The sequence below is a fragment of the Nocardia salmonicida genome, assembly GCF_036142455.1.
Taxonomy (GTDB): Bacteria; Actinomycetota; Actinomycetes; order Mycobacteriales; family Mycobacteriaceae; genus Nocardia; species Nocardia salmonicida.
Genome location: NZ_CP108014.1, coordinates 7,233,891 through 7,289,801 on the forward strand (window position 1 = coordinate 7,233,891; position 55,911 = coordinate 7,289,801).

The following is a 55,911-nucleotide window of genomic DNA, read 5'->3' on the forward strand; positions in this document are numbered from 1 at the left end:
GGGACAGGTATCCACGACGCCCGACGGTGAAATCCTGTGCGAGACATTGAGTCTCGGTGTCCGGCAGTGGGGCACCGATCCCGATGGCGAGACGCTGATGGTCACCGGGACCTACGAATCGGCGGGTGCGGTGAGCAGGCGCTTGCTGCGCGCGCTGCCGCAGGTCGCGGTGCTGCCGCGCGGCGAGCTCGATTCTCGACTGCTCGACCTGCTCGTCGACGAGGCGACCAAGGACCTGCCCGCGCAAACCGTCGTCCTGGACCGGCTGCTCGACCTGCTGCTCATCGCCGCCTTGCGCGCCTGGTTCGCCCGCGACGACGCCCCCGCCTGGTACCACGCCTACAGCGACCCGCTGGTCGGCAAGGCCCTGCGGCTGCTGCAGCACAATCCGGCGCATCCGTGGACGGTGGTGGCCCTGGCCGAGGCCGTCGGCATGTCCCGCGCCGCGCTGGCCCGCCGGTTCACCGAGCTGGTCGGGGAACCGCCGATGAGCTTCCTGACCGAATGGCGGCTCTCGCTCGCGGCCGATCTGCTCGCCGAATCCGATGCGACGGTGGAGTCCATCGCCCACCAGGTGGGGTACGGCAGCGCATTCGCGCTCAGCACCGCCTTCAAGCGGCACTTCGGGGTGAGTCCGCGCGACCATCGACAGGGTCGCGCGGCATGATGGCCCGATGAGCTATCCCGTCCTGTGGCCGATGCCGACCCGGTGGGCCGACAACGACCAGTACGGCCACGTGAACAACGTGACCTACTACTCCTACTTCGACACGGCCGTGAACGCCTGGCTGATGCGCGCCACCGGCGCCGACATCACCGCGCTGCCCGCGCTCGGCGTCGTCGCGCAGACTTCGTGCCGGTTCCACGGATCGGTCAGCTTCCCCGACCAGTTGCAGGTGGGGCTGCGGATCGCCCGCCTCGGCAACTCGAGCATCACCTACGATCTGGCGATCTTCCGCGAGGGCGACGCCGGTCTGGAGCTCGCCGCGTCCGGCGAATTCGTCCACGTCTATGTCGACGCCGACACCCGCAAACCGGTCGCGATACCCGAGGTAGTGCGGGCAGCGGCGGCAGAACTCGTCACCGAGGAGTAACTCCTACCTGGCGCTCAGGACGCTATGACCCCCACGTCGGGGCGTCGACTGGTCTGGAGCCCGTCGCGGTATGCGCTCAGGATGCGATGACCCCCACCTCGGGCCATTCGCTGCCGCGGCGGGCGCGCAGGATGATCTGGCCCGCCGGCGAGTAGCCCGGCGGTCCGGGTAGTGCGGCGAAGGTGGTTTTGTCGATCACCACCGACGAGTCGAGTTGTTCTCGGCTCGGTCCCCAGTGGTACTCGACCTCGGTGCGTTCGTCGCGAACCTTCTTGAAATACATCAGGTGTGCCATCGCCGGATCTCCGCGTAGACCTCCGCCGGGCAGCGGATCGTGACCGGCGGCTACCGACCATCGTGGCAGGAATCGAGCGATCTCGCCGCTACCTCGCCGAAATTTTTCTCGCGGACCGACCGGTTCTCATGCTCCGAGCATGGACTGGAATCGGCGCATACCGGAAATCCACCGGTCGTAGTCGGAACCTTTGTTGCGGTACATCTGCAATACCTCGGGGTGCGGCAGGATCAGGAAGTGTTCCGCGGCCATCGCTTCGACGACGGTGTCGGCGACCTCCTCGGGCGAGAGCACCGCGCCCGCCGTCTTCACGGCCTTGATCGCCAGCGCGCCCGCCTCCGGGGCGTCGGGGATGAGGCCACCGGTGAGCAGCTGGGTGTCCACGCCCATCGGACACAGGCAACTCACGCGAATGCCCTTGTCGCCGTAGGTGACCGAGAGCCATTCCGCGAAGCCGACGGCGGCGTGTTTGGTCACCGAGTAAGGGGCGGAACCGATTTGCGTGAGCAGGCCCGCCGCCGACGCGGTGGAGACGAAATAACCGCTGCCGCGCTCGAGCCAGCCGGGAACGAGCAGCTTGGCGGCCCGAACGTGGGCCATCACATTCACCTCGATGGTGCTCGCCCACTGGGCCTCGGTGCTGTCGAGACCGGGTCCGCCGCCGATGCCCGCGTTCGCGAAATACAGGTCCACCGGTCCGAATTCGCGTTCAGCGGTGGCGATCAACTCCGCGACGACCAGCTCATCGGCCACATCGCCACCGACCGCGATCGCCTTGTCGCCGAGTTCGGCCGCTACCTTCGCCGCGCTGTCCGCATCGAGATCGGCGACGACAACCCGCGCGTCACCGGCGACTAGACGATAAGCGAGAGCGGTGCCTATGCCCGCGCCCGCGCCGGTGACGATCGCGACCTTGCCTGCTATCTCCATGCCCACACAGTAGTTTTTGGAGCGCTGGCGCGCTCGAGTTCGCGCCCCCGGCGGTCCCGCCGATCAGGCACCGTTGCTTGCTCCTTCGTCGCAACGGCACCTGATCGACGGGACGGGCGCGAACCGCCGACTGCGTCGGCGGACCCTCCTCGAGGTCGGGTCGTTCGGGGCTGGGAATGACGTCGTGGCAGGGAGTGGATACGGTCGGGACTCGTTCTTTCGGCTCGATCAGGCGGTGACGGCGGGTTTCGGGGTGCTGGGCAGGGGTGGCGGTGGCGGTGGTGTGGTCGTGGCGCGAGCGAGGGTGCCCAGACGGGTGTGGTTGAAGACCAGGTTGAGCAGGAACGCGGTGGCCGCGCCGAGGGTGACGCCACTGTCGAGAAGGATCTGGGCCGAGGTGGGGAACTTGTCGAACATGTCCTTGGTGAACACCGGTAGCAGGCCGATGCCGATGGCGGTCGCCGCGACGGTGGCGTTGACCCGGTCCGTCAAGTCGGCTTTGAGCAGCGTGGTGACGCCGACAACGGCGACCGTCGCGAACAGCACCAGACCGACCCCGCCGACCACCGGTTTCGGAATCACCGCGACCACCTCGCCGATGCGTGGCACCAGCCCGAGCACCACCAGGATCGCACCGCTCACCGCGGTGACATACCGGCTGAAGACCCTGGTCGTGGAGACCGCGCCGACGTTCTGGTTGAAGATGGTGTCGACGAACGCGGTGAAGATACCGCCGAGCACGCCCGACAGGCCGTCACCGACCAGGCCGCGCGCGAGATCGCCTCTGCTGAGCGGTTTGCCGGTGATCTCGCTGATCGCCAGCATGCTCGCGGTCGACTCGGCGAACACCACGGCCATCACGATGCTCATCGCCACCACCGCGGTCACCGGGAACTGCGGTGACCCGAAGTGGAACGGCTGCGGGATGCCGATCCAGTCGGCGGTACCGACTCCGGCGGTGTTGATCAGACCCATCGGCAGCGCGATCACGATGCCCGCGACCAGCGCGATCAGCACGCCGAGCTGCGACCACACGCCGCGTCCGAGGCACACGAAACCGACCGCGATCAGTACGACCACGGCGGCCAGTCCGATATTCGACGGCGAGGCGAAGCTCGACGACTTCGGATCGGTCCCGATGATGAGGCCACCGGCGACCCCGATCAGCGATACCCCGACCACGGTGAGCACGGTCCCGGTGACCAGCGGCGGGAAGAACCGCACCACCCGCGCGAACGGCCACGCCAGTGCGACACCGACCACACCGCCGATCAGCATCGACCCGTACACAGCGTCGAGCCCGTATTCCTTGGCGATCAGGATCATCGGGTTGAGCCCGACGAACGTGGCGCCACACACGATCGGCAGTCGCGCACCGGCCAGCTTGCCCACGCCGAGGCTCTGCACCAGCGTGATGATGCCCGCGACCAGCAGATCAGCACTGATCAACAGCGCGATCGTCGCCCGGTCCAGCCCGGCGGCCGCACCGAAGACCAACGGTACGGTGATGCAGCCGGTGTACATGATCAGGACGTGCTGAATGCCGAAAGCCAGTTGCCGAGCGAACGGCAGCCGGGTGTCGACGGGATGTGCCTCACTCATGTAACAGGTTGTAGTCCCCGTTTTTTACCGTGAGTGAGCACCGTGTTTCGTCGGCGTTGCGGGTCGGATATATCACCCGGTGGGTTCAATACTGCTGGTAACCGCCCTGCGGGTAGCTCGGTCGCTGCTGTGCCGCCCGGATCCAACGCCCGGTCGAGCCGGCTGCGGCGAGGCAAAGGATCAGCGTCGCGACCCCGGCTTGGATCAGGCCGATGGTCACACCCGCGACCGAGCTCACCGCGGATCCGAGAGTGAATACGAGGGAGACGAGACCGCCGAGCGCGGTGAGTGACGCCAGGATGATGATGATCACTCGGCCGGCCGATTTGCGGAGGAACAGCAGGATCGCGCCGATGAACCACAGCGCGGCGACGATGGCTCCGATCGCGAAGTAGGTCATCACCAACGAGGAGAGGGGCACGGACTCACGCGTGAAGCTACCGTCCGACGTCTGCACCAGCGGGCCGGCGCTGTTATCCCCCAGAATCCCGTAGCCGATCGCCAACCCTGCCCCGCCTATCAACGAAAGCAGCAGGGCGAGAACAGCTGCGGTGATCGCGGTGCCCCCGGTAGCGGGTGGTTGGGGATAGCCGTAGCCGGGTGCGCCGGGGCCGGGCGTTCCGTATCCGGGGGCGCCGTAGCCCGGCACAGGAGCTCCGTACCCGGGAACGCCAGGGCCCGGTGCGCCGTACCCGGGAGCTGCTTGGCCATACGGGTTGTAGCCCTGCTGACCGACCGGCGGATAGCCCTGACCTTGTTGCGGCCCATACGGATACCCCATGACGTCCCCCCAGTTCTCGGCTGCGTCTGCCGACAGTCGTTCGAGCGGTGGCCAGTCAGGTCGGACACGCACCGCCCCGCACTATACGGTGATTTCCGGCGCTCTCAGATGCGGCTGAGCAGGGTCAGCGGGTCCTCCAGGAAGCCCGCGGTGGTGGCGAGGAAGCGGGCGCCGAGTTCGCCGTCGACCATGCGGTGGTCGAAGCTGAGGCCGAGGGTGGTGACCCAGCGGACAGCCAGCTCGTCACGGAAAACCCAGGGGCGCTTGCGGATCGCGCCGATGCACAGGATCGCGGCTTCACCCGGATTCACCAGGGGGACGCCGCTGTCGACGCCGAAGACCCCGACATTGGTGAGGGTGAAGGTACCCCCGCGCAGGTCGTTGGGGGTGGCGTTGCCGGAGCGGGCGGTGTCGGCCGCCCAGGTGATCTCGCGGCACAGTTCGCGCAGGCTCAGCGCTTGCGCTTCCTTGAGATTGGGCACCATCAGGCCGCGATCCGAGGCGACCGCGATCCCCAGATTCACATAGTGCTTGGTGACGATTTCCTGGTTCTGCTCGTCCCACGCGGTATTGATCCCCGGGTACTCCGCGATCGCCGCCAACGTGGCCTTGGCGACCAGGGCCAGGGGCGTGAGGGTGAGGTTTTCGAAGGACTTCGTCGTGCGCAGGTGGTCGAGCAGTTCCATCGAGGCGGTGCAGTCGACGGTGACGAAGGTGCTGGCCTGCGGAATCGTGCGCGAACTGGCCTGCATCGCGGCGGCGGTGCGTTTGCGGATACCCGTGATGGGAGTGCGTTCTTCGCGGGCGGTCGGCTCGATCAGCCCATCGGCATCGGTGACGTGGCCGTTCGACGGCCGTGCCGGCGCGATGTCACCGAGGCGGGCGGGGGTGCGCGGCTGTGTCACGGGCACGGCCGAGCGCACGTCGTCGACCGTGACCGCGCCCTCCGGCCCCGAACCGGCGACGAACCACAGGTCGATGCCGAGTTCCTTGGCCAGCTTGCGTGCCGCGGGGGTAGCCGCCGCACGATGGGTGCTCGGCGTGCTCGCCGCCATCGACGGCGTGGCTTTCCTTCTCCGCGAGGTCGATTCGGCCTCTGGGCCGTAGCCGACCAGCACGTCCGTGCGGGGCTCGGCGGTCGGCGGCGCCGTCACCTCCAGGTCGTTGCGCACCCGGATCAGCGGCGCGCCGACCGGCACGGTGTCGCCGGGCTCGGCCAGCAGTTCGACCACGACCCCGGAGAACGGCGACGGCAGCGCCACCACCGCCTTCGCGGTCTCCACCTCGGCGATGGTCTGGTTCAGTTCCACCGTGTCGCCGACCGCGACGGCCCAGGAGACCAGGTCGCCGTCGGCCAGTCCTTCGCCCAGGTCGGGGAGGCGGAACTCGAGAACATGACCGTCGTCGTCGGCGGCTGGTTCCGGCACGAGGGCACCTTTCATCACGCGGTCAGGCAGCGGTCGACCGCCGCCAGAATGCGGTCGGGGTCGGGCAGGTGGTGCTTTTCGAGCTTAGCCGGGGGGTAGGGGATGTCGTAGCCACCGACGCGCAACACCGGCGCCTCGAGGTGATAGAAGCAGCGTTCGGTGACGCGGGCGGCGATCTCGGCGCCGAGCCCGGCGAATACGGGCGCCTCGTGCACGATGACCAGCCTGCCGGTCTTGACCACCGACTCGGCGATCGTGTCGACATCGATCGGCGAGAGACTGCGCAGGTCGATCACCTCGAGCGAATGTCCTTCCTCGGCAGCGATCTTCGCCGCGGTGAGCGCGGTGGCGACGGTGCCGCCGTAGGCGACGACGGTGGCATCGGCGCCGCGGGTACAGACCCTGGCCTTGTGCAGGGGCAGATCCGGTTCGCCTTCGAAATCTACGTCGGCCTTGTCCCAATAGCGACGTTTGGGTTCGAAGAAGACCACGGGGTCGTCCAGTGAGATGGCCTGGCGAATCATCGAATACGCGTCGGCGGGCGTACTCGGTGATACAACGCGAAGGCCCGCGGTGTGCGCGAAGTACACCTCGGGCGACTCCGAATGGTGTTCGACCGCGCCGATGCCGCCGCCGAAGGGAATGCGGATCGTCAACGGGGCCTTGATCTTTCCGCCGGTACGGTTGTGGATCTTGGCCACCTGGGAAACGATCTGGTCGAAGGCCGGGTAGACGAAACCGTCGAACTGGATCTCCACCACGGGCCGGTATCCACGCAAGGCCATCCCGAAAGCCGTTCCGACGATGCCGGATTCGGCCAGCGGCGTGTCGATGACGCGGTTGTCGCCGAAATCCTTCTGCAGGGTGTCGGTCACGCGGAACACGCCACCGAGTCGACCGATGTCCTCGCCGAGCAAGACGATCTTGGCGTCGTCTTCCATCGCGTTGCGCAGGCCGGTGTTGAGGGCGGCGGCGAAGGTGGTGATCATGACTGCGCTCCTTCGGCGAGGTAGACCGAGAGCTGTTGGCGCTCTTCGGTCATCAGCGGGTGCTCGGTCGCGTAGACGTTGTCGAACATCCGCTCGGGATCGGGGTCGGGCATCTCGATCGTCGCGGCGCGCAGGCGGCGGGCGACATCGTCGGCCTCGTCGGTGACCTGCTGGGCGAGCTCGGGGGAGAGGTGGCCTTCGCGTTCGAGGAGCAGTCGCACGCGGTCGATGGGGTCGCGCCGGGCCCAGTACTCGGTGTCGGCGGCGGTCCGGTAGCGGGTGGGGTCGTCGGCGGTGGTGTGCGGGCCCATGCGGTAGGTCATCGCCTCGATGAAGGTGGGGCCGCCGCCGGTGCGGGCGCGTTCGACAGCCTGCCGGGTGACGGCGAGGACGGCGAGCACGTCGTTGCCGTCCACCTGTACGCCCGGGATGCCGTAGCCGTCGGCCCGGCGCACCAGTGCGACGTTGCTCTGAACGGTGACGGGTTCGCTGATCGCCCAATGGTTGTTCTGACAGAAGAACACCACCGGCGCGCTCCACGCCGCGGCGAATCCCAGCGCCTCGGCGATATCGCCGGTGCTGGTCGCGCCGTCCCCGAAGTAGGCGATGGTCGCGATGTCGGCGCCGTCGAGGTGGGCGGCGTAGGCGTAACCGGTGGCGTGCAGGCCCTGGGAGCCGACGACGATGTTGGCGTTGGTGATGTTGAACTCGGCGGGGTCCCAGCAGTGGTGGGAGGCGCCCCGCCACAGGGCGGTGAGTTGCTCGGGCGGCACGCCACGGCAGTAGGCGACGGCGCTCTCGCGGTAGGAGCAGAAGACGTAGTCGTCGGGGTGCAAAGCGTGTGCCGAGCCGACCTGCGCGGCCTCCTGACCCAGCAGCGGCGGCCACAATCCGAGCTGGCCCTGGCGTTGCAATGCGGTCGCTTCGACGTCGATCCGGCGGGTGACGACCATATCCCGATACAGCTGCCGCAATCGCGCCGCATCGATATCGGCCACCAGCGCGGCGTGCGCCTTGTCGAACACCCGACGGCCGTCGGGCTGCACCAGCTGGACCGGGTAGGTCTGCTTCTGCGACATCGTGATCGCCTCCTCGTCACCCTGCCTTGTGAGCCGATGCAAGTACGCCACGCCGCTGAGTGCGATGTGTATCACTTCAGCATCCCCCATAACGCGGTGTGCGCAAGTGATGCGCGCACAAATGAGCAGAATGCATGGTCCGTGGGGTCCCCGCGCTGTCATACTGCGTTGTATGACCACTGGCGAACCCGACGGCGTGACACTCGACGCCACCGACGCGCGGCTACTGCGCGAACTGGTCGCCAACCCACGGGCCACCGGGGTGGAGCTCGCGGCGCGCCTCGGCCTGTCGCGCAACACCGTGCAGGCCCGTCTGGCCCGATGGGACAGCGGTGGGGTGCTCGGCAGCTTCGAACGCCGGGTGGAACCCCGCGCCCTCGGCTACCCACTGGCAGCGTTGGTCGCGGTCGTGGTCGACCAGCACCGACTCGACCCCGTGGTGGAGGACCTGGCCGACGTCCCCGAGGTCACCGAGGTCTGTGGCATGACCGGCGCCACCGACCTCACCGTCCGCATTGTCGCCCGCGACGCCGACGACCTCTACCGCATCGCGGGCCGAATACTGAAGATCCCGGGTGTGGAGCGCACCAACATGGCTCTGGTCATGCGCGAACTCGTCGGCCCCCGAACCGGCCCCCTACTCGACCGACTGGCCGACCCGGACTGAACTCCACGAACCGTCAGGTGCCGGTGGGCAGGAAGCGGCGGACGACGAGGCCGGCCACGAGGGCCCAGAAGGCGCCGCCGATGCCGAACAGGGTGGTGCCGGAGGCTGCGACGAGGAAGGTCACCAGGGCTGCCATGCGATCGGTGGGATCGCTGAGAGCGCCGGTCAGGGCAGCGGCGAGGGTGGCGAGTAGGGCCAGACCCGCGACGGTTTCGATGGTGCCCGCGGGGGCGGCGGCGATGACGGTGACCAGGGCGGCGGATGCGAGCCCGAGGGCGAGATAGGCGGCGCCCGCGGTGGCCGCGGCGATCCACCGGCGTTTCGGGTCCGGGCTGGCGCTGGGGGCGGCGGCCAGGGCGGCGCTGATGGCGGCGAGATTGATCGCATGGCCACCCGCCGCGGCGCCGAGGATGGTGCCGATACCGGTGACGAGCATGGCGGGCCGCCACGGCACCTGGAAGTCGAACGAGCGCATCACCGCGACGCCGGGGATGTTCTGTGAAGCCATGGTGACGATGTAGAGCGGGACGGCGATGCCGATGATCGCCTGCCAATGCCATTGGGGGACAGTCCATTGCACCGTCGGAACCATGGCGGACAATTCCAGATGCCGGTTGTTGACGACGATGTCGATGCCGGTGCCGACGGCCGCCGTGGCGAAGGCGACGAGCACGGCCCATTTGGGCGCGAACCGTTGCAGGACCAGCCACACCACGATGACCGGGACGACCACGGCGGGCGAGGTGCGCAGCGCCTGCACCGGCGCCAAACACAGCGGCACGAGGACACCGGCCAGCATCGCCTGGGCGATCGGCACCGGAATCGCGGCGACCAGCGACCCGAGCCGCTGCCACAGCCCGGTGATCACGATCAACACGCCGGTCACCGCGAAGGCCGCGACCGCGCCTGGCCAGCCGCCCGCGACAAGTCCCGTGCTCGCGAGCAGCGCGGCGCCGGGTGTGGACCAGGCCAGGGTGATCGGGATCCGGTACCGCGAACTCAGCAGCAGGATGCCGATGCCCTGCGTGAAGCACAACACCAGCAACCCCGACGCCGCCTGCGCCGGACTGGCCCCCACCGCGCGCAAACCACTCAGCACCACCGCGAACGAACTGGTGAACCCGACCAGTGCCGTGATCGCGCCCGCGCCGAGAGGCTGCGCGATTCCCGCCGGTTCATCGGCGATATCAGGGGAAGTGGTGGAGACCTGCGACATTGTGCCGATATTGCCCGATGAATCCGCCCTCGTCGCCTACCAGTCCCGCGAAAGTGGACTGATTCATCAGCACCGCTCGTCGGTCCAGTTCTCTCCACCGGCCTCAGCGGACCTCGGGTCGTGAGGGTGCCCGTAGTGACCGATGGCGCGGAGAGAGGGCGGGAAGGGACAAGTCCCATGCCGTCGGGCGGCACGGTGCGTAAGGTGGCGGGAACTGTTTCGCAGGTGGGGGCCTCGGTAAGGAGTGAGATTGGACGCGGTGTTGATTTCGTCGGCGGAGCTTCGGGAAGAGCTGGCGGACAAAGCGATTCATCTACTCGATGTGCGGTGGGCACTGGGTGATCCGAATGGGCCGCAGCACTATCTCGACGGGCATATTCCGGGCGCTGTGTTCGTCGACCTGGAGACCGAACTGGCCGCAGCGCCGTCGCCTGCCCGCGGCAGGCATCCGCTGCCTGAGCCCGCCACCTTCGAGAAGTGCGCGCGCAGTTGGGGATTGAGCGATGGCGAGCCGGTGGTGGTCTATGACGCGACCGGCGCGACGGCGGCCGCGAGGGCATGGTGGCTGCTCCGGTGGGCGGGTGTGGACAACGTGCGCATCCTCGACGGCGGGCTGCCCGCCTGGATCGCGGCCGGTGGAGAACTCGCGACCGGCGCCGAAACGGACCCGGTCGGCGGTGACCTGGTGGTTCGTCCCGGCGGGCTGCCGGTGATCGACGCCGATGCCGCCGCGAAGTGGCCGGGTGTGCTGCTCGATGCGCGAGCCGGCGAGCGCTATCGCGGCGAGGTCGAGCCGGTCGACCCGCGACCGGGACACATCCCTGGCGCGGTGAGCGCGCCGACCGCCGAGAATCTGGATGGCACAGGACATTTCCGCAGCGCCGACGACCTGCGTGCTCGTTTCGCGGGATTCGGCGAAGGTCCGGTCGCGGTGTATTGCGGATCTGGCGTAACCGCCGCCCACCAGATCGCCGCCTTGGCCGTCGCGGGCATCGACGCCGTGCTCTACCCGGGCTCGTACTCGCAGTGGTCCAACGATCCGAAGCGGGCCGTGGCCACCGGGGCGTGAGCGCTGGTGCCAGCCCTCACGGACAGCTCCGGGCGATGTCGTGGAGAGCGGCATTGTCGGCGGCGGTGATCGGTAGGTCGTAGTCGACCGCGACGGTGAGGTACTTCGCCGCGTAGAAGCAGTGGTTGGGCCGAGCGGGTGGGAGCCATCCGGACGGAGTGTCGTCGCCTTTGGACTGGTTGGTCGAGGCGCCGGTGGCCAGGAGGTTGATCGCGAGATCGTTGGCGAAGCGGCGGCGTTTGTCGGCGGTCCAGGTTGCCGCGCCCATGTCCCAGGCGGCGGCCAGCGGGTAGACGTGGTCGATCTGGATGCGGCCGCCGTCGGACTTGCTGAAGGCGATGTCGGTGCCGGTGTAAGGGTCGGTGAGGATGCCTTCCACGACCACGCAGCGGCCGCGATGGACGACCTGGCGCAATTGGAGGGCCAGGACGTTGTTGCGGGTGTCGCAGCCGTCGTGGCTGCCGGGGGCGTCGGAATCATCGGTCCAGGCCGGGCCGAAGACACAGGCCTGGCCCGCCTTGCAACCGCGTTCGTAGCCGCCCGGTCGAGGACGCGAGGCGATGACCCGCACCGTGTCGAGCAGGGCGGTGACCTCGGCGCGCGTCGGGCTGCCGGGAGCGGGAGTGACCGGCTCAGTCGGCCCGATCACCCCGCACCCGGCTATCGCGAGCACCAGCACGAACAACCCCGCCGCTTTCCCCATACCCGCAGGTTGTAGTCGGTGGCACCGACAATTACCGCTGATGGGTCAGTTCTGGGCGGGCGAGGCCGTATTTCGCGGAGAGGACCGACCTATAACCAGGCTCGGGCCAGCAGGTCGTCGGCGGCGAGGCCACTGGCGATCGGCGGGAAGCGCGTCGCCGCGATCGAGGAGACATGGGCGCCGTCGTGGCCGACCAGCCAGGAACCGCCACGCTCTTCGCACTCGGCGATCTTGGCGAAGACGGTGAGCAGGAAGGTGATGGATTCCCGGGGGTCGATGGTGTGGGCCAGGCGCTGGGATTCGCCGGGCCGGGACAGATCGAGCCAGACGCCGGCTTGGCCGTCCAGGCGCATACCGAGGATTTTCGTGGTGTCGATGAAGGTGAATTTGCGCCGTTCCCAAGGGGTGTTGGGTGTGTAGCTCTGCTCGAGAACCTGGAGCAGAATCGTCATCGCTGCCCTCCGCACGAATTACAAGGGGTCATCGGCCGAACCGGATCGAGTCCGGCTCGCCTGGGTGAGTATGGAGTTGTCGCCGGTGGGTGTTCCGGCCCATGACCAGGGGTTATTTAATTATCCGCTCGTTGCGGCGAGAAATCCAGGGGTATGGCGGCTGTGATCGGTGTCGGTGCCGCCTGCTTGGATGGTGCCCATGCTGCACGGTCTGTGGTCCCCCGAATCGGGCCTACTGCTGTGGCACGACGCGGAGCCGGTCGCCGTGGGGTCGGTGCTCGGCGACATCTTGGACCGCGCCAGGTTCCGGCACCGCGCCGAGGTGTTCGTCGTCGATGCCGAGGGGCAGTCGGGCACCGCCGAGGTTCGCGCGCACGCGCTCGCGCCACCGACGGCGGCCGTCGTGCTGCGCAGCCGACTCCCGCGCGAGAACATCTCGGGCGATCTACGGTTCCTCGCGCACGTCGCGCGCGGCATCGAACGGTGGGTGCGGGCCGGACGGGTGGTGCCCCAGATCGAGCGGGCCGACGGTCAGTGGTGGGTGCGCTGGCGGCTGGTCGGCGGACAACGTCAACGGGCGTGGCTGGCCGAGCTGGCTGCCGCGATGCCACCGGCGCTGCGGGTCGCCGGTCCGCCTGCCGCCGTGCTCGATGATCTGTGCACGCATCTCACCGACCCGATCGCCCGCGAATATCTCACGCACCGCACGATGACCCACCCGCTGCTGGCCGCGTTGATCGCCGACACTCCGTTGGAAGTCGGCTCCTACCGACTGTCCGAAACGCTGACGCAGTGGCGCGAAGGCTATGCCGCCGACGAGCCGGAACTCGTGCTGCGCCTGTGCGAACCCGACGGCGAATTCGGTACCGCCGACGAATCGGTGGCGCTGTGGCGGCTCCAGGTATGCCTGCGCCCGGTCGACGACGCGCCCAAACCCATTGTCTTCGACGATGATCCGGTGCTCGTGCGAACAGCGGCGGAGAAACTCGGCCAGGCGCGCAAGGCCTACCCGCGCCTGCGTGACCTGCCCACCGATCCGCGTGGCCTCGACCTGCTGCTCCCCACCGAGGTGGTAGCCGACCTGGTGGCGCACGGCGCACATGCCCTGCAGGAAGCCGGAATTCGACTACTCCTGCCGCGCGCCTGGAACATCGCCGAACCGAGTATGCGGTTGCGGGTGAGCAGTCCCGCCGCCGCCGAATCCACTGTCGGACTCAGCGGGCTGCTGTCCTACCGCTGGGAATTGGCGCTGGGCGATCTGGTGCTCACCCCCGCCGAGATGCACCGGCTGATCAGCAGTAAGTCCGACCTGGTCCAGTTGCGCGGCGAATGGGTGCAGGCCGACCATCGAGCACTGGCCGCCGCCGCCCGTTATGTCGCGCAGCACGCCGACGACAGCCCGATCACCTTGGCCGACATGATCGGTGAACTGGCCGCCGAACGGGTCGACAATGTCCCGGTCACCGAGGTCACCGCCGACGGGTGGGCGGCCGAATTATTCGCCAGGGAAAGCGAACCCGAGCCGGTTCCGGTGCCGGTCGGCCTGAAGGCTCAGCTGCGTCCGTACCAGGAGCGAGGGCTGAGCTGGCTGGCCACCATGAGTCGACTGAACTGCGGCGCGATCCTCGCCGACGACATGGGCTTGGGCAAGACCGTGCAGGTCCTCGCACTGCTGGTCCATGAGCGTGAGGCCGGCCTGGCAGGCGTGCGACCGACGTCGACGGGCGAGTCGGTGGTCGGACCGACGCTGCTGGTGTGTCCGATGTCGGTGGTCGGCAACTGGCAGCGGGAAACGCAACGGTTCGCGCCCGACCTGCGCATGCTCGTGCACCACGGCCCCGGGCGGCTCACCGGTTCGGAATTCGCTGCGGCGGTGGCAGATTCGGACCTGGTGATCACCACCTACGCACTGCTCGCCCGCGACGTCACCCTGCTGAGCGAACAGCAGTGGGAGCGCATCGTGCTCGACGAAGCGCAGCACATCAAGAACGCGGTGACCAGGCAGGCACGCGCGGCCAGGGCGCTGAAAGCGCGACATCGGCTGGCGCTCACCGGAACTCCGGTGGAGAACCGCCTGGAAGAACTGCGCGCCCTGTTCGACTTCGCCATGCCGAAACTGCTCGGCAGCCCGCAATCGTTTCGCGCCAAGTTCGCGGTGCCGATCGAACGTGAGCGTGATCAGCAAGCCATCGACAGACTGCGCTTGATCACCGATCCGTTCGTGCTGCGCAGGCTCAAAACCGATCCGACGGTGATCAGCGACCTGCCGGAGAAGCTGGAAATGACGGTGCGGGCCAACCTCACCGTCGAGCAGGCCGCGCTCTACCAGGCCGTTGTCGACGACATGCTGGACAAGCTCAAAGACGCGAAAGGCATGGCGCGCAAGGGCGCTGTGCTCGGCGCGCTGACCAGGCTCAAACAGGTCTGCAACCACCCCGCGCACTACCTGGGCGACGGGTCGCCGGTCCTGCGTCGCGGCGGGCACCGCTCGGGCAAGCTGGCGCTGGTCGAGGACGTGCTCGACGCGGTACTCGCCGATGGCGAGAAAGCCCTGCTCTTCACCCAGTTCCGCGAATTCGGCGATTTGATCCTGCCCTATCTCACCGAACGATTCGGCACCCCGATCCCGTTCCTGCACGGCGGTGTGGCCAAGCAGCGCCGCGACGACATGGTGACCGGTTTCCAAGGCGACAACGGCCCGCCGCTGATGTTGCTCTCGCTCAAGGCGGGCGGCACCGGCCTCAATCTCACCGCCGCCAATCACGTGATCCACCTGGATCGTTGGTGGAATCCGGCAGTCGAGAACCAGGCCACCGACCGCGCGTTCCGGATCGGCCAGCAGCGTGCGGTGCAGGTCCGCAAGCTGGTGTGTGTCGACACCATCGAGGAGCGGATCGACGAAATGATCAACGGTAAGAAGCAATTGGCCGATCTGGCCGTCGGCGCGGGGGAGAACTGGATCACCGAGATGAGCACCGACGAACTGCGCGAGCTGTTCACCCTCGGCGCCGAGGCGGTGGGCGACTGATGGCCGACTTCAGCCAGTTCGGTCCGCGTAAACCGGTCCGCGGTGGAGCCCAGGCTCGCGGCGGTTTCGGGCGGACCTGGTGGGGCAAATCGCTGCTCGACGCGGTGGAGAAAGTGGCCGACGCGGGCAGGCTCTCGCGCGGACGCACCTACGCCAGGGTCGGACAGGTGGTGAACTACCGGATCGAACGCGGTGCGGTGACCGCCGAGGTCCAGGGCAGTCAACCCAGCCCCTTCACCTCGGTGCTGTCGATCCGGCCACTGCGCGAAGACGAGGTCGACCTGCTGCTCGCCGAGATCAGGGAGGCGCCCGGCATGCTCGCCGAGATCGCCTCGGGCGCGCTCCCACCCGCGCTCGGCCCGCACCTGCTGCCGACCACCGCCTCGGAGCTGGACTTCACCTGTAGCTGCCCGGACATGGGCTGGCCGTGCAAGCACGTCGCCGCGGTCTGCTACCTGCTAGCCGAGCGTCTCGACGAACAGCCGAGCGAGATCCTCACCCTGCGCGGACTCGACCTGGACACCCTCATCGGTGGCGTCGAGAGATCGGCGCACACCGCCGATTCCGATGACCCCTACGGCGACGAACTGGTCCTGCCCGAGCTGCCCCGCGTCGAATTCCACGCCGTGATCGACGATCTCGACGCGATCCCGCTGCGTCGCGCGCTTCGGATGTCCACCGAGGACGAGCCGACCGCGGCAACGGGACTACGCGAATTGCGCTCGCTCTACACCGAATTCGACACTTGAGTTGAGCTGGGTGGGGCAGTGGAACTGCCCCGCCGTTCGAATCGGAGCGGTTCAGCCCAGCTCATACTCGAACCAGATGTGGTGTCCGCCTTGGGCATCCACGTACAACGCGCCGGTCCCGGCGATGCCGGTCAATTCCCCGGTGCCGCTGCTGGGGACGATGTGGAAGAACTCGTCGGTGCGGTCGGTACCCGCGGTAGTGGCGGAGTGGACGAAGTTGAACGCACCGGCCTTGCCGTTCAGCGCACCCTCGAACGACTCCATCGCGAGGTAGGTGCCCGCGCCGGTGTCCATGTCGAAGGCGGCGGTGAACAGCGTGGCCGAGAGTCCTTCGATCTCGCCCGCGTAGGACTTCGTCATGGTCGAGATGCCGACCGGCATCCCGGTGACGATGGGGGGCTGCGGCGTCAGCTCGGTGGGATCGAACGCGGTGACCTCGAAGGTGCCGATGGCTTTCATGCGCCGATGCTAAACCCGCGCACCGACAGAAACGAGCGAGCGTGCGCGGCGATTCACTCGGCCGGCTCGATCCGATAGAACCGGATGGCATTGCCGCCGAACACCTTCCGCAGGTCGTCGGTGCTCGCACCCGCCTCGCTCAGGCCGGTGGCCGCGGTCTCGGCTGCTCCACCGAGGCTGGTGATGGGCTTGTCGACGGGAAAGTTGGACCCCCAGATAAGCCGGTCGGCGCCGAAGACGGACAGTGCGTGCGCCAGTAGCGGCCGCACCCGGCCGAGCAGCGTCGGCACGGGCGTCGGCGTGCCGCGTCGCGGCACCGGATGGCCGAGCACCGGCATCATCAGCCCGCTCACCTTGGCCACTACGTTCGGCTGCGCGGCCAGATCGGTGAGGTCTTCGCGCCACCGATCGAACAGGGCCTCCCGCTGCGCGGCGGTGTGTCCGGTGTTCTTGCCGACCGGTCCGAAGATGCCCGCCGGGGTCCCCAGGTGATCGAGCACGATCGGTACCTCGGGAAACCGTTCGGCCAGTGCCGTCACCTCGGGGAGCTGCCCCGAGTACACCCACGCGTCGAACGAGAGCCCCCGCTCGGCGAGCTGCCCGAAGCCGTCCAGGAAGGCGGGGGCGGTGAGCGCGCCGTCGTGCGCGGCGAACGACTTCACGGCGGGATCAGGGTGATGGGCGACCATCGTCCGGATGCCCCGGAACAGCGGCGACGCGGATTGATGCGCATCCAGCACCGCGCCGAAGTCCGCGGCGGCGGGGTCGGCCGAGCCGATGATCGTGGCCAAGGCGGGTGTGTCGACACCGAAGGGCAGGCTCGCCACCCAGCGCGTCTCGTCGGGCTTCCAGCCTGTCCATTGCACCTCGATTTCCACGATCGATTCGACCGGCGTATTCCCCCGGTCGGCGCGGTAGTCGGCCGGCAGATAGGGCTGCAGGTAGGCGCTGGGGTCGCCGACGAATTCGCGGTCACCACGCGGGGCCAGCTTCGCCGCGATATCGACCGGCACGGGCAGATAGCGCATCAGTTTCGCCAGCTTGCTGAACTCGCGTGGCGTGGCATGGGGATCCCACTGGTGAATATGGGCATCGATGATGTCGAAGTCGGTCAGATCCATGCTGTGCGTCCCGTCGCCGCCGCTGGCATTGTTCTCGGCGATTGTCACACGTCAGCGGCGCGCAGCGACGGATTACGCTGCTCACACCGTGCGCCGATACTGTCCTCCCACCGCGAAGAAGGCATCGGTGACCTGCTGCAATGTGCACACCCGCGCCGCGTCCATGAGCACATCGAAAATATTGCCGTCGGTGTGGGCGACGTCGGTCAGCCGGGCCAGCGCGAGATGGGCTTGTTCGGCGTGATCGGCTTGGAAACTGTGCAGCCGGTCCAGTTGGGAGCGGCGTTCGGTTTCGGTGCCGCGGGCCAACTCCATCGGTGCGTGCTCGGTGTCGTCGTCGCGGCCGCGGAAGGTGTTCACCCCGACGATCGGCAACGATCCGTCATGTTTGCGCTGTTCGTAGCGCATGGACTCGTCCTGGATGCGACCGCGCTGGTAGCCGGTCTCCATGGCGCCGAGCACCCCGCCGCGTTCGCTGATCCGCTCGAATTCGAGCAGCACCGCCTCCTCGACGAGATCGGTGAGTTCGTCGACGATGAAACTGCCCTGGAGCGGATTCTCGTTGACGGCCAGTCCCCATTCCTTGGCGATGATGAGCTGAATCGCCAGCGCGCGGCGCACCGAATCCTCGGTGGGGGTGGTCACCGCCTCGTCGAAAGCGTTGGTGTGCAGGCTGTTGCAATTGTCGTAGACCGCGATCAGCGCCTGCAGGGTGGTGCGAATGTCGTTGAACTGCATTTCCTGTGCGTGCAGCGAACGACCCGAAGTCTGCACGTGGTACTTGAGTTTCTGGGCGCGTTCGCCCGCGCCGTACCGGTCGCGCATCGCGATAGCCCAGATCCGCCGGGCGACCCGGCCGATCACCGTGTACTCGGGGTCCATGCCATTGGAGAAGAAGAACGACAGATTCGGGGCGAAGTCGTCGATCGCCAGCCCGCGCGCGAGATAGGTCTCCACATAGGTGAATCCGTTGGCGAGGGTGAAGGCGAGTTGGCTGATGGGGTTCGCGCCCGCCTCGGCGATGTGATATCCCGAGATCGAGACCGAATAGAAATTTCGGACGTCGTTGCGCACGAACCATTCCTGCACATCGGCCATCATGCGCAGACTGAATTCGGTGGAGAACAGGCAGGTGTTCTGGCCCTGATCCTCCTTGAGAATGTCGGCCTGTACGGTGCCACGCACGGTCGACAGCGTGCGCGCCCGGATCTCGGCAGCTTCGCCGGACGTCGGCTCGCGGCCCTCGGCATCGGAGAAGCGGTGCAGCGCTTGGTCGATGGCGGTGTTGAGGAAGAAGGCGAGGATGGTCGGGGCGGGACCGTTGATGGTCATCGAGACCGAGGTAGTCGGGGCGCCGAGGTCGAAACCGTCGAACAGGGTGCGCATGTCCTCGACGGTGGCCACCGAGACACCCGAGGTGCCCACCTTGCCGTAGATATCGGGGCGCGGGGCCGGATCGTGGCCGTAGAGGGTCACCGAGTCGAACGCGGTGGACAGGCGGGTGGCCTCGGCGTGGGCGCTGAGGACCTTGAAGCGACGATTGGTGCGGGCGGGATCGCCCTCGCCCGCGAACATTCGAGCGGGATCCTCGTTCTCGCGCTTGAAAGGGAAAACGCCTGCGGTGAAAGGGAATCGGCCGGGGAGGTTCTCGGCGCGCAGGAAGCGCAGGAGTTCGCCGTCGTCGGTGAAGCGCGGCAACGCGACGCGGGGAATGCTGGTGCCGGAGAGGGACTCGCGACGCAGGGGTGTGCGCAGTTCGCGGTCGCGGATGCGGACCACCTGTTCGTCGCCGCGATAGCTTTCGGCGACCGTCGGCCATGCGGCCAGGGCTTCGGTCGAACTCGGGGAGAGCGCGGGACGGGCCCGGGTGAGCAGGTCGGCGACCGCCGCGTCGTCGGGGAGTTCGTCGTGGACCAGCGTCAGCCGTTGAATCCGCTGGGCCGCCGCGACTTCGCGCTGAGTATCGGCGTGGTAGCCGCGGACCGTGTCGGCGATGTCGGCCAGATACCGGACCCGCGACGGGGGGACGAGCTGGGCGAAGCGCGTGGAGACCGAGGTGTCGACGCGGGGCAGCACACCGGGTTCGAGCGTCAGGCCGTGTTCGGTGAGCAGACCGGTGAGGTGCTGGTACAGCGCGGTGACGCCGTCGTCGTCGAAAGTCGCGGCACTGGTACCGAAAACGGGCATGTCCGCGGGACTCGCGCCGAATTCCGCACGGTTGCGGATCAATTGGCGCGCCACATCGCGGACCGCGTCGGCCGCGCCACGGCGTTCGTACTTGTTGATCGCGACGACGTCGGCGTAATCGAGCATGTCGATCTTCTCGAGCTGGGAGGCGGCGCCGAACTCCGGCGTCATCACATACAGCGCCACATCGACGTGGTCGACGATGCCCGCGTCGCCCTGGCCGATACCGGGTGTCTCGAGGATGACCAGGTCGTGACCGGCGGCCCGGCAGGCGGCGATCATGGTGTCGATATCGTCGGGCAGTTCGTGATTGCCGCGGGTGGCCAGCGAACGGAAGTACACGTGATCGCCGTCGAGGGCGTTCATCCGGATGCGGTCACCGAGCAGGGCGCCGCCCGCTCGTCTGCGGGTCGGGTCAACCGCCAGGACGGCGATGCGCAGTTTGTCCTGCTGGTCGGTGCGGAGTCTGCGCACCAATTCATCTGTGAGGGAAGACTTTCCGGAACCGCCGGTGCCGGTGATGCCCAGCACGGGGACACGCCGTGTGGCGGCCGCCGCCACGATCGCGGCTCGGTCGGCATCGGACAGTGCGCCCTGCTGCAAGCAGGTGATGGTGCGCGCCAGCGCGTTTCGATCGCCGGTGTAGAGCGCGTCGAGGTCGGGGGCGGTGCGCGCGGGGTCGACATCGCAGAGCCGGATCAGTTCGTTGATCATGCCGGGCAGGCCGAGGCGCTGGCCGTCCTCGGGGGAGAAGATCCGCACGCCGCTCGCCGCGAGCCGCTCGATCTCCTCGGCGACGATCACCCCGCCGCCCCCGCCGAAGATGCGCACCTCGTCCGCGTCCGCCTCGCGCAGTGCCTGCGCCAGGTATTCGAAGAACTCGATGTGCCCGCCCTGATAGGAGCTGACCGCGACGCCCTGCACGTCCTCCTCGATCACCGCGTCGACGATCTCGCGCACCGACCGGTTGTGTCCGAGATGGATCACCTCGGCGCCCTGGGCCTGCAGAATCCGCCGCATGATGTTGATCGCCGCGTCGTGTCCGTCGAATAGGGCCGCCGAGGTCACGAACCGCACCGGATTCACAGGAACATGCAGGTCCATGACTGCCTCCGCCATGTAGTAGAGCGCCCGATACTAGGACATCAAAGTAATTCTAGTGTGAACCGCGTCACTCCGCCGCGAAACGCCCCGCCCAGCTTCCGGCGGAATCGTCGCCGCAGGTCGACATACTCGACGGATGGTTCGCGAGCATCGGGTGGATGTGGCGTTGGAACGATTGGTAGCCGCCGGGGTGATCAGTGGGGAGCAGCGGACAGCGGTGTTGCGGGCGGTCGACGAGCAGGATCGGACCGGGCGCGCGAGTGGGGGATGGGTGGCTGCCGAGATCGTGGCGTATGTGGGGGCCGGGCTGGTGGCCGCGGGTCTGGGGTTGTTCATCGACAAGGCGTGGGCGCAGGTGGCGCAGTCGGGGCGGGTGGTGCTGCTGGTGGTGGTGACCGGGTGCGCGATGTGGGGAGCGGTGGCGTTGGCCGGTGGATGCGTGGGGGTGTACCGGCGGGTGCCGATCGCCTCGGCGGGGCGGGTCAGGTTGGCCGCGGTGCTGCTCGTGCTGGCGGCGGTGGCGATGACCGGCGCGGTGGCGACGGCGTTCGACCAGCACCACGGCGACGAAACGGCGATCGCGGCCTCGGTCGCCGGACTGCTTGTCGCGATACTGGGGTATCTGCTGGTGCCGAGCGCGCTCGGTATGGTCGCCGTGGCCTGCTTCGGTGTCGCGAGCATCCTGAGCGTGACCTCGGAGCTGTTCGATTCCCGATCGCCGTGGCAGGGGATCGCGCTGATGATGTTCGGCGCGTTGTGGTTCGGCCTCGCATGGGCTCGCCTGCTGGTGGCCGAAGGGGCCGGATACCTACTCGGCGGGGTGATCGCGGTGATCGGGGCGCAGACGCTGACGTTGGGCGAATCGCTGTGGCGGCCCGGCTCGACCGCGCTGATCGGGGTGGTCTGCTTCGTGCTGTACGCGATTCGGCGCGACGCCGTGCTGGTGCTCGGCGGGGCCGCGGGGACCGCGATCGCGGTGGTACAGGTGGCGGCCGACTACACCACCGGAGGTCCGGTCGTGGCGAGCATGGTGCTGGCGATCGGCGCGCTCGTACTCATGGTCGGCCTGGTCGTCCTGCTCACTCGGCAAGGGCCACTGCGACCTGGGTGAATCAGAGGATCAGGGTGGTTTCCTGGGCGCGGATCGTGCGGAAGAAGCGCGGGCCCACGTCCGCGCCGTCGTGGTTGTAGCTGTCGATGATCTCGGCGAGTTCGTCGGCGAGTCGGCGCAGGTCCTCGGTGGCGGTGATGCGGTCGAATTCGTCGGGTTCCCAGCCCCATGAGGGCGGGATATCGGTGATCGTGACGACGATCTGGTCGGCGAACGGGGTTGTGACGGCCACGGTGAGTTCAGCGGGGGCCGCGGCGAGGGGGCTGTGGACGGTGACCTCGCCGGGGGCGCCCGCGGCGACGAAAGTGCGGGCGAAGGCGATGTCCTCGCGGACGAATTCGACGATCGACGCGGTGCTCGCGTGCCTGCCCGCGCGGTGATGGCGCGAACCGTAGACGCGGTCAGGGGCGGTGCCGGAACCATTGTGGCCCGCGGATTTTCGAAGCAAACGCTCGAGCATGCGCTCCGCGGTGGCGCGCTCGCCCGCGCCGGTGTTCTCGTGGTCGATCAGTGCGCGCAGGCGGGTGATCCGCACGAAGTGGTCGCTGCCCATGCTCTGATTGTGCCGCAAATCGGACGCGGTGGAATGCGTCACAGACGGCGCGCCACAGTTTCGGATCCTCCGATATCCGACTTTATCGTGACGGGCATGAGTGAAGCGGAAGTGCTGTTCGAGGTACGTGGCGGGCTCGGTGTGATCACGCTGAACCGGCCGCGCGCGATCAACGCGCTCAACCACTCGATGAGCCTGGCCATCACCGAGAAGCTGCGGGCATGGGCTATGGATCCGGCGATCCGGACCGTCGCGGTCGTCGGCGCGGGCGAGCGCGGCCTGTGCGCGGGCGGCGACATCGTGGCCATCCATCGCGACGCGAAGACGATCAACGGCGGTGGCCCGGACGTACCGGCGCCGATCGACACCGCGTCGGCGGCGTTCTGGCGTGACGAATACCTGCTCAACGCTCTGATCGGCAGCTACCCGAAGCCGTACGTGGCGGTGATGGACGGCATCGTGATGGGTGGCGGAGTGGGCTTGTCGGCGCACGGCAGCCACCGTATCGTCACCGAGCGCTCGCAGATCGGCATGCCCGAAGTGGGCATCGGCTTCGTGCCCGACGTCGGCGGCACCTATCTGCTCTCGCACACCCCCGGCGAGCTGGGCACCCACGTGGCGCTCACCACCGCGCGGATGGGCGCTGGCGACGCGATCGTGGCCGGCTTCGCCGATACGTTCGTCGCCTCCGAAGACCTGTCCGCCCTGCTCGACGCGTTGCGCACCGCCCCGGCCGACGAGGCGATCGCCCGATTCGCCACGCCCGCACCGGAATCCGAACTCGACGCCCAGCGCGACTGGATCGATACCTGCTACGCCGCCGACACCGTCGAACAGATCGTCGAGGCGCTGCGTGCGGCAGATTCGCCCGAAGCGACCAAGGCCGCCGATGACCTGCTGTCGAAATCCCCGATCGCGCTGAAAGCGACCCTGCGCGCGCTGCGCGCTGCCCGCGACCTGACATTGGCCGGGGCGCTGAATGCCGAACTGCGGATCACCGTGGCCGCGCTGAGCACCCACGATCTGGTCGAGGGTATCCGCGCGCAGGTGATCGACAAGGACCGCGCGCCGCACTGGTCGCCCGCCACGCTCGCCGACGTCACCGATGCCCAGGTCGACGCCTACTTCGCCGCGCTCGGCGAGCGCGAACTGGGACTGCGGGCCTGATCGGCGCGGTACCCCGCACCGGTGGGCGACCTGGCTCGGTATCGTCAGCGTGATCCGTGACCGTTGACTGACAAGAGGGTGGCCGTGACCGAATTCGAGACGATTCTGCTGGAGCGCAAGGGCGGCGCCGACGGGAAGGGCGGGGTCGGCTGGATCACCCTGAACCGGCCCAAGGCGCTCAATGCCCTCAATGCCCAGGTACTCGACGACGTCATCGCCGCGCTCGACGAACTCGACGGCGACGATTCCATCGGCGCCGTGGTGATCACCGGCTCGGCGAAAGCCTTCGCCGCGGGCGCCGACATCAAGGAGATGGCGCCCAAGTCGTACATGGACATGTTCCTGGCCGACTACTTCGCCCGCTGGGACCGGCTGGCCAACTTCCGCAAGCCCACCATCGCCGCCGTCTCGGGCTACGCGCTCGGTGGCGGTTGTGAGCTGGCGATGCTGTGCGACATCCTGATCGCCGCCGACAGCGCCAAGTTCGGTCAGCCCGAGATCACGCTCGGCGTCATCCCCGGCATCGGCGGCTCGCAGCGTCTCACCCGCGCGATCGGCAAGGCCAAGGCGATGGATCTGATCCTGACCGGCCGGATGATCGGCGCCGAGGAAGCCGAGCGCTCCGGGCTCGTGTCGCGGGTCGTGCCCGCCGACGAATTGCTCGACACCGCGCTCGAGGCCGCGCAGACCATCGCGTCGATGTCGCTGCCGGTCGCGATGATCGCCAAGGAGGCGGTGAACCGCTCGTTCGAGACCACCCTCGCCGAGGGGCTGCTGTTCGAACGCCGGGTGTTCCATTCGCTGTTCGCGACCGAGGATCAGAAGGAAGGCATGGCCGCCTTCGTCGAGAAGCGACCGCCGAACTTCAGCAACCGCTAGTTCGGTTTCCAGCGCGGCGCACCGTCGATGAAGTGCGCGGTAGTCGGCGCGGTGCCCTCCTCAGGGGACCGCGCCGAGGTGTTGTCGTTGCTGAGCAGGCCGACGACGGTGCCACCGAGGGTGGCCGTCACCGCGACCGCGGCGAGAAGTTTTCGGTGGCTCGCGCGCGGCGCGACGCCGATGACGCCCGCACCTCGTCGTGGCATGCGTAACCGCGCCGAGGGACGGCGGGCGCACAGCAGCACCGCGCCCCGAGCCGAAACATATTCCGGCTCAGGGTCGTACACGGTCGGCAGACCGATCAGCCGGCCCAGATCCGCCCGCAGACTCGGGTTGCGGGTGCAGCCACCCAGTAGTGCCAGCGCTCCCGGCCGCACCCCTGTCTCCTCGATCAGCAGACGCACGAACGAGGCCGAATGATGCAGTCCCGCTTCGCATAACGCGGCCAGGTCACTGCGGGTCAGTACCGTGCGGCCGCCGGTGTCGGCATCGGCGGCGGTGACAACCCTGGTGCGGCTCAACGATTCTCGGTGTTCGCGGCTGGCATGCGCGTCGGTCGAGATGCCGCTGCGCGCGAGTTGCCAGCGCAACAGCGCGTCGTAGCCGTTGCCGCTGAGGAGGGTGCTGCGTTTGCCCGCGATGATTGTCTCGGTGCGGCAGTCGGCGTGGGTGATGGTCAGACCGGAACTGCCGAGGTCGTAGAGCAGGACCGAGTCGGCGGCGGGCAGCAGGCCGGTGAAACGCAGGTAGCGCAGCTGGGCGAGCGGTTCGTCGACGATCGCGAAGTCGGCCTGGCCCGCGGCCGCTCTGATCGCGTCGGCCTGGAGCTCGCTGCGGCAGGTGACAGCCGTGCCGGAGATGTATTCGTCGCGTTCTGCCGCCGCCGCGCGCATACGGTGGATCGCGGTGAGTACCGATTCCTCCACCGAGCCCCCTGCCCGGCGCGGTACGTGAATCCGGTCGATGGGCGGCATGTGGGGCTGATCGGAATGGGTCAGCACGGCACGGGCTCCACCCGCGCCCGCCGATACCCCGAGGATCAGCACCATGGGCTACATCGTGGACCTTTTCGCGCTAGCTGCCAAGGGGGTCGGCCGAAGATTCACCCGTCGGTTGCCAGGTCGCGTGGAATGCGAGGTTTTCCGGGTCGTCGATATCGAAATCGCCCGCGGCGTGTCGGAATTGTGCCAGCAGTCGTATCAAATCGCGACCCTGATCGGCGGGCAGACCGGGTTCGGCGAACACTTCGGCGTTGAGTGCCGCCGTGGCCTCGGACACGGATTTCCTTCCCGCATCGGTGATTTCGATGAGAGTTGCCCGTCGATCGCTGGGGTGCGGGACCCGAATCACCAGCCCGGCGGCTTCGAGTCGATCGACGGTATTGGTCACGCTCGTCGGGTGCACCTGCAGACGCGCACTCGCCTTGGCCATCGGCAGGGCGCCGGTGCGGCTGAAACTGAGCAGTTGCAGGAGTTCGTAGCGGGAGAACGTCAGGCCGGACGGTTTGAGGGCCTCGTCGACGCGTGCCATCACGATCTGCTGCGCCCGGACCAGCGAGGTCACCAGGGCCATCCCGTCGGCGACCGATTCCCAGCCGTGGGCCACCCACTGCCGGTACGCCTCGGCGATGGGGTCATGGGAGAGCGGTCTGGGCCGTGACATGAATCCGATCATTCCACGACCCAGCCGCTTTCCCCACAGAGCGAGCGGCGGGAATTGAACCCGCGTTAACGGCTTTGCAGACCGTTGCCTAAACCACTCAGCCACGCCCGCCTCGCCATTGATAGTGCCGTGCGCCCGTGTGCACGACCAGGGTTGGGATCAGCGTGATCGCAATGGTCCCGGTGTCGATCCCGAGGATGCGCGGGGTCGCCCGAGGCGGCGTTCGATCAGTGTTTGTTGGCCGGTGCCGAGCAGATCTTCCAGGTGCCGTCTTCCTTGGTGAGGTGCTCCTCGGTGCTGGACTCGGTATCGGGCTCCTCGCCCTCCACCGACAGCGTCAGTTGGCCGGTCACCGTCGCCTTCGCATCGTCACCGGTGATGACGATGTCTTTGACGTCATCGATCGTCACCTGCACCGTCGCCCGCTCGAACTGCGCGCGCTGCTCGGTGGTGAGATTGTCGATCTCCGTGCGATCGGCCTGGCAAGCCAGCTGCGCGGCGGCGACGAAACCGTCGGAGTCGAGCGTGTCGTAGAAGTCGCGCACCGCGACATCGATCTGCTTCTCGTCCGACGACAGCGGCGTACGACCCTGCAACGTGAGCACCACGCCCGTTACCAGCGCGCCGATCACCACCAGCGCGACGACACCGAGCACGATGAACAACCCGGTCCGCTTCTTCTTCGGCGCGGGCGGCGGGATGAAAACGTCGGGTCCATCCGGATATTCGGGCCCCGGCGGCCCACCCGCGCCGAACCCCGCGTGCGGATACCCCGGCGGCCCGGATGGCATCCCCGGCTCGACCGGCGGCTGCTGACCGAAGGGAGGCTGCTGTCCCTCGGGCGGATTCGTCATGGCAACGCTCCTGATGTCATCGGGGGCGTCGGCCCCCACAACGTATGGAACCGTGCGAGATCGAGCGGGTACACCAAGCTTTCGGCGTACCGTAACCCGCCGATCCGGTCCGGCCAAATTTGGCCGATCCGGGATGTCGCGGATGTCGGCGCTGGACCGATCACGGCTATTCGCCGCCTTCACTGTGGTCTGTACCTATTCACTCTCAGCACCGGCAAGCGGGAACCTCCTCGGCCCTACTGTGTCGATCAGTAACAACAAAGGAGTTGTCCGATGCTTGCCTTGCTGGCGACGGCGTGGACGGGCATATCCAGTGCTCTGTTCGACGCTCACCGCGCGAACTTGCGGTCCCGTTCCTACGCGACCGCCGCGTTCAATCCGCCTACCGTCGCCCGTCGGATCGTCCCCGTGACCACCAGGGACGGAACTCGGCTGCGCGTGCACTCCTACGGCCCCGAGGACGCGCCTGCCATCGTGTTGGTGCACGGCTGGACCTGCGCTATCGAATACTGGAATGCCCAGATCAACGCGTTCGCCGGTGAGTACCGCGTCATCGCCTACGACCAGCGTGGTCACGGTGCCAGCGAGTTCGGCTCGAGCAAGCTCAGCATGGACTTGCTCGCCGACGATCTCGCCGATGTACTCGACGCGACCCTCGGCGCCGGGCAACGCGCGGTCCTGGTCGGCCACAGCATGGGTGGTATGACTCTGCAAGCCTGGGCAGGTCGATACCCGGAACAGGTCACGGCACGGGCGCATTCGGTGCTGCTCGCCAATACCGCGGCCGCGCACCTGATCTTCGAGACCACCATCGTGCCGCTGTTCAACCGGCCCTCCCGGCTGCTGAAACTCAAAGTGCCGCTGCCGTTCCTGGTGGGCCGCCTCGGTATCGGCTTCCCGATCGTCTTCCCTCCGATCGCCCCGGTGGAATGGCTGTTCGCCCGGCAGATCATGAGCACCGCCGCCAAGGGAGACCTGCTCGACTTCGGCATGAACATCGTCCGGTCCTGTCCGGCGCTGGTCCGGGCCCGTTTCGGGTTGCTGGCCGCCGACATGGATCTGGGCGAATCCGCGCGAAACCTGGTGGTGCCCACCTCGATCGTCGCCAGTTCCTTCGATGACGTTATCCCCGTTGCCCATTCCGATCGAATTTCGGAAATGCTGCGCGCGACAGGAAGTTTCGTGCGTATGGAAGTGTTGCCAACCGGTCATCTCAGTAACATCGAAGCCCAGCCGGAATTCAACGCGGAACTGACGCGATTGGTCGAGGCCGCCTACCACCGCCCGAAGGAGGCTGTCGGCTAGACGCCGACGTCTCTCCGCGACTCCGAGTGTCGGCCGGGGCCCGACTACATGTTCTCGAAGAGCCGCTCGATGACGACCGCGACCCCGTCCTCCTCGTTCGACGCGGTATGCCTGGCCACCGCCGTTCGCACACTGGGGTGGGCGTTGCCCATCGCGTACCCGGTGCCTGCCCAGTTCAGGATCGTGAGGTCGTTGGGCATATCGCCGAAGGCGTAGACGTCGTCGGCGGCGATACCGCGTTCGGCGCACAGCTTGGCGAGCGTGCCGGCCTTGGTGACCCCCGGCGCGCTGATCTCCAGCAGGCCGCGACCACCGGAATGAGTGAACTGCGCTGTCCCTGCTGCGAATTCCTCGGCGGCGGCCACCAGGAAGTCCGCGTCGTGCCCCGCCGAGAAGGCGAGGAGCTTCACGATGGGGACATCGAGGGTCCACAGGTCCGCGAGAGCCCGCACGGGTGACTCGGCCCCGGTGTCCCGCGTCAGCCTCGGTCGGTACCCAGGTTCGAAGAACACCCGGTGGCCGGTCTCGACCGCGAACCCGACTCCCTCGACCGCTCCGGCGACCGCATACGCCACGGTGCGCGCCGCGGCGACGGAAAGGGCACGGGACTCGACCACGGTGCGAGATGCGATGTCGTAGACGAGGGCCCCGTTGCTGCACACCGCGGTTCCGGTCAGCCCTGCCGCGGCGACGAGGGCATCGAGGTAACGGGGTGGACGCGCGGTGACAACAACTATCTCCACCCCGGCGCCGATGGCGGTCCGCAATGCGTCGAGCGTGCGCTGGGAGACTGTGCCGTCAGCGCGTAGGAGGGTGCCGTCGAGATCGGTGGCGATGAGGCGGGGCAGCGTCATCGGATCACTCTATGGATATGTCCGGCACCCGTGATCTGCGTGCTCACTCGCGCCCACGATTCCGATCAGGTTTGTGCATCGTCGACGGGTGGGTTCGACTCGGGGCGTGCGCGTTCGAACTCGCTCGCCCTCGAGGCGCGCCAACTCTTGATGAATCGCTCGGCTGACTCGGCGGAGATCTCCACGTGAGGCTCGTCCCTTCCGGGGGTGTAGCGCTGGAGGTACTCGGTAGGACCCCAGGTGAAGTCCCTGCCGAACGCTTCGTCGGTCGGCACAGGTCGGGTGGCGGTCCGGCGCACAAGCCCGGTAATCCGACGCGCGCGCCAGCCCTCTCGGTCGTGCCACTCGTCCTCGAACAATGCGAAGTAGCGCACTGCGGGTTCGTTGCTGTCAGGCATCGTTTGTTGTCCTTCAATGGGATTCGCGTCGGCGCCGTGCTCGATTCTGTATAGCGGAATTCGGTAGCCACCCTGTGAAAGTGACTGGTATTCAACACCTCTGGGCGTTCACCTGCTGCGCTGGGACGTGATCGACCTCGGGCTGCGACCGCACATTCCTCGGTGGAGCGCTGCTGGGTGGATCACGATGCGCGAGCAAGACGACTAGTTGTCACCGAGAGCGGTAACTCGTTGTGGCAACAGACAAATGACAGCCGATAGCCACCGGCGAAATAACGCAACCGCAAGATCAACGCTGTCAGTCGCGGGCCTGGAAGGCGCGCCGGTATACGGTCGGCGATACGCCGGTGACGCGGGCGAAGTGCGCGCGCAAGCCGGAGGGTGTGCCGAAACCGCAGGCCGCCGCGATCCGTCCGACGGGTTGGTCGGTGCTCTCCAGCATCTGCTGGGCTCGACGGACCCGCTGTTGCAGCAGCCACTGCAACGGTGAGAGCCCGAGCGCATCGGCGAACCGCCGCTCGATGGTGCGGACGCTCACGCGTGCGTGGGCGGCGAGGTCGGCGGTGGTGAGCGGGCGGTGTAGTTCGGCGGCCGCCCAATCGAGTAGCGGAGCCAGCCAGCTGTCGCCGGAGGTGGGGGCGACAGGCCGGATGTACTGGGCCTGTCCACCGTCGCGGTGTGGGGGCATGACGATGCGACGGGCGACCTCGGCCGCGGCCGCCGCGCCGTGGTCGGATCGGACGAGGTGCAGGCACGCGTCGATACCGGCCACGGTGCCGGCCGACGTGATCACGTTGCGGTCCTCGATGTAGAGCACTGACGGGTCGACCCGGACGGCCGGATAGCGCCGGGCGAGCTCGTCGGCGTGCACCCAGTGGGTGGTGGCGCGACGGCCGTCGAGGATGCCGGCCGCGGCCAGGACGAACGCGCCGGAACAGATCGAGAGGATGCGCACGCCGCGCCGGTGGGCGTCGCGCACCGCGTCGACCAGTTCGGGCGGCGGGCCGTCGTGCACGTTGAGGCAGGCAGGCACGACCAGGGTGTCGGCGCGCTCCAGGTCGCCGGACGGTGTTGCCGGGTCGAACTGGAAGGCGGGCAGCAACGGAACCGGATCGTCCCCGACAGCGACGACGGAGAACTCGTACCAGGGGGACACGACGTGCGAGCGGTCGATCCCGAAGACCATGCACGGCACGGCCGCCTCGAAGATCGGCATGCCGGCCGCGATCACCATCACGATCCGATGGGGCTCATGTCGCGAATCTAGCGAAGGTTGTCGTTCACGACACTCCCCGCCCGGGGTGCTGGTCGTCAGGATTATGCGATGCCCCCGTTCCCTGTTGCTGTCTACGGCGCCTACGGCCACACCGGCCGACTCCTCGTCGACGACCTGTGCCGACGTGGTCTCGTCCCGGTGCTCTGCGGCCGCGACGCACGCCGACTGGCTGCCCTCGCCGCCGAACATCCTGGCGCGGACGTGCGGCCGGCATCGCTGGATGCACCGGCCGACCTGGACCGGGCGCTGACCGGCGTCGCGGCTGTCGTCAACTGCGCAGGCCCGTTCGGCGACACCCCACCCGCCCTGCGCGACGCAGCCCGGCGGGCCGGGGTGCACTACCTGGATGTCGCCGGCGAGGCACTCGTGGCATGGCGGACATTCACCGACTTTCCACCACCGGAGAGCACGCTGCTCATACCGGCGGCCGGTTTCTTCGGCGCACTCGGCGACCTTCTGGCGAGCGTCGCCTACGGTGCCGCACCGTCGCCGGCCGATGAGGTGAGCGTGGCCATCGCCCTGAACGGCTGGACGCCGACCGAGGGCTCGGTCCGCGCCGGGAAGCTGCGCGCCGGTCGGCGCGTGGTGTATGTCGACGGGCACCTCGACGTGCGGTCCGGCACCCCGGAACCCGTTGGGACGTGGGAGTTTCCACCACCGTTCGGCCGGTGTGAGGTGACGGGCGAGTTCCCCACGGCCGACGTCGTCACGATCGCCCGGCACCTGCCCACCCGGGCTATCAACGCGTACCTCCATGTGCCGTCACCCGGCGAGCCCGGCTCGATGCAGCGCTTCCTGGTCGAGGTCGCGGTCAGGTGGGGTGAGCAGCAAACCCGCGTCTGGGCAGGCGGCCGCGACATCTACGAGTTCAGCGCCGTCCTGGCCGGTGAGGCGGTCGACCGTGTTCTACGCGGGGGTCGAAAACAACCGGTCTGACCACCGTCTCCGAGGCCTTCGACGCGGCCGACTTCCTGCGGGCGCTCCCTCTGGACGTCCTCGAACTCGGCTGAATCACAGGGCGCGGGCGTTTACGCCGAGAGGCAAGCCATGAGAGCCACGCCGCTGACGCTGACCCTGTCGAGATCGGCGGATTGGTCGATGGGTTCGACGATGACCTTGCGCCGGTCGCCGGGATCGGCCGCGCGGCGGACATAACCGGCTGGTTCGAGACGTCGACGAGCAGGGGCGTCGGGTCGGTGGTCCCCAGTCCGACTGCCGTCGCGCTCGTTCGAGCATGCGGCACAACGGCACTCGGGTACCGGCGGAAGACCGGGCCTGCATCGGTTTCGCGTTCATCCGTTGACAATGGCTCATCCTTCTCGTAATCTCTTCTTTAACGAAGATACTTCTTGTGAGCATTGAGATCTTACAAGCAGGGAAAATTACGAGAGAGGTTCCTCCATGAACGCGACTATCGCCGATGCCGAATCGACCGCCACTCCCGCCAGGAATCGTCGGCGCACCATCGTGCGAGCTCTGGGTGCGACCGCCCTCGCGCTCGGCGTCACTGCGGGCGGCGGATACGTGTGGCTGAGTCAGACCTCGGATGTGCGCGACACTGGAGTCGCCGAGTGCACCGGCGTCGAACCCGACGGGGGCACCCCTGCCGATCTGCAGGGTGTGTGTGCCACGCTCTCGGAGATGACCGCCGCGTGGGGGCGCAACGACGCCGACGCCTATGGCGCGACCTTCACTGAAAATGCCACCTACACCACCTTTGTCGGCACCCACTACGCGGGCCGTCAGGATCTCACCGAGGGGCATCGGGCCCTGTTCAATGGATTTCTGAAGGGCACCGAGCTCGCCGACTCGTACCTGGACGTGCGCTTCTACGGCGGTGACGTCGCGATCGTCACCAGCCGGGGCGACCGCTACGACGACGAGCGCCCCGCCGAGCTATCCAAGACCCAGACCTACACGATGGTGCACGAACCGGACGGCAAGTGGCGGATCGCCAGCTTCCACAACACCCAGCGGCAGCGAGTCATGGAGCGCATCTCCTACCTGTTCGATCCGGCGACCAAGCCCGCGGCCGAACGATGAGGGCGCTCATCACCGGGGCCAGCGCGGGCATCGGCCGGGCCTTCGCGATATCGCTTGCCGAGCAAGGCTATTCGGTCACCGCGGTGGCCCGCGGAATTGCCGACCTGGACCAGTTGATGTCCGAACTCGGCGCGGGGCACGACTGTCTCGTCGCGGACCTCGCGACCATGGAGGGGCTGCGCGCGACCGCCGCACTGCTCCGGAGCGGCGGCTACAGCCTCTTGGTCAACAATGCGGGAACCGCCACGCACGGTGACTTCGCCGAGCTTTCGCTCGAATCCGCGCTCACAGTAATGGATCTCAACTGCCGGGCGGTCGTCGTCCTGGCCCACGCGTTCCTCGACCATGCCGTGGCAGGCAGCGCGCTGGTGAACGTCTCCTCCACGCTCGGTTACACCCCGAAGCCGGGAATGAGCGTCTACAGCGCCTCGAAGGCCTTCGTCACCACGTTCTCCGAAACGCTGTGGCACGAACAGAAATCCTGCGGCGTGCATGTCCTGGCATTGTGCCCGGGCGTCACCGCCTCCCGAACCAGCGCTGATGTACCGCCCTGGCTGGTCCAGACGCCGCAGCAGGTCGTGGACCGTGCCCGGAAAGCCCTGTCCGACAAGGCCGGTCCGGTAGTCCTCACCAACCGGACCAATCGACTGTTCACCGCCGCGCTGCGGCTACTACCGCGCAAGACCGCACTGGCCGTGCTCGCGCACTGAAAGGAAACAATCATGGACACCGACAACCTCGACATCCGCGCTCTCGTCCAGCGCAGCCAGGACGCTTGGAACCGTGGCGACGGCGCCGCCTACGGCGCGTGCTTCACCGCCGACGCCACCGATGTCACCTTCGCCGGCACCGTCTACCACGGTGGCGTCGAGATCGGCCGGGCACACCAGGCTCTGTTCGACAGCTTCCTGAAAGGCACCCGCCTCACCGTGCAGATTCTCGAAATCCGCAGGTACGGAAGCGATACTGCCATCGTTGTCACGCGAGGTGAATCCTCGAAGGGCGATGCGAAGAAGCTCGGCAAACTCGCGACCTACACCGTGATCCGCGACGCCGACGGCCAGTGGCGCATCGCTGCGGTACAGAAGACCCAGCGCAAGCCGCTGATGGAGGCGGTCTCCTTCAGATTCCAGCCCGCCACGCGACCCGGCGCGCACCGATGACCACCATCGCCGTGGTCGGAGCCACCGGGCGCACCGGGCGGGCGGTTGTCGCCGAGGCCTTGGCCCGCGGCAATCGCGTCACCGCGATTGTCCGTACGGCCGGAAGCCTCCCTCCTGCACCGGGATTGACCGTGACAGTCGCCGATCCAACCGTGCCCGGATCCCTCGCGGGTCTGCTCGACGAACACCACGCGGTGATCTCCGCACTCGGTGCCCGCGACCGTGGACCCACCACCGTCTACTCGGCAGGCGCCACCGAGATCATCGCCGCCATGCCGCCCGGTGGGCGACTGCTGGTCGTCTCTTCCGCCGGGCTGGACATTCCGTCCGACGCGGGACCGGCGACCCGGTTCCTCGCCCGCGCGCTGCATCGAATCATGCGCTACACGTACACGGATATGGCGCGTATGGAACAGCTGCTCGCACACAGCGAATTACGCTGGACCGCCATCAGGCCCACCCGGCTGACCGACGGCCCTGCCACAAGTAGGCCGCGAATCCTTTTGGGTACGAACACGAAAGCCGGCCCGCGAACATCACGAGCCGACCTGGCGAGCTACCTACTCGACGCCATCGACGACCCGCGGACCCACGGCACCGCGATGGCGGTTTCGTCCTGACCTGGCCGACTCCACAATGCTCGCCATACCTGCGGCACGACGATGCACCTGCGCAAGGATCCGATGGTCGTGATCGCACCGACGAAAAAGGCCCCCGCCAGCTGGAGTGCTGGTCGGGGGCCTTCTTGGTGTGTGCCCTCGGCAGGAATCGAACCTGCGGCCTTCTGCTCCGGAGGCAGACGCTCTATCCCCTGAGCTACGAGGGCGGGATAGATGCCGGTCGCGGTGAGGCGATCGGGCAGCGACAGCGTATCGCATCGAGTGCGGTGCGCCAAAAACCGTGCCGGACCGGGGGATGGGCCGGTCCGGCCTCGGGGGTCAGTTGAGGGGGAGGGGAGTGGCGTTGCGGGTGGCGAGCATGGTCGTCATCAGCTGGGATTCGCCCTCTTGGGTTTTCGCCATGGTGGCTGCGAGGGTGCGGACCGCGGTGGTGTCGGCATGCTCGGCGGCGTAGTCGAGCATCGGGACGCCACCCTGGTGGTGGCGCAGCATGAGTTGCAGGAACATCGTGTCGAGGGCGGGGCCGGTGGACTGGCGCAGCGCGGTCATCTCTTCCTGGCTCGCCATACCGGGCATGGACTGCATCGGGCCCGACATCGCCGACTCGGCGGTGGAACCGCCGTGGTGGCCGGTGTTGCCGTGGTCGTCGGTCATCCAGCCCATGTAGCCGTCGACGTTCTGGTTGGACTCGCCCCACAGCTGCAACCAGGCCTGCATACGGCCGATCTGGTTCTGCTGGGTGGTCAGGATGTCGTAGGCGAGGCGGCGCACGTCGTTGTCGGTCGAGGCGATCAGCGCTACGCCTGCCATGTCGACGGCCTGGGCGTGATGGGCCGACATGTCCTGGCTGAATCCGATGTCGACAGCGCTGGGCTCGGGTTCGGAATTCTTCTCCAGCGGCATCCGCAACAGCACGCCGGCCACCGCGCCGAGCAGCAGCAGACCGATCGCACCGAGGACGAGCACCGCCCCGGCCGGGCGATGCGCGCTCGACTCGGGTGCGGTGTCGTCGGATTCGACCGCGCTTTCTTCCGTGCTCACTACTGCCCCGAGGGCAGGCCGCCCGGCATCGGGATGTTCGGCAGGCCGGGGATGCCAGAGCCCGTGCCGCCGCCACCGAGTTCGGTCTGGTCCTGAGTCAGGCCCTTACCGTCCATCGGGACCGCTTCGGGACCGTAGGGCGAGGAGTCGAACGGCGGCGGGTTGTTCGCGTCGAAGATCGGGTTCGAGCAACTCGCGCCGACCTCGGGGTAGGCGTACGGGTTCTCGCGCAGGGCGGAGATGAACTGCTTGATCCGCGCGTCGTCGGCGTTGTCCAGCTTGAGCTGGTGGCCCCACGACTGCAGCGAGATCGCCGAGTCGAGACCCGGGTACGGCGACATCAGCGAGTACTGACGGCCCTTGACGAAGTTCGACAGCGTCTCGACACCGGCCGCGTCGACCTTGTCGGGGTTGTACGCGATCCAGACCGCGCCGTGCTCGAGCGAGTGCACCGCGTTCTCCATGCGGATCGGCTTGGCGTACACGGTGCCCGTGCAGTTCGCCCACGCGCCGTCGTGCGGGCCACCGAAGGCAGGGGCCTTGTCGTAGGCCACGCGCTGGCTGGCGGTCACGTGCAGACCGGCCGGGTACTCCGACTTCACGACGCCGTCGATCTTCGCCGAGGGGTCCTGGTTCTCCTTGGAGGGCACCCATTCCTTGAGATCGGTCTGGGCTTCCCGGATCGCCGCCTGGTCCATGTACTTGGGCACCAGGCTGTAGGCGAGCAGGCCGACCAGCGCGACGATGGCGAGGCCCGCGCCGAGCAGGGCCCATGGGGTGTCCCGCTTCTTGCCCGGAAGGTTGCCCTTGCGGGTCTTGCGGGACGGAGACGACTTCCCCGCGGCCCGCACGGCCTTGGCTGATGTGGCGCTGGTCCTGCTAGGCATCGCTCGTTGTGCTCTTTCGACGTGTGGATCGGTGGGTTCGTGGCGGGCGGTAGTGGTTGCAAGGGGCCCAGCCAATAGGATAGAGACTCGTGACTCCAGCTGACCTTGCAGATCTCCTTCGTACCACCGCGGCGAAGGTGCTTGTCGAACGCGGACTGGACTCGTCGGTCCTGCCCGAGCAGGTCACAGTGGAGCGTCCGCGCAACCCCGAACACGGCGACTATGCCACGAATGTAGCGATGCAGGTGGCCAAGCGGGTCGGAACCAACCCTCGTGAGCTGGCCGGCTGGCTGGCCGAGGCGCTGTCGGCGACCGAGGGTATCGATGTGGCGGAGATCGCCGGTCCCGGATTCCTGAACATTCGCCTCGCCGCCTCGGCGCAGGGTGCGATCGTGAGCCAGATCCTGGCCGCGGGGGAGATCTACGGCACCGGGTTCGCGCTGGCAGGCACCAAGATCAACCTCGAATTCGTCTCGGCGAACCCGACCGGTCCGGTGCACCTGGGTGGCACCCGCTGGGCCGCCGTCGGCGACGCGCTTGGTCGTATCCTGGCAGCTCAGGGCGCCGACGTGACGCGCGAGTACTACTTCAACGACCACGGCGCGCAGATCGACCGCTTCGCGAAGAGCCTGGTCGCGGCCGCGCTGGGCGAGCCGACCCCCGAGGACGGATACGCGGGCGAGTACATCTCCGAGATCAGCGCGGGCATCGTCGCCGCGCATCCCGAGGTGCTCACCCTGCCCGCCGACGAGCGTCACGAGGTGTTCCGCAGCGAGGGCGTGCAGCAGATGTTCGCCCAGATCCGGGCGGATCTGCACGAGTTCGGCACCGATTTCGACGTGTACTTCAACGAGAGCGAACTGTTCGCCTCCGGCGCCGTGGAACAGGCCGTCGAGCAGCTCAAGAACTCCGGCAACCTGTACGAGAAGGACGGTGCGTGGTGGATCGCCAGCACCGAATACGGCGACGACAAGGACCGCGTGGTCCTCAAGAGCGACGGCAACGCCGCCTACATCGCCGGTGACATCGCCTACTTCCAGAACAAGCGTGGCCGCGGTTTCGACCTGGCCATCTACATGCTCGGCGCCGACCACCACGGCTACATCGGCCGCTTGAAGGCCGCCGCGGCCGCGTTCGGTGACAACCCCGACACCGTCGAGGTGCTGATCGGCCAGATGGTGAACCTGGTGCGCGACGGCGTCGCCGTGAAGATGAGCAAGCGCGCGGGCACCGTGGTGACCCTCAACGACCTGGTCGAGCAGATCGGCGTCGACGCCTCGCGCTACTCGCTGGTGCGTTCCTCGGTGAACTCGAGCATCGACATCGACCTGGACCTGTGGACCAAGGCGAGCAGCGAGAACCCGGTCTACTACGTGCAGTACGCGCACTCGCGGACCAACAGCATCATCGGCAACGCCGCGAAGTATCCCGAATTCGCTTCGGTGGCACCGGATTTCGCGCTGATGACCTCCGGTCGCGAAGGCGACCTGATCCGCACCCTCGGCGACTTCCCGCGCGTGGTCGCCACCGCCGCCGACACCCGCGAACCCCACCGCATCGCCCGCTACCTCGAAGAACTGGCCGGTGTCTACCACCCCTTCCAGTCCGACGACGACATGCGCGTGCTGCCCAAGGGCGACGACCCCGTCACTGCGCTCAACGCGGCCCGGCTCGAACTGGTCAAGGCGACCCGCCAGGTGCTGGCCAACGGCCTGGCCCTGCTCGGCGTGAGCGCACCGGAGCGCATGTGAACACCGGCAAGCTTTTCAGGAAGGACGCACCGAGATGAGTGCACACCCGGCCGGTCCCCGGCACGCAGAGATCCCGCACGCACCGAGTCTGGCCGAGCGCCCGACCGATCCGAGGGAGATGATCGACCTCCCCGCGAACGTCTGGCCGCGCAATGCCTCGCGCGCTGACGACGGTGTGGTCCGGCTGGCGGGCGTGCCCGTCACCCAGCTCGCCGAGCAGTACGGCACGCCGCTGTTCGTGATCGACGAGGACGACTTCCGCTCGCGCTGCCGCGACATGGTGGCCGCGTTCGGGGCGAACGCCCGCGTGCACTACGCCTCCAAGGCGTTCCTGTGCGGCGAGATCGCGCGCTGGATCCGGGACGAGGGCCTTTCCCTCGACGTGTGCTCCGGTGGCGAGCTCGCGGTCGCGCTGAACGCCGGTTTCCCGGCCGAGCGCATCGCGCTGCACGGCAACAACAAGTCGGTGCCCGAGCTCGAAGCGGCCGTCACGGCCGGTGTCGGGCACGTGGTCGTCGACTCGCTCTACGAGATCGAGCGGCTCGAAGCGGTCGCCGGTGCGGCGGGCGTGGTGCAGGACGTGCTGGTCCGCGTGACCGTCGGCGTCGAGGCGCACACCCACGAGTACATCTCCACCGCGCACGAGGACCAGAAGTTCGGCTTCTCGATCGCCGGCGGCGACGCCATGGAAGCGCTCGCGCGCGTCTTCGAGGCCGACAACCTGCGTCTGGTCGGTCTGCACAGCCACATCGGCTCGCAGATCTTCGAACTCGACGGCTTCGAGATCGCCGCGCGCCGCATGCTCGGCCTGCTGCGCGAGGCCATCGACAAGTTCGGCATCGACCGCACCGCCCAGATCTCGACCCTGGATCTCGGCGGCGGCCTCGGTATTTCCTACCTGCCGAGCGACAACCCGCCCCCGCTGGGCGAATTCGCCACCAATCTGCGCGCCCTGGTCGCCGCCGAGGCCGCCCGTGCCGGGCTGCCGGAGCCGACCATCGCCGTGGAACCGGGCCGCGCCATCGCGGGTCCGGGCACCGTCACCCTGTACGAGGTCGGCACCATCAAGGATGTCGAACTCGACGGTGGCGCGCGCCGTCGCTACGTGAGCGTGGACGGCGGGATGAGCGACAATATCCGCCCCGCGCTGTACCAGGCCGACTACGATTGCCGTCTGGTCTCGCGCTCGTCGGACGCCCATGCGGTCGTTGCCCGCGTGGTCGGAAAGCATTGCGAGAGTGGCGATATCGTCATTCGTGACACCTGGATGCCCGCCGACGCGGCCCCCGGCGACCTGGTGGCCGTTGCCGCGACCGGTGCGTACTGCTATTCGATGTCGAGCCGCTACAACCTGCTCACCAGGCCCGCCGTGGTCGCGGTGCGTGACGGTGCGTCGCGACTGATTCTGCGCCGGGAAACGGTGGCGGACCTGCTCAGCCTGGAGGTGGAAGAATGAACGGCACCAAAGATGCGGGGCGTCCGCTCGGCGTAGCCGTGCTCGGGATGGGCACTGTCGGTACCGAGGTGGTTCGCGTGCTGCGCGATCACGCCGATGACCTGCGTTCGCGCGTCGGAGCGCCGCTCGTGCTGCGCGGTGTCGCCGTGCGCGACATCAGCAAGGACCGCGGTCTGCCCGCCGAGCTGCTCACCACCGACGCCGCCGCGCTCGTCGCCCGCGACGATGTCGACCTCGTGGTCGAGGTCATGGGCGGTATCGACCCCGCCCGCAAGCTGATCGGCGACGCGCTCAACGCGGGCAAGTCCGTCGTCACCGCCAACAAGGCGCTGCTGGCCGACTACACCGGTGAACTCGCCGCCGCCGCCGAAGGCAGCCGCGCCGACCTGTACTTCGAGGCCGCCGTGGCCGGTGCGATCCCGGTGGTCCGGCCGCTGATCCAGTCGCTGTCGGGCGACCGGGTGAACAAGGTCGTCGGCATCGTCAACGGCACCACCAACTTCATCCTCTCCGCGATGGACGAGACCGGCGCCGCCTACGACGACGTGCTCGCCGAGGCCACCGCGCTCGGCTACGCCGAGGCCGACCCCACCGCCGATGTCGAGGGCTACGACGCCGCGGCCAAGGCAGCGATCCTGGCTTCGCTGGCGTTCCACACCCGGGTCACCGCGGCGGACGTCTATCGCGAGGGCATCTCCAAGATCACCGCCGAAGACCTCGAGACCGCGTCGGCTGTCGGCTGCACGGTGAAGCTGCTCGCCATCTGCGAGCGCGTCTCGGCCGGTCCGGGCGAGCCGACGCTGGAACAGGGCGGCAAGGATCGCGTCTCGGTGCGCGTCTACCCGGCGCTCATCCCGCGCAAGCACCCGCTGGCCTCGGTCAACGGCGCGTTCAACGCGGTGGTCGTCGAAGCCGACAACGCCGGTCGCCTGATGTTCTACGGGCAGGGCGCCGGTGGCGCCCCCACCGCGTCGGCCGTGCTCGGCGACCTGGTGATGGCCGCGCGCAACAAGTTCTACGGTGGTCGGGCACCCGGCGAATCGGTTTATGCTGAGCTGCCGATCGCGCCGATCGGTGACACCCCCACCCGCTATCACGTGAACCTGCAGGTGGAGGACCGTCCCGGCGTGCTCGCCGCGGTCGCCGACACCTTCGCCCAGCACGGGGTGAGCATCTCCACCGTGCGTCAGCAGGGCCACGGCGACGGCGCCCGACTCGTGGTCGTCACCCACCATGCGGTGGAGTCGTCGCTGGCAGATACTGTCGCCGTATTGGCGGACATGGAATCCGTCACCGCTGTGACCAGCGTTCTCAGACTGGAAGGCACAGAAGAATGAGGCGGAATGTGCGCGGCGTCGCCGACATTCGCACCGCATCGTACGCAGAAGACACGTGCGCGCATGGTTGCGCCGCGACGCAGGGAGCGTTGGCATGAGCACGACTGGAATCGCACCGCAGTTGGGCGTGCACTCGCGCTGGCCCGGTCTGATCGCTGCCTACCGCGACCGCTTGGCCGGTGCGGCCGACTGGGAGCCGGTGACCCTGTTCGAGGGCGGTACCCCGCTGGTCCCCGCGCCGCACCTGTCCGCGCTCACCGGGTGCGAGGTGTACCTCAAGGTCGAAGGTGCCAACCCGACGGGTTCGTTCAAGGACCGCGGCATGACCATGGCGATGACCGACGCCAAGTACCGTGGCCAGAAGGCCGTGCTGTGCGCATCGACCGGTAACACCTCGGCCTCGGCCGCGGCGTACGCCACCCGCGCGGGCATGGAATGCGCGGTGCTGATCCCGCAGGGCAAGATCGCGATGGGCAAGCTGGCCCAGGCCGTGATGCTCGGCGCCAAGATCATCCAGGTCGAGGGCAACTTCGACGACTGTCTCGAGCTGGCGCGCAAGGTGACCGCGGAATTTCCGCAGGTCGGCCTGGTGAACTCGGTGAACCCGGCGCGTATCGAAGGCCAGAAGACCGCCTCGTTCGAGATCTGCGACGTGCTCGGCAAGGCGCCCGATGTGCACGTGCTGCCGGTCGGCAACGCGGGCAACATCACCGCCTACTGGCGTGGTTACCGCGAGTACCATGCCGACGGCATCACCTCGGTGCTGCCGCGCATGCTCGGCGTACAGGCCGCCGGTGCCGCGCCGCTGGTCAACGGTGCGCCGGTGAAGGACCCGGAGACCATCGCGACCGCTATCCGGATCGGCGCCCCGGCGTCGTGGAACGGTGCGATGGAGGCCAAGGAGCAGTCCGGTGGCGCCTTCCGCGCGGCCACCGACGACGAGATCCTGGCCGCCTACCGCCTCGTCGCCGCGAAAGAGGGCGTCTTCGTCGAGCCCGCGTCGGCCGCGAGCGTGGCCGGTCTGCTGGCCGCGCGCAAGGAAGGCTGGCTGGATTCGGGCCTGACCGTCGTGTGCACCGTGACCGGCAACGGTCTCAAGGACCCCGACAACGCGCTGGCCGGAATGCCGGAGGTCAAGCCGATCGCGGTCGACCCGGTCGCTATCGCCCGTGAACTCGAGCTGGCCTGAGTTGACCGCACCCGAGCCCACGCTGATGACAGCGACGCTGCCCGCCGGTCTCGAAGTGACCGTTCGCGTTCCCGCCTCCACGGCCAATCTCGGTCCCGGATTCGATTGTCTCGGAATGGCATTGGGCATCTACGACGAAATCGTGGTGCGCACTACCGCATCGGGACTCGACATCCGTGTCGAGGGTGAAGGCGCCGACGACGTGCCTTGGGGCCCAACACATCTGGTGGTCCGCGCGATCGAGCGTGGACTGGAATCGCTGGGTGTGTGGGCCGACGGTCTCGACGTGGTGTGTCGCAACGTGATTCCGCACTCGCGTGGGCTCGGTTCCAGCGCGTCGGCCGTGGTCGGGGGACTGGCCGCGGGCGCCGGGCTGGCCGCGAAGTTCGACCCCGCGCTGCGCATGGACGAGGACCGGCTGGTGCAGCTCGCCTCGGAGTTCGAAGGCCACCCCGACAATGCCGCCGCCAGCGTGCTCGGGGCAATCGTGGTGTCGTGGACCGAAACCGATGCCGCGCAGACCCGCGCCTACCGGGCCGTTCGGCTCACCCCGGCGTCGGCTCTTCGCCCGGTGGTGCTGATCCCGCAGGAACGCTCTTCCACGGCGCACACCCGAGGGCTGCTGCCCGAGCAGGTGCCCCACGGCGACGCGGCGTTCAACGTCAGCCGGGCGGCGCTGGCCGTCGTCGCGCTGACCGAACGCCCCGATCTGCTGATGTCGGCCACCGCCGACCGGTTGCACCAGACCCAGCGTGCACCCGCGCTACCACTCACCACGAAGTGGATCGAGCTGCTGCGCGCTGCGGGAATCGCGGCGACGGTTTCGGGCGCCGGCCCGACGATTCTCGCGCTGACCACCGAAGAATTCCCCGATGACCTGCGCAAACAGGCCGAATCGGACGGTTTGCGCGTGGTCGAGCCCGGCATCGCCGCCGGAGTATCGATCGACTGACGGCGTGCCTGCCTTGCCGTTGTTCGCAATAGGCAGCTATTCTGAGCAAGTCCGTACATCGTGCGCATCAGACGCCGGTGCTTCATCAGGGCAATCGCTCCCCTCACCACTGTCTTCTGGTGGCGAAGGCCTCCGGTCCTCCCGCGGCGGGTAGTACGGCACAGGCGTCGAACATGGACGCATAATCCGAGCTCGGCATATGTTGCCGGGTCTACGGAACGGAACCCTCGAATCAGCACACGGCATTCGAGGGAAGGAAAGGACTTCCGTGACAGAAACGGACCTGCTCGCGACACCCGGGGTGGATTCCAACCCTACGAACTCGGGCAGCCGCGAAAGTGAATCCGGACAGATTTCGAAAATGAGCGAACAAACCGACGTCGCACGATCGGGGCTGACTGGAATGCTGTTGCCGCAGTTGCGCGCACTGGCGGGGGAGCTCGGTATCCGAGGTACCTCCGGAATGCGTAAGGGCGATCTCATCGCCGCTATCAAGGAAAATCAATCCGGAGCGCCGGCCAAGGGTGACAAGCCCGCCGCCGTGACGGCCGCCGCGCCTGTCGCGAACGAAGCGCCCGCCAAGAGCGAAACGCCCGCCAAGAGCGAAGCGCCTGCCAAGAGCGAAGCGCCCGCGAAGGTGGAGAAGTCCGCCAAGGTCGAGAAGCAGGCCGCGCCCGCCGAGAAGCAGGCTCCCGCCGAGGTCAAGGCCGCCGAGGCCAAGACCGTCGAGGCGCAGGCCGAACCGGCCGCGACCGAGCAGGTCAAGACCGATGCCCCCGCCGAGGCAGGCGAGGATTCCGGTCGCGACGGTGGTCAGCGTGGTCGTGGCAGGCAGCGCCGTGGGCGTGACCAGGCCCGTTCCGGTGGTGGCGACAATGCCCCCGCCGAGAACCGCGCCCCCGCCGAGAACCGCGCCGAGGAGACCAAGCAGGCCGATAAGGCCGAGGGCGGCGACCAGGGTGAACGCCGACGCGATCGTGGCGACCGCAACGGTGCCGAGCGCAACGAGCGCAACGGCAACGACCGTGGCGGCAACGACCGTGGCGGCAACGACCGTGGCGAGCGCGCCGGTGGCGAGCGTAATCAGAACGAGCGCAACCAGAACCAGAGCCAGAACGGCAACACCGGCGGTAATCGCGGTCCCCGCGACGACCGTGGTGGTGACGACGAGGAAGGCGGCCGCGGTCGCCGGGGTCGTCGATTCCGCGAGCGTCGTCGTGGTCGTGACCGCGATGGTGGTCCCGTCGGCGGTGGCCAGACGGAGGCCCGCGATTACGACATTCGCGAGGACGACGTCCTGCAGCCGGTCGCCGGCATTCTCGATGTCCTCGACAACTACGCGTTCGTGCGGACCTCCGGCTACCTCGCCGGCCCCAACGACGTGTACGTGTCGATGAACCTGGTCCGCAAGAACGGTCTGCGCCGCGGTGACGCGATCACCGGTGCGGTGCGTGCCCCGCGCGACGGCGAGCAGAACAACCAGCGACAGAAGTTCGACCCGCTGGTTCGCCTGGACACCGTGAACGGTGGCGAGCTCGAAGCAGCGCGTCGTCGTCCGGACTTCCAGAAGCTCACCCCGCTGTACCCGAACGAGCGCCTGCGCCTGGAAACCGCGCAGAACAAGCTCACCACGCGCGTGATCGACCTGATCATGCCGATCGGTAAGGGCCAGCGTGCGCTGATCGTGTCCCCGCCCAAGGCGGGTAAGACCACGATCATGCAGGACATCGCGAACGCGATCGCGATCAACAACCCCGAGTGCTACCTCATGGTTGTCCTGGTCGACGAACGTCCCGAAGAGGTCACCGATATGCAGCGTTCGGTGAAGGGTGAGGTCATCGCCTCCACCTTCGACCGCCCGCCGGGTGACCACACCTCCGTCGCCGAGCTCGCCATCGAGCGTGCCAAGCGTCTGGTGGAAATGGGCAAAGACGTTGTGGTGCTGCTCGATTCGATCACCCGTTTGGGTCGTGCGTACAACAACTCCTCGCCTGCGTCGGGCCGCATCCTCTCCGGTGGTGTCGACTCGACCGCGCTGTACCCGCCGAAGCGTTTCCTCGGCGCGGCACGCAACATCGAGAACGGTGGTTCGCTCACCATCATCGCCACGGCGATGGTGGAGACCGGTTCCACCGGCGACACGGTGATCTTCGAAGAGTTCAAGGGCACCGGCAACGCCGAGCTCAAGCTCGACCGCAAGATCGCCGAGCGGCGCGTGTTCCCCGCGGTGGACATCAACCCGTCGAGCACCCGCCACGACGAGCTGCTGCTCTCGCCCGACGAGATGGCTGTCGTGCACAAGCTGCGGCGCGTGCTGTCGGGTCTGGACTCGCACCAGGCGATCGATCTGCTGATGGACCGTCTGCGCAAGTCCAAGAACAACCTCGAGTTCTTGATGACGGTCTCCAAGACCGCACCGAGCGCTCTCGACGAGTGATCGTCTAGAACCGCAGGCAAGGGCCCCGCTTCGGCGGGGCCCTTGTTTTGTTCTCGGCGCGCCTCCGCCGATGGACTGACCGGAGGGTGCGACGAAGGAGTGCCCGTAGGGAGGGAAGAGGTGGAGTCAAGCGCCGAGAACCGCGGCGCCAGCCGCTATGTAGCAGGGAACAAACCGGAGGTGGGGGGTGTTCTGAGTGAGTGCGGCCTGATCTGGCATACTGGACCGCTGTGTGTCTGCGAGTTCTCGCAGACTCCCGCCTAGTCGGTTCCGGTTCACGTACTCCACTCCATGGAGCTACGACCCGGCGACCATTATCGAGAGGACGCCCATGAAGGCAGGAATCCACCCCACGTACGTCGACACCACCGTTGTGTGTGGTTGCGGCAACACCTTCCAGACCCGCTCCACCAAGGAGTCCGGCCAGATCTCGGTCGAGGTCTGCTCGCAGTGCCACCCGTTCTACACGGGCAAGCAGAAGATCCTCGACACCGGCGGCCGCGTGGCTCGCTTCGAGGCTCGCTACGGCAAGCGCGCGGGTGCCAAGACGGCCGAAGACGCCTCCTAGTTACCTCCCCCGACGCCCGGTACTGCATCAGCAGGCCGGGCGTCGGTGGTTTCTCTGCCCGAGGTAATCGCTTTTCCACACCATAAGGAACCTTCTGTGACGCAGCCGTCCGCTATCGACGACATCCTGGCCGAGTACGCGGGCTTGGAGATGCAGCTCGCCGATCCGTCGTTGCACAACGACGCGGGTGCGGCGCGACGGGTGGGTAAGCGGTTCGCCGAGTTGGCGCCGGTGATGAGCACCTATCGCAAGCTCGAGACCGTGCGCGACGATCTGGAGGCCGCCCGTGAGCTGGCCTCCGACGATGCCTCGTTCGCCGCGGAGGTGCCGGGGCTGGAGACACAGCTGGTGGAGCTGGAACAGGCTCTCGCCGACTTGCTCGCCCCGCGCGACCCGCACGACGGGGACGACGTGGTGCTCGAGGTGAAGTCCGGCGAGGGCGGCGAGGAATCCGCGCTGTTCGCGGCGGATCTGGCCCGCATGTACATCCGCTACGCCGAGCGGCACGGGTGGAAGGTCGAGACCCTCGACGTCACCTATTCCGACCTGGGCGGATACAAGGACGCGACGCTGTCGATCAAGAGCAAGGACGCCGCGCGCGACGGGGTGTGGTCGCGATTCAAGTTCGAGGGCGGCGTGCACCGGGTGCAGCGCGTGCCGGTGACCGAATCGCAGGGACGCATCCATACTTCTGCCGCGGGCGTGCTGATCTACCCCGAGCCCGACGAGGTCGAGCAGGTACAGATCGACGAGACCGACCTACGCATCGACGTCTACCGGTCCTCCGGCAAGGGCGGCCAGGGCGTCAACACCACCGACTCCGCGGTCCGCATCACTCACCTGCCGTCGGGCATCGTGGTGACCTGTCAGAACGAACGCTCCCAGTTGCAGAACAAGGCGCGCGCCATGCAGGTGCTCGCCGCGCGGCTGCAAGCGCTGGCCGAGGAGCAGGCCGACCAGGAAGCCGCGGCCGGTCGCGCCAGCCAGATCCGTACGGTCGACCGCTCCGAGCGGATCCGCACCTACAACTTCCCGGAGAACCGGATCGCCGATCACCGGATCGGGTTCAAATCGCACAATCTCGACGCGGTCCTCGACGGTGATCTCGACCCGCTGCTCGACGCGCTCGGCAAGGCGGATCGCGACGCGCGCATGGCTGCCGAGTGATCGGGATGAGCGGACTGACACGGTGACCGAACGTCTCCGGTTGCGGCCGCTGATCGTCGAAGCCGCCGCGCGGCTGGCCGAGGCGGGCGTCGGTTCGCCGATGCCCGACGCGGAGAACCTGGCCGCCCATGTGCTCGGCACCGAGCGCATGCGGCTGGCGTTGATCCCGATGGTCGAGCCCGAGATCGCCGACCGGTACCGCGCGCTGATCGAACAGCGGGCCGCGCGAATTCCCTTGCAGCACTTGACCGGAACGGCGGCGATCGGGGAAATCGACCTCGCCGTCGGCCCCGGCGTCTTCGTGCCGCGCCCGGAGACCGAACTGCTGTTCGCGTGGGCGCTGGCCTACCTCGAGACTCTCCCGCGCGACCACGCGCCGATCGTCGTCGACCTGTGCACGGGCTCGGGCGCGCTGGCCTTGGCCATCGCCCACGCCCGCCCCGACGCCGAGGTCCACGCCGTCGAGCTCGACCCCGACGCCCTCGCCTGGGCCCGCCGCAACGCCGACGCCCGCATCGCCGACGGTGACACCCCGGTCACCCTCTACGCCGGTGACGTCACCGACCCGGCCCTGCTCACCGCGCTGACGGACACCGTCGATCTGGTCGTCGCCAACCCGCCCTACATCCCCGAAGCCGCGATCCTCGAACCCGAGGTGGCCGATCACGACCCCCACCGAGCCCTTTTCGGCGGCCCGGACGGCCTCGACGTCATCCGGGCGATGATCCCCACCATCGCCCGGCTCCTGCGCCCCGGCGGCGCCACCGCCATCGAACACGACGACACCAACGGTGGGGGAGCGGCTGCCCTGCTCGCGACGGCCGACTTCACCGAGATCGTCGAGCACACCGACCTCGCCGACAAGCCCCGCTTCGTCGTCGCACGCCTCGGCTAACTCCGATCGGGCGGAATCCGCGAGGTCGAACCGATGCTCGCGCGACCCAGCGCTCCCGAGCGCACTCCGAGCAACTCTCGCGACGGCTGATCTCGTCAGAACATGGGTAACTCGCCGGGGACGTCCAAAAGTCCCCCCACATCTCGCCGCGGGCCCGGCAGCTAGACTCTTGCCGCACCCGAAGACCGCAGAGTCTCGGGGAGGCGGAAATGCAAAAAATTCGCGGAGAGGCGGAAACGCTGTGAGTACCGTCTATGACTGTGCTGAGGCTGATTCGCGGGCGGCGGGCATCACCGCCGCGACCAGCGCGTTGAAGTCCGGGCGATTGGTCGTCATGCCGACGGACACGCTCTACGGCCTCGCCGCCGACGCGTTCGATTCCGCCGCGGTGAGTGACCTGCTGGCCGCCAAGCGGCGTGGGCGGGATATGCCGGTGCCGGTGCTCGTCGGGTCGTGGCACACGATCGATGGGCTGGTGTTCTCGGTGCGACCGCAGGCGCGGGATCTGATTCGCGCGTTCTGGCCCGGTGCGCTGAGTCTTGTTGTGCAGGCCGCGCCCTCGTTGGCGTGGGATCTCGGTGATACCCGCGGCACGGTGATGTTGCGGATGCCGTTGCATCCGGTGGCACTCGAACTGTTGCGTGAGGTCGGGCCGCTCGCGGTGTCCAGCGCCAATGTGTCGGGGCAGCCGCCCGCGACCACCGCCGCGCAGGCGCGTGAGCAGCTGGGTTCACTGGCGAGTGTGTATCTCGACGGTGGTCCGGCCGAGCACGCCGTTGCCTCGACGATCGTCGATCTCACCGCGGATCAGCCGCGGGTGTTGCGGGAGGGTGCTGTGTCGGTGGCCGATATCGCGGAGGTGCTCGGGATGGTGCCGGAAGCCCTGATCAGTTCCGCGCAGCGGTGATCGCACGCCGCTGATGAGCTCAGTCGTTCCCCTGCGCGAGCTACTGCTCGTGCTGCTCGTCTCGGCCACGGTGACCTTCCTGGCCACCGGTGGTGTCCGGGTGCTCGCTATCGCGTTCGGCGCGGTGGCGGTGCCGCGTGAGCGCGATGTGCACGTGAAGCCGGTGCCGCGAATGGGCGGTGTCGGCATGTATGTCGGTGTCGTCGCCGCGGTGTTGTTCGCACACCAATTGCCCGCGCTGCGAAGAGGTTTCGACTACGCCCCGGATATCCCGGCGGTGCTGGTCGCCGCGACGATCATCGTGGTCGTCGGCATCGTCGACGACCGGTGGGGCCTGGACGCGCTCACCAAATTCGTCGGCCAGATCACCGCGGCGGGCGTCATGGCCGTGATGGGCCTGAGCTGGTACGTGATCTATAACCCGTTCAACGACACCACCGTGGTGCTCGACGCGTTGCAGGGCGGTCTGGTCACCGTCGGCATCACCGTCACCCTCGTGAATGCGATGAACTTCGTCGACGGATTGGACGGCTTGGCCGCCGGCCTCGGTTTGATCTGCGCGACCGCGGTTTTCGTGTTCTCCATCGGTTTGCTCTACGACCAGGGCGGTTCGGTCGACACCTATCCGCCCGCGTTGCTGGCCGCCGCGCTGGCGGGCGCCTGCCTCGGATTTCTGCCGCACAATTTCTCGCCCGCCCGAATATTCATGGGCGATACCGGCTCGATGATGATCGGTTTGATCCTGGCCGCGGTATCCACCGGCGCCTCCGGCCGAATTCCGCTGCAGGGTTACGGCCCGCGCGACATTGTCGGTCTGCTGTCACCGCTGTTGCTGGTCGGCGCGGTGATGTTCATTCCGGTGCTCGATCTGTTGCTGGCGATCGTGCGGCGAGTGCGCGCGGGCGTGAGTTTCTCCACACCGGACAAAATGCATCTGCACCACCGATTGCTCCAGATCGGACATTCGCACCGGCGCGTGGTCTTGCTGATTTATTTATGGGTCGGCGTACTCGCGTTCGGCGCGGTGGGGACTTCCTTGATGGATAGACGCCTCGTTGTCCTGCTGGTGGCAGGCGGATTGGTGTTCGCGCTGGTAGTGACCGCGATCCCGTCGGTGCGTAGGTCGGAGTCGACGCAGCACTGAGTTCGGCGCGCAAGGTAAAGTCCGGGCCGTGAGCTTTACACCCGAAACCGTGCCAGGCCCCGACGCTCCTCTGCGCGCCGCGCTGCGCTACGGCCTGATCGGCCTCGGCGTGCTCGTGGTCGTCTCCGTGGCGATCGCCTCCGCGGTGGCCGGGACGGCCGGTCTGTGGGGCGCGCTGCTCGGCGCCGCGATCGGTGGTGGGTTCATCCTCACCACGGTCGTCGCGGTGCTGCTCGGCGCGAAGCTGCCGCCGACCATGGCCGGTGCGGTGATGCTGGTCAGCTGGGTCGGCAAGATGCTGGTGGCGCTGCTTGTCATCGTCGTGCTCAACCAGTTCGACTTCTACAGCAGGCCCGCGCTGTTCTTTACGGTGGTGGGGGCCCTGCTGATCGTCCTCGGCGCCGAGACGTACGGCGTTGTGAGCCAGAAGGTTCCGTACGTCACGACACGCGCGGGAGACAGCGAAACGGCTTCCGAGCAGGAATAATCCCACCCAGCTACACACTGTCGTAGATAGCTTGGTAAAGTGTTGGTAAGCAAGCACCCAAGCTAGAGGCTCGGCCCGACAAACTCGGGGCATTGCCTCGAGTTACCAGGGGGGATCCTGACGATCCCACCCGGTGCCGCTATGCTTACTGCCGATCCGGGTGGAATGTGCCCGGTTGAAGCATGTCGACGATGTCGCCGACGCCCGAACAGAAGCCGATACGGGTTACACCGTACGAGCGGCTGTCGAATTTCGAGCCGACCAGAGTCGACCCCATTGATCGTCAATGTCCGATCGAACCGCGGGAATGACCGTCGTACCCGCGGCCCGAACACGGGAGAGAACGCTGAGCGTCATCACTTTGGCGGCGGGCGAGTTCCACGCGCCATCGCTGTCCGACTTCTTCCCTCCAGCAGTGCTGTTCGAGGGTACGCCGTTCGAACTCGATCGTCTGATGCTGGTCCGCCTGTTGATGACCGCCGTTGTGGTGATCGTGTTCGTGCTGGCTTTCCGCGCACCGAAGATCGTGCCGCGCGGCCTGCAGAACGTGATGGAAGCCGGTGTGGTTTTCGTCAAGGAGCAGATCGCCGACGAAGTACTCGGTAAGGAAAACGGTAAGAAGTTCCTGCCGCTGCTGGCGACGATCTTCTTCACGGTTCTGTTCCTGAACTTCTCCGGTGTGATTCCAGGATTGAACATCTCGTCCAATGCGCGCATCGGCATGCCGCTGGTCTTGGCCGCGATCGTGTACATCACGTACAACTTCGTCGGTATCCGGAAGTACGGGTTCTTCTCCTACATCCGGCACAGCATCGTCGTTCCCGACGTGCCGATCGCGCTGCACGTGCTGCTGATCCCGATCGAGTTCATCTCGACCTTCATCCTGCGCCCGTTCACGCTCACCGTGCGACTCATGGCCAACATGCTGGCCGGCCACATCATGCTGGTGCTGTTCTTCAGCGCGACCTGGTACTTCCTGTTCGACGCCACCGCGTGGATGAAGATCTTCTCGCCGTTCTCGCTGCTCGCGGGCATCGGGTTCACGCTGTTCGAGCTGCTGGTCATCGCGCTGCAGGCCTACGTTTTCGCCCTGCTGGCCGCTGTGTACATCGGCGAAGCACAGCACGCTGCCGACCACTGACCTGACTGAAACAACTACCGGAAACCTGCTACACACGCCGACCGGCGGGTGAGCAACAGAAAGGGAAAGATTCATGAGCCTCGCTTACCTGGCCCAGGAAGCCGCGACCACCGAGAGCACCTTCAAGGGCTTCGGCGCCATCGGCTACGGTCTGGCCGCGATCGGCCCCGGCATCGGCGTGGGTATCGTCGTCGGTAAGGCCATCGAGGGCATCGCTCGCCAGCCCGAGCTGTCCGGCCAGATCCGTACCACCATGTTCCTCGGTATCGCGTTCACCGAGGCCCTGGCGCTGATCGGCCTCGTCGCCGGCTTCATCTTCTGATTCCGATGCGCGAACTCATCACGCTCGCAGCTGAGGGTGGAGAGGATGTGAATCCTCTCGTTCCCGAAACGTACGACATCGTCTGGTCGATCGTCTGCGTCGTCATCATCGGCGTGCTCTTCTGGAAATACGTGATCCCGCGTGTGACCAAGACACTCGAAGAGCGCACGGACAAGATCGAAGGCGGTATCGCCAGGGCCGAAGCAGCCCAGGTCGAGGCGCAGCACACGCTGGAGCAGTATCAGCAGCAGCTGGCCGACGCCCGGCTCGAGGCCGCGCGCATCCGTGAGGAAGCACGCACCCAGGGTCAGCAGATCCTCGCGCAGATGCGCACGGATGCCCAGGCCGAAAGCGACCGCATCGTCGCCGCCGGTCACTCCCAGCTGGAAGCCCAGCGCCAGCAGATCCTGACGGAGCTGCGTTCCGAGGTCGGCCGTACGGCCGTCGACCTGGCCGAGAAGATCATCGGTCAGTCTGTTTCGGACGAAGCCAAGCAGGCGGCGTCGATCGACAAGTTCCTCAGCGAACTCGACGACACCGACGCCATCGGGGTCGGAAGGTAGCGACGCGAAAGTGAGAAGCATGTACGCAGCGAGCCGCGAGGCCAGTACCCGGTCTCGCGAGGCGCTTCGGGTCGCTCTGACCGGAAGCGAAACTGTTGCGGCCACAACGGGGTCGGAACTGTTCGCCGTTGTCGCCGTGCTGGACGACCAGCGTTCGCTGCGTGTGGCGCTCGCGGACGCCTCGGTGCCGGGTTCGGCGCGCGCTGAACTCAGTGAGCGGGTCTTCGGCGGCAAGGTCAGCATTGCCACGCAGGCAGTGCTGACCACCGCGGTGGCACAGAACTGGTCACGCACCCGCGATCTGGTCGACACCCTGGTGCTGCTCGGGCAGGAGGCTCTGCTGGAGTCGGCCGCCGTCGGTGGCCGACAGGACGCGGTGGAGGACGAGCTGTTCCGGCTCGGACGCATCGTCGCCGACAACCCGCAGCTGGAGCAGGCCCTCTCCGATCACGGCAAGCCCGCCTCGGCGCGGCGCGAACTGATCGAGCGGCTGCTCACCGGCAAGGTCGAGCCGGTCACCCTGGCGCTGGCCGAGCAGGCGGTCACCCGCCTGCGGACCAACAACATCGGCGTCGCCCTCGACGCCCTGTCCGATCTGGCGGCGGCCCGTCGTGACCAGATCGTCGCCCACGCGCACTCGGCGGTCGAGCTGAACGATCAGCAGAAGGCGAAGCTGTCGGCTTCCCTGCAGCGGATCTACGGCAAGGCGGTCACCGTGCACGTGCAGGTCGACCCGACGCTGCTGAGCGGCGTCGTCGTCCGCGTCGGAGACGACGTGATCGACGGCAGCGCCACCGGCCGACTGGAGAAGCTGCGTCGGGCACTGTCCTGAAAAGGGCGCTCAACGCAGTATTTTCCGACCCCCGACATTCGAGACCACAGCGAGAGCAGGAACAACATGGCGGAGCTGACGATCTCCTCCGACGAGATCCGTAGCGCGATCGAGAGCTACACCCAGAGCTACACCCCGGAAACCTCCATCGAAGAAGTCGGCGTCGTGACCGATACCGGCGACGGTATCGCGCACGTCAGCGGCCTGCCTTCGGCGATGGCCAACGAGCTGCTCGAGTTCCCCGGCGGGGTTCTCGGCGTCGCGCTGAACCTCGAGGACACCAACATCGGTGCCGTCATTCTCGGTGAGTACGCCTCGCTGGAAGAGGGCCAGCAGGTCCGTCGCACCGGCGACGTGCTCTCGGTCCCGGTGGGTGACAAGTTCCTCGGTCGCGTCGTCAACCCGCTCGGCCAGCCGATCGACGGCCTGGGCGAGATCGAGTCCGACGAGCGCCGCGTGCTGGAGCTGCAGGCCGCGTCCGTGCTGGAGCGTCAGCCGGTCGAAGAGCCGCTGGCCACCGGTATCACCGCGATCGACGCGCTGACGGCCATCGGCCGCGGCCAGCGTCAGCTGATCATCGGCGACCGCAAGACGGGCAAGACCGCCGTCGCGATCGACGCGATCCTGAACCAGAAGGCGAACTGGGAGACCGGCGACGTCGACAAGCAGGTTCGCTGCATCTACGTCGCGATCGGCCAGAAGGGCTCCACCATCGCGGGCGTCAAGACCGCGCTCGAGGAGCACGGCGCGATGGAGTACACCACCATCGTCGCGGCCCCGGCCTCCGATTCCGCCGGCTTCAAGTGGCTGGCTCCGTACACCGGTTCGGCCATCGGCCAGCACTGGATGTACCAGGGCAAGCACGTCCTCATCGTGTTCGACGACCTGACCAAGCAGGCCGAGGCGTACCGCGCCATCTCGCTGCTGCTGCGTCGTCCGCCGGGCCGCGAGGCGTACCCTGGTGACGTCTTCTACCTGCACTCCCGTCTGCTGGAGCGTTGCGCGAAGCTGTCCGACGAGATGGGCGCCGGGTCGATGACCGGTCTGCCGATCATCGAGACCAAGGCCAACGACGTCTCGGCGTTCATCCCGACCAACGTCATCTCCATCACCGACGGCCAGGTCTTCCTCGAGTCCGACCTGTTCAACAAGGGCGTCCGCCCGGCGATCAACGTCGGTACCTCGGTTTCCCGCGTCGGTGGCGCCGCCCAGACCAAGGCCATGAAGAAGGTCGCCGGTTCGCTGCGTCTGGAAATGGCGCAGTACCGCGAGCTGGAGGCGTTCTCCGCCTTCGCCTCCGACCTCGATGCCGCGTCGCTGGCGCAGCTCGAGCGTGGCGCCCGCTGGGTCGAGCTGCTCAAGCAGGACCAGTACTCCCCGGTCTCGGTCGAGGATCAGGTCGTCTCGATCTTCCTGGTCGACGCCGGCTACTACGAGTCGGTGCCCGTCGCCGACGTGCGTCGCTTCACCAATGAGCTGCTGGAGTACCTGCACGGTGCGACCCAGTCCTCGTTCGACGCGCTCGAGGGTGGCAAGAAGCCGCTCGCCGGCGAGGCCGCCGACGCGATCAAGGCCGAAACCGACAAGTTCAAGCAGGGCTTCCTCGATTCGGACGGCAATCGCATCGTGAACGAGGCTGCCGCGGGCGAGCTGGACCACGAAGAGGTCGAGTCGCTGTCGGTCACTCGCAAGCACGTCGACAAGTAAGCCGGGTCATGATGTCGGCAATTTCCGATCTGGCGAATGAAGGGAGTGTGAACCGCTAGTGGCAAGTTTGCGCGAATTGCGCTCCCGCATTCGTGGTGTGAATTCGATCAAGAAGATCACCAAGGCTCAGGAACTGATCGCGACCTCGCGAATTTCCAAGGCCCAGGCCAGGGTTGCGGCTGCCAAGCCGTACGCCGAGGAGATCACCAAGGTCCTCGGCGAACTGGCGAGCGCGTCGAAGAACCTGTCGCACCCGCTGCTGACCGAGCGTGCCAACGCTCGTCGGGCCGC

The 55,911-nt window shown here is 67.5% G+C and carries 55 protein-coding genes and 2 tRNA genes (2 of these 57 running past the window's edge); 33 read left to right on the plus strand and 24 right to left on the minus strand.

The features are described 5' to 3' along the window. Both OHS03_RS33700 and OHS03_RS33705 read left to right on the plus strand, forming a co-directional pair. A protein-coding gene (locus tag OHS03_RS33700; RefSeq protein ID WP_328659594.1) for an AraC family transcriptional regulator crosses the window boundary here: on the plus strand, window positions 1-667 show its 3' portion. Its footprint begins 266 nt before the window's first position; 667 of the gene's 933 nt are visible here — the last part of the coding sequence; its start codon lies beyond the left edge, outside the window; the stop codon is at window positions 665-667. Between the two features lie 7 nt (window positions 668-674). After that, a complete protein-coding gene (locus tag OHS03_RS33705) occupies window positions 675-1,094 on the plus strand; it encodes an acyl-CoA thioesterase (RefSeq protein WP_328659596.1) in 420 nt (139 codons plus the stop codon). 76 nt (window positions 1,095-1,170) lie between these two features. On the opposite strand, the gene OHS03_RS33710 is transcribed toward OHS03_RS33705, so the two are convergent. The 7 genes from OHS03_RS33710 to pdhA form a co-directional block, all read right to left on the minus strand. After that, window positions 1,171-1,389: a hypothetical protein gene (locus tag OHS03_RS33710; RefSeq protein ID WP_056817977.1), complete on the minus strand. Its 219-nt coding sequence runs from the start codon at window positions 1,387-1,389 to the stop codon at window positions 1,171-1,173. A gap of 126 nt (window positions 1,390-1,515) precedes the next feature. Next, window positions 1,516-2,319 carry an SDR family oxidoreductase gene (locus OHS03_RS33715; RefSeq protein ID WP_328659598.1) on the minus strand — a complete coding sequence of 268 codons (804 nt, stop codon included), beginning with the start codon at window positions 2,317-2,319 and terminating at the stop codon, window positions 1,516-1,518. Between the two features lie 228 nt (window positions 2,320-2,547). Then, window positions 2,548-3,921: a uracil-xanthine permease family protein gene (locus tag OHS03_RS33720; RefSeq protein ID WP_328659600.1), complete on the minus strand. Its 1,374-nt coding sequence runs from the start codon at window positions 3,919-3,921 to the stop codon at window positions 2,548-2,550. An 85-nt stretch (window positions 3,922-4,006) separates the two neighbouring features. Next, complete coding sequence (locus OHS03_RS33725) at window positions 4,007-4,774, minus strand: hypothetical protein (RefSeq protein ID WP_328659602.1); 768 nt, start codon at window positions 4,772-4,774, stop codon at window positions 4,007-4,009. 32 nt (window positions 4,775-4,806) lie between these two features. Beyond that, window positions 4,807-6,129 carry a dihydrolipoamide acetyltransferase family protein gene (locus tag OHS03_RS33730; protein ID WP_328659604.1) on the minus strand — a complete coding sequence of 441 codons (1,323 nt, stop codon included), beginning with the start codon at window positions 6,127-6,129 and terminating at the stop codon, window positions 4,807-4,809. A gap of 14 nt (window positions 6,130-6,143) precedes the next feature. Continuing rightward, the gene (locus tag OHS03_RS33735; RefSeq protein WP_062984416.1) at window positions 6,144-7,118 is read right to left on the minus strand and encodes an alpha-ketoacid dehydrogenase subunit beta; all 975 of its coding nucleotides are present in this window, start codon (window positions 7,116-7,118) and stop codon (window positions 6,144-6,146) included. Beyond that, window positions 7,115-8,197, minus strand: a complete 1,083-nt coding sequence (pdhA, locus tag OHS03_RS33740; protein ID WP_328659606.1) for a pyruvate dehydrogenase (acetyl-transferring) E1 component subunit alpha — start codon at window positions 8,195-8,197, stop codon at window positions 7,115-7,117. The genes OHS03_RS33735 and pdhA overlap by 4 nt, the downstream gene beginning before the upstream one ends. 172 nt (window positions 8,198-8,369) lie before the next feature. Between pdhA and OHS03_RS33745 the strand changes: the two genes are divergently transcribed. Beyond that, window positions 8,370-8,864: an Lrp/AsnC family transcriptional regulator gene (locus tag OHS03_RS33745; protein WP_328659608.1), complete on the plus strand. Its 495-nt coding sequence runs from the start codon at window positions 8,370-8,372 to the stop codon at window positions 8,862-8,864. Between the two features lie 13 nt (window positions 8,865-8,877). On the opposite strand, the gene OHS03_RS33750 is transcribed toward OHS03_RS33745, so the two are convergent. Next, complete coding sequence (locus OHS03_RS33750) at window positions 8,878-10,080, minus strand: benzoate/H(+) symporter BenE family transporter (protein WP_328659609.1); 1,203 nt, start codon at window positions 10,078-10,080, stop codon at window positions 8,878-8,880. Window positions 10,081-10,342: 262 nt separating this feature from the next. Here OHS03_RS33750 and OHS03_RS33755 point away from each other — a divergent pair, with 262 nt between their 5' ends. Further along, window positions 10,343-11,149: a sulfurtransferase gene (locus tag OHS03_RS33755; RefSeq protein ID WP_425972085.1), complete on the plus strand. Its 807-nt coding sequence runs from the start codon at window positions 10,343-10,345 to the stop codon at window positions 11,147-11,149. A gap of 16 nt (window positions 11,150-11,165) precedes the next feature. On the opposite strand, the gene OHS03_RS33760 is transcribed toward OHS03_RS33755, so the two are convergent. Both OHS03_RS33760 and OHS03_RS33765 read right to left on the minus strand, forming a co-directional pair. Next, on the minus strand, window positions 11,166-11,852 hold the full coding sequence (locus tag OHS03_RS33760; RefSeq protein ID WP_328659613.1) for an HNH endonuclease family protein: 687 nt from the start codon (window positions 11,850-11,852) through the stop codon (window positions 11,166-11,168). Window positions 11,853-11,941: 89 nt separating this feature from the next. Beyond that, on the minus strand, window positions 11,942-12,304 hold the full coding sequence (locus OHS03_RS33765) for a hypothetical protein (protein WP_056817960.1): 363 nt from the start codon (window positions 12,302-12,304) through the stop codon (window positions 11,942-11,944). A gap of 199 nt (window positions 12,305-12,503) precedes the next feature. Between OHS03_RS33765 and OHS03_RS33770 the strand changes: the two genes are divergently transcribed. Next, window positions 12,504-15,332: a DEAD/DEAH box helicase gene (locus OHS03_RS33770; protein ID WP_328659616.1), complete on the plus strand. Its 2,829-nt coding sequence runs from the start codon at window positions 12,504-12,506 to the stop codon at window positions 15,330-15,332. Then, window positions 15,332-16,081: an SWIM zinc finger family protein gene (locus OHS03_RS33775; RefSeq protein ID WP_328659618.1), complete on the plus strand. Its 750-nt coding sequence runs from the start codon at window positions 15,332-15,334 to the stop codon at window positions 16,079-16,081. Before OHS03_RS33770 ends, OHS03_RS33775 begins: the two co-directional genes overlap by 1 nt. 51 nt (window positions 16,082-16,132) lie before the next feature. Here the strand turns inward: OHS03_RS33775 and OHS03_RS33780 are convergent, their stop codons facing one another. From OHS03_RS33780 to icmF, 3 genes are all read right to left on the minus strand, one after another. Next, window positions 16,133-16,540 (minus strand): DUF3224 domain-containing protein, encoded by a 408-nt coding sequence (locus OHS03_RS33780; RefSeq protein WP_328659619.1) that lies wholly within the window; start codon window positions 16,538-16,540, stop codon window positions 16,133-16,135. A 53-nt stretch (window positions 16,541-16,593) separates the two neighbouring features. Beyond that, a complete protein-coding gene (locus OHS03_RS33785) occupies window positions 16,594-17,661 on the minus strand; it encodes an amidohydrolase family protein (RefSeq protein ID WP_328659621.1) in 1,068 nt (355 codons plus the stop codon). An 81-nt stretch (window positions 17,662-17,742) separates the two neighbouring features. Next, window positions 17,743-20,952, minus strand: a complete 3,210-nt coding sequence (gene icmF / locus OHS03_RS33790; protein ID WP_407942439.1) for a fused isobutyryl-CoA mutase/GTPase IcmF — start codon at window positions 20,950-20,952, stop codon at window positions 17,743-17,745. A 136-nt stretch (window positions 20,953-21,088) separates the two neighbouring features. On the opposite strand from icmF, the gene OHS03_RS33795 reads away from it, so the two are divergent. Then, window positions 21,089-22,063: a DUF2157 domain-containing protein gene (locus OHS03_RS33795; protein ID WP_328659624.1), complete on the plus strand. Its 975-nt coding sequence runs from the start codon at window positions 21,089-21,091 to the stop codon at window positions 22,061-22,063. Window position 22,064: 1 nt separating this feature from the next. On the opposite strand, the gene OHS03_RS33800 is transcribed toward OHS03_RS33795, so the two are convergent. Beyond that, complete coding sequence (locus OHS03_RS33800; protein WP_328659626.1) at window positions 22,065-22,616, minus strand: hypothetical protein; 552 nt, start codon at window positions 22,614-22,616, stop codon at window positions 22,065-22,067. Window positions 22,617-22,712: 96 nt separating this feature from the next. Between OHS03_RS33800 and OHS03_RS33805 the strand changes: the two genes are divergently transcribed. Continuing rightward, window positions 22,713-23,783, plus strand: a complete 1,071-nt coding sequence (locus tag OHS03_RS33805) for an enoyl-CoA hydratase/isomerase family protein (protein ID WP_328659629.1) — start codon at window positions 22,713-22,715, stop codon at window positions 23,781-23,783. 84 nt (window positions 23,784-23,867) lie between these two features. Then, entirely contained in the window at window positions 23,868-24,662 is a 795-nt protein-coding gene (locus OHS03_RS33810) for an enoyl-CoA hydratase (protein ID WP_062984543.1), read from the plus strand. Here OHS03_RS33810 and OHS03_RS33815 read toward each other — a convergent pair. From OHS03_RS33815 to OHS03_RS33830, 4 genes are all read right to left on the minus strand, one after another. Continuing rightward, window positions 24,659-25,711 (minus strand): hypothetical protein, encoded by a 1,053-nt coding sequence (locus OHS03_RS33815; RefSeq protein ID WP_328659631.1) that lies wholly within the window; start codon window positions 25,709-25,711, stop codon window positions 24,659-24,661. The two genes, OHS03_RS33810 and OHS03_RS33815, sit on opposite strands and share 4 nt — an antisense overlap. A 25-nt stretch (window positions 25,712-25,736) precedes the next feature. Continuing rightward, the gene (locus tag OHS03_RS33820; RefSeq protein ID WP_328659633.1) at window positions 25,737-26,324 is read right to left on the minus strand and encodes a MarR family winged helix-turn-helix transcriptional regulator; all 588 of its coding nucleotides are present in this window, start codon (window positions 26,322-26,324) and stop codon (window positions 25,737-25,739) included. A 39-nt stretch (window positions 26,325-26,363) separates the two neighbouring features. Continuing rightward, window positions 26,364-26,435, minus strand: a tRNA-Cys gene (locus tag OHS03_RS33825). Between the two features lie 116 nt (window positions 26,436-26,551). After that, complete coding sequence (locus OHS03_RS33830; RefSeq protein WP_062984441.1) at window positions 26,552-27,178, minus strand: Rv0361 family membrane protein; 627 nt, start codon at window positions 27,176-27,178, stop codon at window positions 26,552-26,554. A 273-nt stretch (window positions 27,179-27,451) separates the two neighbouring features. Between OHS03_RS33830 and OHS03_RS33835 the strand changes: the two genes are divergently transcribed. After that, window positions 27,452-28,483, plus strand: a complete 1,032-nt coding sequence (locus OHS03_RS33835; protein ID WP_328659635.1) for an alpha/beta fold hydrolase — start codon at window positions 27,452-27,454, stop codon at window positions 28,481-28,483. Window positions 28,484-28,527: 44 nt separating this feature from the next. Here the strand turns inward: OHS03_RS33835 and OHS03_RS33840 are convergent, their stop codons facing one another. The 3 genes from OHS03_RS33840 to OHS03_RS33850 form a co-directional block, all read right to left on the minus strand. Next, window positions 28,528-29,337 (minus strand): Cof-type HAD-IIB family hydrolase, encoded by an 810-nt coding sequence (locus tag OHS03_RS33840; RefSeq protein ID WP_328659637.1) that lies wholly within the window; start codon window positions 29,335-29,337, stop codon window positions 28,528-28,530. Window positions 29,338-29,402: 65 nt separating this feature from the next. Further along, window positions 29,403-29,735, minus strand: a complete 333-nt coding sequence (locus tag OHS03_RS33845; RefSeq protein WP_328659639.1) for a hypothetical protein — start codon at window positions 29,733-29,735, stop codon at window positions 29,403-29,405. A gap of 298 nt (window positions 29,736-30,033) precedes the next feature. Beyond that, window positions 30,034-30,969 carry a GlxA family transcriptional regulator gene (locus tag OHS03_RS33850; protein ID WP_328659641.1) on the minus strand — a complete coding sequence of 312 codons (936 nt, stop codon included), beginning with the start codon at window positions 30,967-30,969 and terminating at the stop codon, window positions 30,034-30,036. A gap of 90 nt (window positions 30,970-31,059) precedes the next feature. Here OHS03_RS33850 and OHS03_RS33855 point away from each other — a divergent pair, with 90 nt between their 5' ends. The 5 genes from OHS03_RS33855 (at window position 31,060) to OHS03_RS33875 (ending at window position 34,837) form a co-directional block, all read left to right on the plus strand. Then, window positions 31,060-31,947, plus strand: coding sequence for a saccharopine dehydrogenase NADP-binding domain-containing protein (locus tag OHS03_RS33855; protein WP_328659643.1), 888 nt, complete (start codon window positions 31,060-31,062; stop codon window positions 31,945-31,947). 465 nt (window positions 31,948-32,412) lie between these two features. Beyond that, on the plus strand, window positions 32,413-33,054 hold the full coding sequence (locus OHS03_RS33860) for an SgcJ/EcaC family oxidoreductase (RefSeq protein WP_328659645.1): 642 nt from the start codon (window positions 32,413-32,415) through the stop codon (window positions 33,052-33,054). Next, window positions 33,051-33,764, plus strand: coding sequence for an SDR family NAD(P)-dependent oxidoreductase (locus OHS03_RS33865; protein WP_328659647.1), 714 nt, complete (start codon window positions 33,051-33,053; stop codon window positions 33,762-33,764). Before OHS03_RS33860 ends, OHS03_RS33865 begins: the two co-directional genes overlap by 4 nt. A 12-nt stretch (window positions 33,765-33,776) precedes the next feature. Next, window positions 33,777-34,217: an SgcJ/EcaC family oxidoreductase gene (locus tag OHS03_RS33870; RefSeq protein WP_328659648.1), complete on the plus strand. Its 441-nt coding sequence runs from the start codon at window positions 33,777-33,779 to the stop codon at window positions 34,215-34,217. Further along, window positions 34,214-34,837: an NAD(P)-dependent oxidoreductase gene (locus OHS03_RS33875; RefSeq protein WP_328659651.1), complete on the plus strand. Its 624-nt coding sequence runs from the start codon at window positions 34,214-34,216 to the stop codon at window positions 34,835-34,837. The genes OHS03_RS33870 and OHS03_RS33875 overlap by 4 nt, the downstream gene beginning before the upstream one ends. 133 nt (window positions 34,838-34,970) lie before the next feature. On the opposite strand, the gene OHS03_RS33880 is transcribed toward OHS03_RS33875, so the two are convergent. From OHS03_RS33880 to OHS03_RS33890, 3 genes are all read right to left on the minus strand, one after another. Beyond that, window positions 34,971-35,043 (minus strand) — tRNA-Arg (locus OHS03_RS33880). Between the two features lie 112 nt (window positions 35,044-35,155). Beyond that, complete coding sequence (locus tag OHS03_RS33885) at window positions 35,156-35,878, minus strand: DUF305 domain-containing protein (RefSeq protein WP_328659654.1); 723 nt, start codon at window positions 35,876-35,878, stop codon at window positions 35,156-35,158. After that, a complete protein-coding gene (locus OHS03_RS33890; protein WP_328659656.1) occupies window positions 35,878-36,765 on the minus strand; it encodes a thioredoxin-like domain-containing protein in 888 nt (295 codons plus the stop codon). The genes OHS03_RS33885 and OHS03_RS33890 overlap by 1 nt, the downstream gene beginning before the upstream one ends. Window positions 36,766-36,854: 89 nt before the next feature. Between OHS03_RS33890 and argS the strand changes: the two genes are divergently transcribed. From argS to OHS03_RS33980, 18 genes are all read left to right on the plus strand, one after another. Beyond that, on the plus strand, window positions 36,855-38,516 hold the full coding sequence (argS, locus tag OHS03_RS33895) for an arginine--tRNA ligase (protein ID WP_328659657.1): 1,662 nt from the start codon (window positions 36,855-36,857) through the stop codon (window positions 38,514-38,516). A gap of 34 nt (window positions 38,517-38,550) precedes the next feature. Beyond that, window positions 38,551-39,972 (plus strand): diaminopimelate decarboxylase, encoded by a 1,422-nt coding sequence (gene lysA, locus OHS03_RS33900; protein WP_062984457.1) that lies wholly within the window; start codon window positions 38,551-38,553, stop codon window positions 39,970-39,972. Next, the gene (locus tag OHS03_RS33905; protein WP_056817919.1) at window positions 39,969-41,309 is read left to right on the plus strand and encodes a homoserine dehydrogenase; all 1,341 of its coding nucleotides are present in this window, start codon (window positions 39,969-39,971) and stop codon (window positions 41,307-41,309) included. The genes lysA and OHS03_RS33905 overlap by 4 nt, the downstream gene beginning before the upstream one ends. A gap of 94 nt (window positions 41,310-41,403) precedes the next feature. After that, window positions 41,404-42,498: a threonine synthase gene (gene thrC, locus OHS03_RS33910; RefSeq protein WP_056817917.1), complete on the plus strand. Its 1,095-nt coding sequence runs from the start codon at window positions 41,404-41,406 to the stop codon at window positions 42,496-42,498. Between the two features lie 25 nt (window positions 42,499-42,523). Then, window positions 42,524-43,450 (plus strand): homoserine kinase, encoded by a 927-nt coding sequence (gene thrB, locus OHS03_RS33915; protein ID WP_328664529.1) that lies wholly within the window; start codon window positions 42,524-42,526, stop codon window positions 43,448-43,450. A gap of 268 nt (window positions 43,451-43,718) precedes the next feature. After that, window positions 43,719-45,887: a transcription termination factor Rho gene (gene rho, locus OHS03_RS33920; RefSeq protein WP_407942440.1), complete on the plus strand. Its 2,169-nt coding sequence runs from the start codon at window positions 43,719-43,721 to the stop codon at window positions 45,885-45,887. Window positions 45,888-46,218: 331 nt separating this feature from the next. Further along, the gene (gene rpmE, locus OHS03_RS33925) at window positions 46,219-46,455 is read left to right on the plus strand and encodes a 50S ribosomal protein L31 (protein WP_056817915.1); all 237 of its coding nucleotides are present in this window, start codon (window positions 46,219-46,221) and stop codon (window positions 46,453-46,455) included. Between the two features lie 96 nt (window positions 46,456-46,551). After that, window positions 46,552-47,622: a peptide chain release factor 1 gene (prfA, locus tag OHS03_RS33930; protein ID WP_062984459.1), complete on the plus strand. Its 1,071-nt coding sequence runs from the start codon at window positions 46,552-46,554 to the stop codon at window positions 47,620-47,622. 22 nt (window positions 47,623-47,644) lie between these two features. Next, complete coding sequence (prmC, locus tag OHS03_RS33935; protein WP_056817911.1) at window positions 47,645-48,517, plus strand: peptide chain release factor N(5)-glutamine methyltransferase; 873 nt, start codon at window positions 47,645-47,647, stop codon at window positions 48,515-48,517. Window positions 48,518-48,758: 241 nt separating this feature from the next. Beyond that, window positions 48,759-49,424, plus strand: a complete 666-nt coding sequence (locus OHS03_RS33940) for an L-threonylcarbamoyladenylate synthase (RefSeq protein ID WP_056817909.1) — start codon at window positions 48,759-48,761, stop codon at window positions 49,422-49,424. A gap of 13 nt (window positions 49,425-49,437) precedes the next feature. Further along, window positions 49,438-50,568, plus strand: a complete 1,131-nt coding sequence (locus OHS03_RS33945; protein WP_062984462.1) for an MraY family glycosyltransferase — start codon at window positions 49,438-49,440, stop codon at window positions 50,566-50,568. A gap of 28 nt (window positions 50,569-50,596) precedes the next feature. Then, window positions 50,597-51,055 carry a Cg1360 family ATP-synthase-associated protein gene (locus OHS03_RS33950; protein ID WP_056817905.1) on the plus strand — a complete coding sequence of 153 codons (459 nt, stop codon included), beginning with the start codon at window positions 50,597-50,599 and terminating at the stop codon, window positions 51,053-51,055. A 307-nt stretch (window positions 51,056-51,362) separates the two neighbouring features. Then, a complete protein-coding gene (gene atpB / locus OHS03_RS33955) occupies window positions 51,363-52,196 on the plus strand; it encodes a F0F1 ATP synthase subunit A (protein WP_482809861.1) in 834 nt (277 codons plus the stop codon). A gap of 73 nt (window positions 52,197-52,269) precedes the next feature. After that, window positions 52,270-52,518: an ATP synthase F0 subunit C gene (locus tag OHS03_RS33960; RefSeq protein WP_056817903.1), complete on the plus strand. Its 249-nt coding sequence runs from the start codon at window positions 52,270-52,272 to the stop codon at window positions 52,516-52,518. A 5-nt stretch (window positions 52,519-52,523) separates the two neighbouring features. Continuing rightward, entirely contained in the window at window positions 52,524-53,081 is a 558-nt protein-coding gene (locus tag OHS03_RS33965) for a F0F1 ATP synthase subunit B (RefSeq protein ID WP_056817902.1), read from the plus strand. A gap of 19 nt (window positions 53,082-53,100) precedes the next feature. Then, the gene (locus OHS03_RS33970) at window positions 53,101-53,913 is read left to right on the plus strand and encodes a F0F1 ATP synthase subunit delta (protein ID WP_328659660.1); all 813 of its coding nucleotides are present in this window, start codon (window positions 53,101-53,103) and stop codon (window positions 53,911-53,913) included. Window positions 53,914-53,979: 66 nt separating this feature from the next. Then, entirely contained in the window at window positions 53,980-55,620 is a 1,641-nt protein-coding gene (atpA, locus tag OHS03_RS33975; RefSeq protein WP_056817898.1) for a F0F1 ATP synthase subunit alpha, read from the plus strand. Window positions 55,621-55,678: 58 nt separating this feature from the next. Beyond that, a protein-coding gene (locus OHS03_RS33980) for a F0F1 ATP synthase subunit gamma (protein ID WP_328659662.1) crosses the window boundary here: on the plus strand, window positions 55,679-55,911 show its 5' portion. The gene runs 739 nt beyond the window's last position; only the first 233 of its 972 coding nucleotides appear in the window; its start codon is at window positions 55,679-55,681; its stop codon lies off the right edge, out of view.

Excerpts from the sequence above, each read along its gene's own strand:
- OHS03_RS33705 (WP_328659596.1), top strand. The coding sequence starts at position 675 with ATGAGCTATCCCGTCCTGTGGCCGATGCCGACCCGGTGGGCCGACAAC.
- OHS03_RS33710 (WP_056817977.1), bottom strand. The coding sequence starts at position 1,389 with ATGGCACACCTGATGTATTTCAAGAAGGTTCGCGACGAACGCACCGAG.
- OHS03_RS33715 (WP_328659598.1), bottom strand. The coding sequence starts at position 2,319 with ATGGAGATAGCAGGCAAGGTCGCGATCGTCACCGGCGCGGGCGCGGGC.
- OHS03_RS33720 (WP_328659600.1), bottom strand. The coding sequence starts at position 3,921 with ATGAGTGAGGCACATCCCGTCGACACCCGGCTGCCGTTCGCTCGGCAA.
- OHS03_RS33735 (WP_062984416.1), bottom strand. The coding sequence starts at position 7,118 with ATGATCACCACCTTCGCCGCCGCCCTCAACACCGGCCTGCGCAACGCG.
- pdhA (WP_328659606.1), bottom strand. The coding sequence starts at position 8,197 with ATGTCGCAGAAGCAGACCTACCCGGTCCAGCTGGTGCAGCCCGACGGC.
- OHS03_RS33745 (WP_328659608.1), top strand. The coding sequence starts at position 8,370 with ATGACCACTGGCGAACCCGACGGCGTGACACTCGACGCCACCGACGCG.
- OHS03_RS33750 (WP_328659609.1), bottom strand. The coding sequence starts at position 10,080 with ATGTCGCAGGTCTCCACCACTTCCCCTGATATCGCCGATGAACCGGCG.
- OHS03_RS33760 (WP_328659613.1), bottom strand. The coding sequence starts at position 11,852 with ATGGGGAAAGCGGCGGGGTTGTTCGTGCTGGTGCTCGCGATAGCCGGG.
- OHS03_RS33765 (WP_056817960.1), bottom strand. The coding sequence starts at position 12,304 with ATGACGATTCTGCTCCAGGTTCTCGAGCAGAGCTACACACCCAACACC.
- OHS03_RS33770 (WP_328659616.1), top strand. The coding sequence starts at position 12,504 with ATGCTGCACGGTCTGTGGTCCCCCGAATCGGGCCTACTGCTGTGGCAC.
- OHS03_RS33775 (WP_328659618.1), top strand. The coding sequence starts at position 15,332 with ATGGCCGACTTCAGCCAGTTCGGTCCGCGTAAACCGGTCCGCGGTGGA.
- OHS03_RS33780 (WP_328659619.1), bottom strand. The coding sequence starts at position 16,540 with ATGAAAGCCATCGGCACCTTCGAGGTCACCGCGTTCGATCCCACCGAG.
- OHS03_RS33785 (WP_328659621.1), bottom strand. The coding sequence starts at position 17,661 with ATGGATCTGACCGACTTCGACATCATCGATGCCCATATTCACCAGTGG.
- icmF (WP_407942439.1), bottom strand. The coding sequence starts at position 20,952 with ATGGACCTGCATGTTCCTGTGAATCCGGTGCGGTTCGTGACCTCGGCG.
- OHS03_RS33795 (WP_328659624.1), top strand. The coding sequence starts at position 21,089 with ATGGTTCGCGAGCATCGGGTGGATGTGGCGTTGGAACGATTGGTAGCC.
- OHS03_RS33800 (WP_328659626.1), bottom strand. The coding sequence starts at position 22,616 with ATGGGCAGCGACCACTTCGTGCGGATCACCCGCCTGCGCGCACTGATC.
- OHS03_RS33805 (WP_328659629.1), top strand. The coding sequence starts at position 22,713 with ATGAGTGAAGCGGAAGTGCTGTTCGAGGTACGTGGCGGGCTCGGTGTG.
- OHS03_RS33815 (WP_328659631.1), bottom strand. The coding sequence starts at position 25,711 with ATGGTGCTGATCCTCGGGGTATCGGCGGGCGCGGGTGGAGCCCGTGCC.
- OHS03_RS33820 (WP_328659633.1), bottom strand. The coding sequence starts at position 26,324 with ATGTCACGGCCCAGACCGCTCTCCCATGACCCCATCGCCGAGGCGTAC.
- OHS03_RS33830 (WP_062984441.1), bottom strand. The coding sequence starts at position 27,178 with ATGACGAATCCGCCCGAGGGACAGCAGCCTCCCTTCGGTCAGCAGCCG.
- OHS03_RS33835 (WP_328659635.1), top strand. The coding sequence starts at position 27,452 with ATGCTTGCCTTGCTGGCGACGGCGTGGACGGGCATATCCAGTGCTCTG.
- OHS03_RS33840 (WP_328659637.1), bottom strand. The coding sequence starts at position 29,337 with ATGACGCTGCCCCGCCTCATCGCCACCGATCTCGACGGCACCCTCCTA.
- OHS03_RS33845 (WP_328659639.1), bottom strand. The coding sequence starts at position 29,735 with ATGCCTGACAGCAACGAACCCGCAGTGCGCTACTTCGCATTGTTCGAG.
- OHS03_RS33850 (WP_328659641.1), bottom strand. The coding sequence starts at position 30,969 with ATGGTGATCGCGGCCGGCATGCCGATCTTCGAGGCGGCCGTGCCGTGC.
- OHS03_RS33855 (WP_328659643.1), top strand. The coding sequence starts at position 31,060 with ATGCCCCCGTTCCCTGTTGCTGTCTACGGCGCCTACGGCCACACCGGC.
- OHS03_RS33860 (WP_328659645.1), top strand. The coding sequence starts at position 32,413 with ATGAACGCGACTATCGCCGATGCCGAATCGACCGCCACTCCCGCCAGG.
- OHS03_RS33865 (WP_328659647.1), top strand. The coding sequence starts at position 33,051 with ATGAGGGCGCTCATCACCGGGGCCAGCGCGGGCATCGGCCGGGCCTTC.
- OHS03_RS33870 (WP_328659648.1), top strand. The coding sequence starts at position 33,777 with ATGGACACCGACAACCTCGACATCCGCGCTCTCGTCCAGCGCAGCCAG.
- OHS03_RS33875 (WP_328659651.1), top strand. The coding sequence starts at position 34,214 with ATGACCACCATCGCCGTGGTCGGAGCCACCGGGCGCACCGGGCGGGCG.
- OHS03_RS33890 (WP_328659656.1), bottom strand. The coding sequence starts at position 36,765 with ATGCCTAGCAGGACCAGCGCCACATCAGCCAAGGCCGTGCGGGCCGCG.
- lysA (WP_062984457.1), top strand. The coding sequence starts at position 38,551 with ATGAGTGCACACCCGGCCGGTCCCCGGCACGCAGAGATCCCGCACGCA.
- OHS03_RS33905 (WP_056817919.1), top strand. The coding sequence starts at position 39,969 with ATGAACGGCACCAAAGATGCGGGGCGTCCGCTCGGCGTAGCCGTGCTC.
- thrC (WP_056817917.1), top strand. The coding sequence starts at position 41,404 with ATGAGCACGACTGGAATCGCACCGCAGTTGGGCGTGCACTCGCGCTGG.
- thrB (WP_328664529.1), top strand. The coding sequence starts at position 42,524 with ATGACAGCGACGCTGCCCGCCGGTCTCGAAGTGACCGTTCGCGTTCCC.
- rpmE (WP_056817915.1), top strand. The coding sequence starts at position 46,219 with ATGAAGGCAGGAATCCACCCCACGTACGTCGACACCACCGTTGTGTGT.
- OHS03_RS33945 (WP_062984462.1), top strand. The coding sequence starts at position 49,438 with ATGAGCTCAGTCGTTCCCCTGCGCGAGCTACTGCTCGTGCTGCTCGTC.
- atpB (WP_482809861.1), top strand. The coding sequence starts at position 51,363 with ATGACCGTCGTACCCGCGGCCCGAACACGGGAGAGAACGCTGAGCGTC.
- OHS03_RS33960 (WP_056817903.1), top strand. The coding sequence starts at position 52,270 with ATGAGCCTCGCTTACCTGGCCCAGGAAGCCGCGACCACCGAGAGCACC.
- OHS03_RS33965 (WP_056817902.1), top strand. The coding sequence starts at position 52,524 with ATGCGCGAACTCATCACGCTCGCAGCTGAGGGTGGAGAGGATGTGAAT.
- OHS03_RS33970 (WP_328659660.1), top strand. The coding sequence starts at position 53,101 with ATGTACGCAGCGAGCCGCGAGGCCAGTACCCGGTCTCGCGAGGCGCTT.
- atpA (WP_056817898.1), top strand. The coding sequence starts at position 53,980 with ATGGCGGAGCTGACGATCTCCTCCGACGAGATCCGTAGCGCGATCGAG.